55 protein-coding genes and 2 pseudogenes (1 of these 57 cut by a window edge) are annotated in these 55618 nt (G+C 66.2%); 20 read left to right on the forward strand and 37 right to left on the reverse strand.

Features of this window, described 5'->3' with window-relative positions; translation table 11 throughout:
* The 5 genes from ACTJI6_RS14960 to ACTJI6_RS14980 all read right to left on the reverse strand — a co-directional run.
* Nucleotides 1-206 (reverse strand): transposase (locus ACTJI6_RS14960; RefSeq protein ID WP_440801813.1); only part of this gene is annotated, 206 nt, incomplete at its 3' end.
* 36 nt (nucleotides 207-242) lie between these two features.
* Complete coding sequence (locus ACTJI6_RS14965; protein WP_440801815.1) at nucleotides 243-977, reverse strand: ABC transporter permease; 735 nt, start codon at nucleotides 975-977, stop codon at nucleotides 243-245.
* A complete protein-coding gene (locus tag ACTJI6_RS14970) occupies nucleotides 974-1816 on the reverse strand; it encodes an ABC transporter permease (RefSeq protein WP_126155753.1) in 843 nt (280 codons plus the stop codon). Before ACTJI6_RS14970 ends, ACTJI6_RS14965 begins: the two co-directional genes overlap by 4 nt.
* 72 nt (nucleotides 1817-1888) lie before the next feature.
* Entirely contained in the window at nucleotides 1889-3013 is a 1125-nt protein-coding gene (locus ACTJI6_RS14975; protein WP_126155752.1) for a polyamine ABC transporter substrate-binding protein, read from the reverse strand.
* A gap of 107 nt (nucleotides 3014-3120) precedes the next feature.
* Entirely contained in the window at nucleotides 3121-4014 is an 894-nt protein-coding gene (locus ACTJI6_RS14980; protein ID WP_440801818.1) for a LysR family transcriptional regulator, read from the reverse strand.
* A gap of 99 nt (nucleotides 4015-4113) precedes the next feature.
* Between ACTJI6_RS14980 and ACTJI6_RS14985 the strand changes: the two genes are divergently transcribed.
* Complete coding sequence (locus tag ACTJI6_RS14985; protein ID WP_126155750.1) at nucleotides 4114-4887, forward strand: creatininase; 774 nt, start codon at nucleotides 4114-4116, stop codon at nucleotides 4885-4887.
* Between the two features lie 45 nt (nucleotides 4888-4932).
* On the opposite strand, the gene ACTJI6_RS14990 is transcribed toward ACTJI6_RS14985, so the two are convergent.
* The gene (locus tag ACTJI6_RS14990) at nucleotides 4933-6147 is read right to left on the reverse strand and encodes a M24 family metallopeptidase (RefSeq protein ID WP_126155749.1); all 1215 of its coding nucleotides are present in this window, start codon (nucleotides 6145-6147) and stop codon (nucleotides 4933-4935) included.
* Between the two features lie 450 nt (nucleotides 6148-6597).
* The gene (locus ACTJI6_RS14995; RefSeq protein WP_241232862.1) at nucleotides 6598-7452 is read right to left on the reverse strand and encodes a MurR/RpiR family transcriptional regulator; all 855 of its coding nucleotides are present in this window, start codon (nucleotides 7450-7452) and stop codon (nucleotides 6598-6600) included.
* Nucleotides 7453-7630: 178 nt separating this feature from the next.
* On the opposite strand from ACTJI6_RS14995, the gene ACTJI6_RS15000 reads away from it, so the two are divergent.
* From ACTJI6_RS15000 to ACTJI6_RS15030, 7 genes are all read left to right on the forward strand, one after another.
* Nucleotides 7631-8152: a TRAP transporter small permease subunit gene (locus ACTJI6_RS15000; RefSeq protein WP_126155748.1), complete on the forward strand. Its 522-nt coding sequence runs from the start codon at nucleotides 7631-7633 to the stop codon at nucleotides 8150-8152.
* A complete protein-coding gene (locus tag ACTJI6_RS15005) occupies nucleotides 8152-9480 on the forward strand; it encodes a TRAP transporter large permease (protein WP_126155747.1) in 1329 nt (442 codons plus the stop codon). Before ACTJI6_RS15000 ends, ACTJI6_RS15005 begins: the two co-directional genes overlap by 1 nt.
* Nucleotides 9481-9530: 50 nt before the next feature.
* On the forward strand, nucleotides 9531-10571 hold the full coding sequence (locus ACTJI6_RS15010; RefSeq protein WP_126155746.1) for a TRAP transporter substrate-binding protein: 1041 nt from the start codon (nucleotides 9531-9533) through the stop codon (nucleotides 10569-10571).
* Between the two features lie 56 nt (nucleotides 10572-10627).
* A complete protein-coding gene (locus tag ACTJI6_RS15015) occupies nucleotides 10628-11989 on the forward strand; it encodes a glutamine synthetase family protein (RefSeq protein WP_126155745.1) in 1362 nt (453 codons plus the stop codon).
* A gap of 11 nt (nucleotides 11990-12000) precedes the next feature.
* Nucleotides 12001-13383, forward strand: a complete 1383-nt coding sequence (locus ACTJI6_RS15020) for an aldehyde dehydrogenase family protein (RefSeq protein WP_126155744.1) — start codon at nucleotides 12001-12003, stop codon at nucleotides 13381-13383.
* A gap of 1 nt (nucleotide 13384) precedes the next feature.
* Nucleotides 13385-14545 (forward strand): iron-containing alcohol dehydrogenase, encoded by a 1161-nt coding sequence (locus ACTJI6_RS15025; protein WP_126155743.1) that lies wholly within the window; start codon nucleotides 13385-13387, stop codon nucleotides 14543-14545.
* Between the two features lie 379 nt (nucleotides 14546-14924).
* Nucleotides 14925-16589 (forward strand): AAA family ATPase, encoded by a 1665-nt coding sequence (locus tag ACTJI6_RS15030; protein WP_440801821.1) that lies wholly within the window; start codon nucleotides 14925-14927, stop codon nucleotides 16587-16589.
* On the opposite strand, the gene ACTJI6_RS15035 is transcribed toward ACTJI6_RS15030, so the two are convergent.
* The 3 genes and pseudogenes from ACTJI6_RS15035 to ACTJI6_RS15045 all read right to left on the reverse strand — a co-directional run.
* Nucleotides 16590-17636, reverse strand: coding sequence for a TAXI family TRAP transporter solute-binding subunit (locus ACTJI6_RS15035; RefSeq protein WP_126156351.1), 1047 nt, complete (start codon nucleotides 17634-17636; stop codon nucleotides 16590-16592). It abuts the gene before it with no gap.
* Between the two features lie 25 nt (nucleotides 17637-17661).
* A complete protein-coding gene (locus ACTJI6_RS15040) occupies nucleotides 17662-18495 on the reverse strand; it encodes a hypothetical protein (RefSeq protein ID WP_440801822.1) in 834 nt (277 codons plus the stop codon).
* A gap of 206 nt (nucleotides 18496-18701) precedes the next feature.
* Nucleotides 18702-19487, reverse strand: a pseudogene (locus ACTJI6_RS15045) (aminotransferase class III-fold pyridoxal phosphate-dependent enzyme); the annotation flags it as partial.
* Between the two features lie 128 nt (nucleotides 19488-19615).
* On the opposite strand from ACTJI6_RS15045, the gene ACTJI6_RS15050 reads away from it, so the two are divergent.
* Together ACTJI6_RS15050 and radC are read left to right on the forward strand one after the other, a co-directional pair.
* Nucleotides 19616-20929, forward strand: a complete 1314-nt coding sequence (locus ACTJI6_RS15050; RefSeq protein ID WP_440801823.1) for an ABC1 kinase family protein — start codon at nucleotides 19616-19618, stop codon at nucleotides 20927-20929.
* Nucleotides 20930-21055: 126 nt separating this feature from the next.
* On the forward strand, nucleotides 21056-21994 hold the full coding sequence (radC, locus tag ACTJI6_RS15055) for a RadC family protein (RefSeq protein WP_440801824.1): 939 nt from the start codon (nucleotides 21056-21058) through the stop codon (nucleotides 21992-21994).
* An 80-nt stretch (nucleotides 21995-22074) separates the two neighbouring features.
* On the opposite strand, the gene ACTJI6_RS15060 is transcribed toward radC, so the two are convergent.
* The 5 genes from ACTJI6_RS15060 to ACTJI6_RS15080 are packed head-to-tail and all read right to left on the reverse strand — an operon-like array spanning nucleotide 22075 to nucleotide 26997.
* Nucleotides 22075-23001: an electron transfer flavoprotein subunit alpha/FixB family protein gene (locus ACTJI6_RS15060; RefSeq protein ID WP_126155212.1), complete on the reverse strand. Its 927-nt coding sequence runs from the start codon at nucleotides 22999-23001 to the stop codon at nucleotides 22075-22077.
* Nucleotides 23001-23759, reverse strand: coding sequence for an electron transfer flavoprotein subunit beta/FixA family protein (locus ACTJI6_RS15065; protein ID WP_126155211.1), 759 nt, complete (start codon nucleotides 23757-23759; stop codon nucleotides 23001-23003). Before ACTJI6_RS15065 ends, ACTJI6_RS15060 begins: the two co-directional genes overlap by 1 nt.
* A 16-nt stretch (nucleotides 23760-23775) precedes the next feature.
* A complete protein-coding gene (locus ACTJI6_RS15070; RefSeq protein ID WP_126155210.1) occupies nucleotides 23776-24651 on the reverse strand; it encodes a 3-hydroxybutyryl-CoA dehydrogenase in 876 nt (291 codons plus the stop codon).
* Nucleotides 24648-25805, reverse strand: a complete 1158-nt coding sequence (locus ACTJI6_RS15075) for a CaiB/BaiF CoA transferase family protein (RefSeq protein ID WP_440801826.1) — start codon at nucleotides 25803-25805, stop codon at nucleotides 24648-24650. The genes ACTJI6_RS15070 and ACTJI6_RS15075 overlap by 4 nt, the downstream gene beginning before the upstream one ends.
* A complete protein-coding gene (locus ACTJI6_RS15080) occupies nucleotides 25798-26997 on the reverse strand; it encodes an acyl-CoA dehydrogenase (RefSeq protein WP_126155208.1) in 1200 nt (399 codons plus the stop codon). The genes ACTJI6_RS15075 and ACTJI6_RS15080 overlap by 8 nt, the downstream gene beginning before the upstream one ends.
* Before the next feature lie 85 nt (nucleotides 26998-27082).
* Here ACTJI6_RS15080 and ACTJI6_RS15085 point away from each other — a divergent pair, with 85 nt between their 5' ends.
* Nucleotides 27083-27994, forward strand: a complete 912-nt coding sequence (locus ACTJI6_RS15085; protein ID WP_420899409.1) for a LysR family transcriptional regulator — start codon at nucleotides 27083-27085, stop codon at nucleotides 27992-27994.
* Between the two features lie 108 nt (nucleotides 27995-28102).
* Here ACTJI6_RS15085 and ACTJI6_RS15090 read toward each other — a convergent pair whose 3' ends face one another.
* From ACTJI6_RS15090 to ACTJI6_RS15170, 17 genes are all read right to left on the reverse strand, one after another.
* Nucleotides 28103-28744 carry an NrsF family protein gene (locus ACTJI6_RS15090; RefSeq protein ID WP_126155206.1) on the reverse strand — a complete coding sequence of 214 codons (642 nt, stop codon included), beginning with the start codon at nucleotides 28742-28744 and terminating at the stop codon, nucleotides 28103-28105.
* Nucleotides 28741-29283: a sigma factor gene (locus tag ACTJI6_RS15095; RefSeq protein ID WP_241232818.1), complete on the reverse strand. Its 543-nt coding sequence runs from the start codon at nucleotides 29281-29283 to the stop codon at nucleotides 28741-28743. The genes ACTJI6_RS15090 and ACTJI6_RS15095 overlap by 4 nt, the downstream gene beginning before the upstream one ends.
* Nucleotides 29284-29366: 83 nt before the next feature.
* On the reverse strand, nucleotides 29367-29804 hold the full coding sequence (locus tag ACTJI6_RS15100; RefSeq protein ID WP_126155205.1) for a DoxX family protein: 438 nt from the start codon (nucleotides 29802-29804) through the stop codon (nucleotides 29367-29369).
* Complete coding sequence (locus ACTJI6_RS15105; protein WP_440801828.1) at nucleotides 29801-30535, reverse strand: HvfC/BufC N-terminal domain-containing protein; 735 nt, start codon at nucleotides 30533-30535, stop codon at nucleotides 29801-29803. The genes ACTJI6_RS15100 and ACTJI6_RS15105 overlap by 4 nt, the downstream gene beginning before the upstream one ends.
* Complete coding sequence (gene bufB / locus ACTJI6_RS15110) at nucleotides 30525-31367, reverse strand: MNIO family bufferin maturase (protein WP_126155203.1); 843 nt, start codon at nucleotides 31365-31367, stop codon at nucleotides 30525-30527. The genes ACTJI6_RS15105 and bufB overlap by 11 nt, the downstream gene beginning before the upstream one ends.
* Before the next feature lie 61 nt (nucleotides 31368-31428).
* Nucleotides 31429-31734: a BufA1 family periplasmic bufferin-type metallophore gene (locus ACTJI6_RS15115; protein ID WP_126155202.1), complete on the reverse strand. Its 306-nt coding sequence runs from the start codon at nucleotides 31732-31734 to the stop codon at nucleotides 31429-31431.
* A 581-nt stretch (nucleotides 31735-32315) separates the two neighbouring features.
* Nucleotides 32316-33833, reverse strand: a complete 1518-nt coding sequence (locus ACTJI6_RS15120) for an AMP-binding protein (RefSeq protein WP_440801830.1) — start codon at nucleotides 33831-33833, stop codon at nucleotides 32316-32318.
* The gene (locus ACTJI6_RS15125) at nucleotides 33830-34651 is read right to left on the reverse strand and encodes an oxepin-CoA hydrolase, alternative type (protein WP_126155200.1); all 822 of its coding nucleotides are present in this window, start codon (nucleotides 34649-34651) and stop codon (nucleotides 33830-33832) included. The genes ACTJI6_RS15120 and ACTJI6_RS15125 overlap by 4 nt, the downstream gene beginning before the upstream one ends.
* Nucleotides 34651-35079, reverse strand: a complete 429-nt coding sequence (locus ACTJI6_RS15130) for a PaaI family thioesterase (protein ID WP_126155199.1) — start codon at nucleotides 35077-35079, stop codon at nucleotides 34651-34653. The genes ACTJI6_RS15125 and ACTJI6_RS15130 overlap by 1 nt, the downstream gene beginning before the upstream one ends.
* Nucleotides 35076-36074, reverse strand: a complete 999-nt coding sequence (locus ACTJI6_RS15135; protein WP_126155198.1) for an acyl-CoA dehydrogenase family protein — start codon at nucleotides 36072-36074, stop codon at nucleotides 35076-35078. The genes ACTJI6_RS15130 and ACTJI6_RS15135 overlap by 4 nt, the downstream gene beginning before the upstream one ends.
* Before the next feature lie 14 nt (nucleotides 36075-36088).
* On the reverse strand, nucleotides 36089-37285 hold the full coding sequence (locus ACTJI6_RS15140; RefSeq protein WP_126155197.1) for an acyl-CoA dehydrogenase family protein: 1197 nt from the start codon (nucleotides 37283-37285) through the stop codon (nucleotides 36089-36091).
* Nucleotides 37286-37297: 12 nt separating this feature from the next.
* Nucleotides 37298-38473, reverse strand: coding sequence for an acetyl-CoA C-acyltransferase (locus ACTJI6_RS15145; RefSeq protein WP_126155196.1), 1176 nt, complete (start codon nucleotides 38471-38473; stop codon nucleotides 37298-37300).
* Complete coding sequence (locus ACTJI6_RS15150; protein ID WP_126155195.1) at nucleotides 38470-40584, reverse strand: 3-hydroxyacyl-CoA dehydrogenase NAD-binding domain-containing protein; 2115 nt, start codon at nucleotides 40582-40584, stop codon at nucleotides 38470-38472. Before ACTJI6_RS15150 ends, ACTJI6_RS15145 begins: the two co-directional genes overlap by 4 nt.
* A 2-nt stretch (nucleotides 40585-40586) precedes the next feature.
* Nucleotides 40587-41384, reverse strand: coding sequence for an IclR family transcriptional regulator (locus tag ACTJI6_RS15155; protein WP_126155194.1), 798 nt, complete (start codon nucleotides 41382-41384; stop codon nucleotides 40587-40589).
* Nucleotides 41385-41391: 7 nt separating this feature from the next.
* Nucleotides 41392-42729, reverse strand: a complete 1338-nt coding sequence (locus tag ACTJI6_RS15160) for a TRAP transporter large permease (protein WP_126155193.1) — start codon at nucleotides 42727-42729, stop codon at nucleotides 41392-41394.
* Nucleotide 42730: 1 nt separating this feature from the next.
* Complete coding sequence (locus tag ACTJI6_RS15165) at nucleotides 42731-43222, reverse strand: TRAP transporter small permease (RefSeq protein ID WP_164555257.1); 492 nt, start codon at nucleotides 43220-43222, stop codon at nucleotides 42731-42733.
* 132 nt (nucleotides 43223-43354) lie between these two features.
* Nucleotides 43355-44407 carry a C4-dicarboxylate TRAP transporter substrate-binding protein gene (locus tag ACTJI6_RS15170; RefSeq protein ID WP_126155191.1) on the reverse strand — a complete coding sequence of 351 codons (1053 nt, stop codon included), beginning with the start codon at nucleotides 44405-44407 and terminating at the stop codon, nucleotides 43355-43357.
* Nucleotides 44408-44675: 268 nt separating this feature from the next.
* On the opposite strand from ACTJI6_RS15170, the gene ACTJI6_RS15175 reads away from it, so the two are divergent.
* The 6 genes from ACTJI6_RS15175 to ACTJI6_RS15200 all read left to right on the forward strand — a co-directional run bounded on the left by ACTJI6_RS15175 (nucleotide 44676) and on the right by ACTJI6_RS15200 (nucleotide 50383).
* Nucleotides 44676-46049, forward strand: a complete 1374-nt coding sequence (locus ACTJI6_RS15175) for a hypothetical protein (protein ID WP_126155190.1) — start codon at nucleotides 44676-44678, stop codon at nucleotides 46047-46049.
* Between the two features lie 433 nt (nucleotides 46050-46482).
* Nucleotides 46483-47865 (forward strand): Mu transposase C-terminal domain-containing protein, encoded by a 1383-nt coding sequence (locus tag ACTJI6_RS15180; RefSeq protein WP_440801835.1) that lies wholly within the window; start codon nucleotides 46483-46485, stop codon nucleotides 47863-47865.
* A complete protein-coding gene (locus ACTJI6_RS15185; protein ID WP_241232816.1) occupies nucleotides 47825-48685 on the forward strand; it encodes a TniB family NTP-binding protein in 861 nt (286 codons plus the stop codon). The genes ACTJI6_RS15180 and ACTJI6_RS15185 overlap by 41 nt, the downstream gene beginning before the upstream one ends.
* Complete coding sequence (locus tag ACTJI6_RS15190) at nucleotides 48682-49533, forward strand: TniQ family protein (protein ID WP_241232815.1); 852 nt, start codon at nucleotides 48682-48684, stop codon at nucleotides 49531-49533. Before ACTJI6_RS15185 ends, ACTJI6_RS15190 begins: the two co-directional genes overlap by 4 nt.
* Before the next feature lie 179 nt (nucleotides 49534-49712).
* Nucleotides 49713-49940 carry a type II toxin-antitoxin system VapB family antitoxin gene (locus tag ACTJI6_RS15195; RefSeq protein ID WP_126155188.1) on the forward strand — a complete coding sequence of 76 codons (228 nt, stop codon included), beginning with the start codon at nucleotides 49713-49715 and terminating at the stop codon, nucleotides 49938-49940.
* 56 nt (nucleotides 49941-49996) lie between these two features.
* Nucleotides 49997-50383, forward strand: a complete 387-nt coding sequence (locus ACTJI6_RS15200) for a hypothetical protein (protein WP_440801838.1) — start codon at nucleotides 49997-49999, stop codon at nucleotides 50381-50383.
* A 273-nt stretch (nucleotides 50384-50656) separates the two neighbouring features.
* Here the strand turns inward: ACTJI6_RS15200 and ACTJI6_RS15205 are convergent, their stop codons facing one another.
* The 3 genes from ACTJI6_RS15205 to ACTJI6_RS15215 are packed head-to-tail and all read right to left on the reverse strand — an operon-like array spanning nucleotide 50657 to nucleotide 51887.
* The gene (locus ACTJI6_RS15205; RefSeq protein ID WP_164555256.1) at nucleotides 50657-50824 is read right to left on the reverse strand and encodes a hypothetical protein; all 168 of its coding nucleotides are present in this window, start codon (nucleotides 50822-50824) and stop codon (nucleotides 50657-50659) included.
* On the reverse strand, nucleotides 50821-51000 hold the full coding sequence (locus tag ACTJI6_RS15210) for a hypothetical protein (RefSeq protein ID WP_126155186.1): 180 nt from the start codon (nucleotides 50998-51000) through the stop codon (nucleotides 50821-50823). The genes ACTJI6_RS15205 and ACTJI6_RS15210 overlap by 4 nt, the downstream gene beginning before the upstream one ends.
* Nucleotides 50997-51887 carry an ArdC family protein gene (locus ACTJI6_RS15215; RefSeq protein WP_126155185.1) on the reverse strand — a complete coding sequence of 297 codons (891 nt, stop codon included), beginning with the start codon at nucleotides 51885-51887 and terminating at the stop codon, nucleotides 50997-50999. Before ACTJI6_RS15215 ends, ACTJI6_RS15210 begins: the two co-directional genes overlap by 4 nt.
* A gap of 160 nt (nucleotides 51888-52047) precedes the next feature.
* Between ACTJI6_RS15215 and ACTJI6_RS15220 the strand changes: the two are divergent.
* Nucleotides 52048-52269, forward strand: a pseudogene (locus ACTJI6_RS15220) (IS3 family transposase); the annotation flags it as partial.
* Nucleotides 52270-52271: 2 nt separating this feature from the next.
* Here ACTJI6_RS15220 and ACTJI6_RS15225 read toward each other — a convergent pair.
* Nucleotides 52272-52655 carry a type II toxin-antitoxin system VapC family toxin gene (locus ACTJI6_RS15225; protein ID WP_204245771.1) on the reverse strand — a complete coding sequence of 128 codons (384 nt, stop codon included), beginning with the start codon at nucleotides 52653-52655 and terminating at the stop codon, nucleotides 52272-52274.
* Nucleotides 52656-52665: 10 nt separating this feature from the next.
* Nucleotides 52666-52914, reverse strand: a complete 249-nt coding sequence (locus ACTJI6_RS15230; protein ID WP_045983529.1) for an AbrB/MazE/SpoVT family DNA-binding domain-containing protein — start codon at nucleotides 52912-52914, stop codon at nucleotides 52666-52668.
* 253 nt (nucleotides 52915-53167) lie between these two features.
* On the opposite strand from ACTJI6_RS15230, the gene ACTJI6_RS15235 reads away from it, so the two are divergent.
* Nucleotides 53168-53710 (forward strand): recombinase family protein, encoded by a 543-nt coding sequence (locus tag ACTJI6_RS15235; protein WP_126155184.1) that lies wholly within the window; start codon nucleotides 53168-53170, stop codon nucleotides 53708-53710.
* A gap of 421 nt (nucleotides 53711-54131) precedes the next feature.
* Nucleotides 54132-55618, forward strand: the 5' portion of a protein-coding gene (locus ACTJI6_RS15240) for a BCCT family transporter (RefSeq protein ID WP_440801843.1). It continues 181 nt past the right edge of the window; the window shows 1487 of its 1668 coding nt (coding positions 1-1487); its start codon is at nucleotides 54132-54134; its stop codon lies beyond the right edge, outside the window.

A 55618-nucleotide genomic window follows, 5' to 3' on the forward strand; every position in this document is an offset into this window, starting at 1 on the left:
GTCGACGAGCCGTTGCGCCGGTTCGCCTGGCCGGGCGGTGCTTCCTTGCCTTCCTCATAGCCCAAATGCGCGGTCAGCTCCGCGCCCAGCATCCGCTCCATGAGCCGGATCTTCAGCTCCTTCATCAGCCCGGCATCGCCGAGCAGATCCTCAGGGCGCTCAATACCCTTCAGCAGTTCATCCAGAAGTTCCTTGGAGATCGTCATGCATGCTTCCTTTCGGTGAAGCATGGACCGGACCACTCATACACAGAAGATCGGACACTCTCTGACCTGGCCTTGCAGAAAGCCCAGCACCTTGACCGGCAGCGTTTCGTTCAGGCCCGACACGAACCAGGCGATGGCGAATTCGTCAAAGGACACGGCCATGGTCACGAACAGCGCCCCCAGGATCGCGGGGCGGCAAAAGGGGATCACGACATGGCGCATCGCCGCCCATTCGGACGCGCCCAGGTTCCAGGCCGCGGGTTCCAGCGACGGGTCCATCTGCGACAGCCGCAGCCGGATCACCGCCATGGCGAAGGGGGCGCAGATCACCACATGGGCGATGATGACCGCCAGCGCGTCGCCCGACAGGTTCACCCGCGACAGGAACGCCAGCATCGCCAGACCCATGATGACCACCGGAATGGTCGGCGGCAGCAGCGCCAGCGCCAGATAGACCTGCTTGCCCATGAAGTGATAGCGATAGTCGGTATAGGCCGCCCCGAACCCCAGCGCGGTCGAGATCACCCCCACCACCACCCCCACCAGCAGCGTGTTGCGCAGGCCTTCCCAGACCAGCGGGTCGGCCGCCACCGCCCGATACCATTCGGTCGAGAAATCGCCCAGCGGGATCGACGGAAAGCGGTCCGAGTTGAAGGAAAACACGAAGCTGGCCAGGATCGGGGCAAAGACGAACAGATAGGCCAGAAGGACATACAGCTTCAGCGCGCCGTTGACGAACGGGTTGCGGTTGGCCTCGTTTTCCTGATTCATTTGCGCCCCCGATAGGCAAAGCGGATCGACAGGAAGGCCACCACCATCAGCGTGACGATCATGGTCAGCGCGATGACGGCGGCGCGCGGCCATTGCTGGCCCGATTTGGTGGTGTCGGTGATCAGGATCGACAGCGTGGTCGGATCGCCGCCACCCAGATAGATCGGGCTGACGAAATCGCCGAAGGACAGGATAAAGGCGAACAGCGCCGCGATCACCAGGCCCACGCGGGCGGACGGGATCACCACGGCGAACACCGTGCGCAACCGGCCGCAGCGCATGTTGTGGGCGGCCTCGATCAGGGTGCGGTCGATGAAGATCAGGCTGAACAGTTGCAGCAGCACCACCAGCGGAAAGGCCAGCGTCACAAAGCCCAGTAGCGTGGCGCCCGGCGTGTTCAGAAGGCCGTAAGGACCAAGGCCGACCCAGCCCAGCATCACGTTGATGAGCCCCGCGTCCGACAGGAACACCTGCCAGGAATAGACCCGCACCAGATAGCTGGTGAAGAACGGGATCACCATCAGCATGATGGCCCAGCGGCGGGCGCGGTCCGACAGCTTGAAGGCGATGGCGTAAGCCACCGGAAAGGCCAGCAGGCTGGTCAGCACCGCCGCCCCGGCAGCCAGCGCCAGCGTGGTGCCATAGGCCTGCCAGAAGATCGCCCGGCCGTACATGGTCGTCCAGTTGACTGTGTCGAAATCCGCCTGCATCCGGAAATTCCGCACCGTCCAGAAGCTGAGGGCGATCAGGAAGACCAGCGGAAAGACGAAGAACAGAAGCTGCCAGATCAGCAGCGGCAGCGAAAAGGTCAGACCATAGAGCGAGACGGGACGGCGCATGGAAACCTCGGGGCTGGGGGGTGCGGCGGGGAACAGGAGGGGCGTCTGCCCCGCCGCGGCAAGGTGCGCCGATCAGGCGCCCTTGTAGTCCGACCAGAAGTCGTTCCAGTCCTCCAGCGACTGCTGGACGGGAAGCTGGCGATACTGAATGCGGCCGGTGCGGATCAGGTCGATGGCGCTGCCGGGGCCTTCGACCATGCCCTGGCGCCTGGCCTCGTCGGGGTTCTGGGCGGCCAGAACCTCCCATCCCTTCTGGCTGGGAACGATGCAGGGATAGGCGGCCATCTGGGCCGATTTCGCCTGCCCCTCGGGCGAGGTGATATACTGGATCCACTTCCTGGCCAGGTCGGCCTTGGCCGATCCCTTGCCGATCGAGAAGCTTTCGGTGAATTGAAGCCCGCCCTGTTCGGGGATCACGCTGCGCACCTTGGCACCGTTTCGTTCCAACGTGCCGGTGATCCAGTCGCCAATGCCCGCAAAGGCCAGCATCTGCCCGTTGTTCAGCGATGCGAAGGTGCCGCCGTAATCGAAGAAGCCGCCCACCTGCGGGCGCAGGGTCAGGGTCTTTTCCTTGACCGCCTCCCATGCCGCCTCGTCGATGTCATAGGGGCTTGGATTGCCGTTCAGCAGGCTGATCTGGCCCAGGTTCGGCAGGTGCCAGTCGAAATGGCCGACCTTGCCCGTCAGGCGCGGATCCCAGAACACGTCATAGGTCGAGGCCTCGGTTTCGGTCAGGGCGTCGGTGTTGTAGGCCACGCCCAGGAACCCGAAGCGGGTGATGACCGAATACAGCGTGTCGCCGTCCCAATGGCCGGGGAACTTGTGGAATTCGGGGAAAAAGTCATCGAATGGGTAGTCCGCCGGATCCAGCGCCTCGATATAGCCCGCCGCGTTCAGCTGCTGGACATATTCGGCGTCCGACAGGATCACGTCAAAGGTGCCGGGCGGGGATTGCGAGATCAGGCCCAGCATGTTGTCGCCGCCGGTATAGTATTTCGGCACGAACTTGACGTTGTTGGCGGCCTCGAACTCGGCCACCATGTCGGGCTCGGCGTGGCCGTACCAGGCCAGCATGGTCAGCTCGGTGGGCGCGGCAAAGGCGCGCCGCGACAGCATAGGCGTGGCCAGCGCCGCCGCCCCCAGCGCCAGTGTCGCGCGCCGCGTCAGGCCGGAACGGGTCTTGTCGGTCCGTGTCATGTCATCACCCCTGTCAGATTGTCTTTTGTTCTGGCGTTCAGGCTAGGAGAGGCAGCCCCCCACACAAAATCGGTTCTTCCAATCCGACCATTTGCGGGCGTTATCGGTCAGGCGGGAACCGCCTGGACGCCCGATCCGACGCGTTCCAGGTCGGCCACCAGATCGCTGACCAGCGACAGCCCCGCCGCCGACAGGCGCGGATGCTTGTAGAACAGGCCCACGCGCAGCGGCTCCAGGGCCGGAAAGCCTTCGGATTCGCGCAACAGCCGCATCCCCGGCAGCAGCGTGGCCCGCGTCAGGGCGGTGACGCACAGCCCGTTGACCACGGCGGTTTGCAGCCCTGCAATGCCCGGCCCGGTATAGACGATGCGCCAACGGCGTTCGATCGTGTCCATCGCCTGGATCATGCGCGCCCGGTAATCGCAGCCCTCGGGATGGGCGCCCAGCAGGGCGGGGGCATGGGCGGGCAGATGGAAATCCTCGGCCGCGACCCAGATCGGCTGCTCGGTCCACATCCGCGACAGATAGGGCATCGTGGCGTCGCTCATCACCGCCACGATGATGTCCAAATCGTCCGACCGCAGGTGCTGGTGCAGTTCGCGCGACAGATCGCAATGCACCTCCAGCTCCACATCGGCGTGGCCGTGGATGTAGCGGGTCAGGGTGCCCTGAAGGAACGCCACCGCGTAATCGGTGGGCAGGCCGATGCGCAGCACGCCCGTCTTGTCGGAACGGTGGAAGTATCGCACCGCCTCGTCGTTGATGCGCACCATCTCTCGGGCATAGCTCAGCAGCGCCTCGCCCGCCGGGGTGGGCAGGATGGCGCGGCCCTCGTGGGCCAGCAGGGGCGCGCGGACCAGTTCCTCCAGCCGGCGGATCTGGAGCGAGATCGCAGGCTGGCTGCGGCCCAGGGCGGCACCGGCGCGGGAATGGCCGCCCAGTTCCACGACGGCGATAAAGGTGCGCAGCAGATCGGTTGGAAGATTGGTCAGTCCGGCCATGGATTTGCCCCGGCAATGCAAGGATTGGGCCTTTATATTTCACTTATGTTCAACGGAAAACTCTAGTCCGGGGGAAAGCCTCAACACACGGGATGCCCCATGCCGCACAAGACCGCATTCGCCTCGGAACTGGCCTGGCCGGACTATCATGCGGCCGTCAGGGACGGCGCCACGCCGATCCTGATCCCGATCGGGTCGATGGAACAGCACGGCCACCACATGCCGCTGCATGTCGATGTGCTGCTGCCCACGGAATTCGCCCGTCGTGCGGCGCTGGTGGTGGGCGGGATGGTGGCGCCGCCCTTCACCTATGGCTACAAGTCGCATCAGAAATCGGGGGGCGGCAACCACCTGCCCGGCACCACCAGCCTCGACGGCGCGACCCTGGTGGCGGCGCTGCGCGACGTGATCCGCGAATTCGCCCGCCACGGCGTGCGCAAGATCTGCCTGGTCAACGGGCATTACGAGAATTCCTGGTTCATCATCGAGGGCATCGACCTGGCCCTGCGGGAATTGCGCTGGGACGGGATCGCCGACATGAAGATCGTGGTGCTGTCCTATTGGGACTTCGTGGGCGACGACGACATCGCCCGGCTGTATCCGAACGGCTTTCCCGGCTGGGCGCTGGAACATGGCGGCGTTCTGGAAACCTCGCTGATGCTGGCGCTGTATCCGCAGTTCGTGGATCTGGCCCGGGCCGTGGACGTGACGCCCGCGACCTTTCCCCCCTATGACGTGTATCCGGTCAAGCCCGAATGGACGCCTGCGGCGGGCACCTTGTCCTCGCCGAAAGAGGCGACGGCGGAAAAGGGCGAGCTGCTGCTGGAGGTCTGCACGCGCGGCATTGTCGAGGCGCTGCTGGCCGAATTCTGACACCCGAAACGGGCCTGCATGGCAGGCCCGTTCGCGGCGCAGGGGTCAGTTCCTGATGATGTTGTGTTCGGGGCCGAAGGGGAAGCCGGTGATGTTCTCGGCCCCGTCCTCGGTCACGATCAGGATGTCGTGTTCGCGGTATCCGCCGGCGCCGGGCGTTCCCTCGGGCAGCATCACCATGGGTTCCATCGACACGACCATGCCGGGCTTGAGTTCCGTTTCGATGTCCTCGCGCAGCTCCACCCCCGCCTCGCGGCCATAATAATGCGACAGCACCCCGAAGCTGTGGCCATAGCCGAAGCTGCGGTATTGCAGCAGATCCCAGCCGCGATACATCTCGTTCAGTTCCAGCGCGATCTCGTTGCATTTCGCGCCGGGCTTGATGAGGTCCAGACCGCGCCGGTGCACGGCCACGTTCTTTTCCCAGATGTCCAGGCTCGCGTCGTCCACGTGGTCGCAGAACAGCGTTCGTTCCAGCGCGGTGTAATAGCCGAAGATCATCGGGAAGGTGTTCAGCGACAGGATCTCGCCCGACTGGATCTTCTTGTTGGTGACCGGGTTGTGGGCGCCGTCGGTGTTGATGCCCGACTGGAACCAGGTCCAGGTGTCCATCAGTTCGACAAAGGGGAACGAATTGGCGATTTCCCGGATCATCGCGTTGGTCCCGGCGATGGCCACCTCGTGTTCCGGCACGCCCGCCTTGACCGCCCCCGCGACCGCCCAGCCGCCCACGTCGCAAACGCGCGCGCCTTCGCGGATCAGCTTGTGTTCCTCGGCCGACTTGATCGACCGCATCCACATCGACGGCTGGGCGATGTCCACGAACTCCACCCCCGGAAGCGCGGCCTCGAGCTGGCGGCGGTAATCCAGGTTGACGTGGTCGAACTCGATCCCCAGCCGCTTGACGCCCGGCGTCAGCTGGCGCACCGCGCGATAGAAGTTGTCGCGCCGCCAGTCGGTATAGGTGACGTTGCCGCCGAAACTGCGCCGCCACGGCTGGCCGCCGTCGATGCCCGCGCTGATCGTGGTCGCGGCGCTGTCGGTGATGACCATGCCGTATTTCCGCCCGAAATAGCAGTAAAGCCAGCCCGAGTAGTAGTTGATGCAGTGATAGGACGTGAACAGCGCCGCATCGACGTTGTTTTCCGCCATCCAGCCGCGCACGTCATTCTGGCGGCGCGTCATCTCGGTATCGGAAAAAGGCGAAAAGTCCTTCTCGCCGTTGTGCCATTCCATGACATGCAGCATGTCGTCAGCCATCGTTCGGATCCTTTCCCATCGGGTTCATGGGAAAGACGCTAGCCAAGCGTCACGCATGACTGAAATTTGTTTTGGCAATCTGCTTATTTGCGCAAGATGCGTCCCGGTCGCAGACCCGGCCGATCGCTTTCGACGACAGCCTGCGCCGAGGGGGCGTTGCTGGATGAGACGGCGCCCCTGCGCCAGAACAGGGCCGGGCATACGGATCGCGTCCGGGTCGAGGGCCGACCGGCAGGCCGACGGCGCCGAGACGAGGCTCGCGGCCCCCGCGCTGACGTTGAATGCAGCCACTCTTTGAGGAAAGATCAGGATCGAAGCGGGTCAACCCGCCTTTCGCACCATAACCCGCTGATCCTTGCGCCGTTGACCCCGGCCAGCGGGTCGGTCAAGCCGTTGCAGTTCCCCCACAGGACGGCTGCGTGGAGGCGGTCCACGACATTCAACGCTGTCTCAGCGTCCCAGCCTTGGCGCCCGGAAAAGGCGCGTCTTGGCAAAGACATCCTCCAGCCGGTTCAGGCGGTCCTGCACCTGGTCGGCGCAATGGCCCTGGACACGTTCCAGAAGCGCCTCGACCAGCATCAGGATCGTGACGGTCGAATCCCAGGCCGCCGGCATGTCGATGCGGCAGGGCAGGGTGTGATGGGCGTGGGCCGCGGCGGGCGACAGCCAGTGGTCGGTGATCAGCACGACCCTTGACCCCTGGCGGGCCGCCAGTTCGGCCATGTGGACGGCATTGGCCTCGTACCGGCGGATGTCGAAGATCACCACCGCGTCGCCTGTCCGCAGATCCAGCAGGGCCTGCTGCCAGTCGGTCAGGTGATCCGAGACATAGGTGACGCCGGGCCGGATCACGCGCAGCAGGGTCGCCATGTAATCGGCATGGGCATGGGTCAGCCGCCCGCCCATCACGGCGACATGGCGGCAGGGATCGGCCAGAAGCGCCGCCGCCGCGTCGAATTCCTGCGTCGTGATCTGGTCCAGCGTGGCCTGGATATTCGTGATCGCCTGCGTCGCGAAGGCCTGCATGGGATGGCGGCGCGGCTCGTGGTCGGGCAGGGCCAGGGGCGCGGCCAGCAGCCGCCCGACCTCGGCCCGCAGGACGGCCTGGTATTCGGCATAGCCCTTGAAGCCCAGCTTCTGCACCAGCCGCACGATCGTCGGCGCCGATACCCCCGCCGCGCTGGCCAGCATCGTGATGGAGCCCAGGGCCGACATCGGGAAATGCGACAGGATATGAGTGGCGGCCTGCCGTTCCGCCCGCGTCAGCGAAGCCAGGCTGGCGCGCATCCGCTGTTCGATGGTCACGACGCCCTCCTGCCTGGTTCTGGAATGATCTTATCAGGAAGCGATCAAATGAAAAGTTCTTGACAGAACGCAAGAACAGAGAGGACGCTGATCGGAAAACAGGGAGAAGAATCGTGGCCTTGCTGCCATTCCGACGCGTTTTCGCGCGCCATGTCCTGTTGCCGTCAGGGGGCGACTGATGCCGGCCCTGGCGCTTGGCTTTGTGCGCGCCGTCGAGACGGTCAACCGCCTGGTCGGGCGCCTGGCGCTGTATCTGCTGTTCGTGCTGGCCGGTGTCCTGGCATGGTCGGTCATTGCCAAGGCCTTTTTCCGCCCTGCCTTGTGGACGCAGGAAATGGCGCAGTTCACGATGATCGCCTATGTCGTGCTGGGCGGCGCCTATTCGCTGATGGGGGGCGCGCATGTGCGGATGGACCTGCTGTATTCCCGCTGGTCGGTCAGGACGCGCGCGGCGGTGGACTGCGTGACGGTTCTGGCGCTGATCGTCTTTCTGGCGGTGATCCTGTGGGGCGGCATCGAAAGCACGATCTATGCGCTGGAGATCGGCGAGCGGTCGCGCACCGTGTGGCGGCCCTACATGGCGCCGATCAAGATCGTGATCTGCACGGGCGTCCTGCTGATGCTGCTGCAATCGCTGGCCTTCCTGATCCGTGACATCGCCACGCTGCGCGGCAATCCGATCCCCGAAGGGCGTCCCTGATGTCCTATGAACTGATCGCCCTGTCGATGTTCCTGGGGATGCTGGCCCTGCTGATGACCGGCCAGAGGGTCTTTGCCGGCATCGGCTTTGTCGCGGTGATCGCGGCCATTGCCCTGTGGGGCGACCGGGGCGGACACGATCTGGCCTTCACCAGCGCCATCAAGCTGATGAACTGGTTTCCGATGCTGACCCTGCCGATGTTCGTCTGGATGGGCTTCGTGATGTCGGAAACCCGCATGGCGGACGATCTCTACCGGATGTTCCATGTCTGGTTCGGCCCGGTGCCGGGCGGCCTGGCGGTGGGGACCATCCTGCTGATGGTGCTGGTGTCGGCCATGAACGGGCTGTCGGTCGCGGGCCTTGCCATCGGCGCCACCATCGCCCTGCCGGAAATGCTGCGGCGCGGATATGACAAGGTGATGGTCACGGGCATCATCCAGGGCGGATCGTCCCTGGGCATCTTGGTGCCGCCGTCCATCGTGCTGGTGCTGTATGCCATGATCGCGCGCCAGCCGGTCGGGCATCTGTGGCTGGCTGGCGTCTTTCCGGGCCTGCTGATGGCGGGGCTGTTCATCGTCTATGTCCTGATCCGCTGCGGGTTGAACCCGGGTCTTGCCCCGCGCCTTTCGGCCCAGGAACTGTCCCGGATCACCTGGGGCGAAAGGCTGCGCCTGCTGCGCGCGGGCATCACCCCCCTTGTGATCTTCGGCGCCATGATGGGGCCGTTCGTGGCGGGTTATGTCAGCCTGGTCGAATCCTCGGTCGTGGGCGCGGTCATCGCCTCGCTGGTGGCGGTGTTCAAGGGCCGCTGGACGCGCGCCATCTGGGAATCCTGCCTGCGCGGGACGCTGAACGTGACCTGCATGTTCATGTGGATCCTGCTGGCGGCACTTGCCTTTGGCGCGGTCTTCGACGGGCTTGGCGCGGTGCGCGCCATCGAGGCCTTTTTCCTCGAGGATCTGGGCCTGACCCGGTGGCAGGTCATCATCCTGATGCAGGTGTCCTTCCTGCTGCTGGGGATGTTTCTGGACGACACGGCCATGCTGGTGATCGTGGCGCCCTTGTATATCCCGCTGGTGCGCGCGCTGGAATTCGACCTGATCTGGTACGGCATCCTTTACACGATCACCTGCCAGATCGCCTATATCACCCCGCCCTTCGGCTATAACCTGTTCCTGATGCGGGCGCTGGCCCCGGACCATGTGACGCTGGGCGACATCTATCGGTCCATCGTGCCCATCGTCGGCATCATGATCCTGACGCTGGCGATCATCATGGCCTTCCCGCAGATCGCGCTGTGGCTGCCGGGTCAGGTTTACGGACAATGAACGACAGGGCGGGCCACACCGCCCCGTTTCCCAACACATCGGAGGTTCAGATGACGACACGACGCAAGTTTCTGATGACCGCCCCCCTGGCCGCGGGGGCCGCCACGCTGGCCGCGCCCGCCGTCCATGCGCAGGGCGCGCCGATCCGCTGGCGGATGCAGACCTATGCGGGCGCCGCCCTGGGCGAACATGTGGTCAAGCCCGCCATCGACCGCTTCAACGCCATCGCTGAGGGCCAGATGCAGATCGAGCTGTTCTATGCCGACCAGCTTGTGCCCACGTCCGAACTGTTCCGCGCCATGCAGAACGGCACCATCGACGCGGTGCAGTCGGACGACGATTCCATGCAGTCCCCGACCGAGGTGACGGTCTTCGGGGGATATTTCCCCTTTGCCAGCCGCTACAGCCTGGATGTGCCGGTGCTGTTCAACCAGTACGGGCTGAAGGAAATCTGGGACCAGGAGTATTCGGCGGTGGGCGTCAAGCACATCTCGGCCGGGGCCTGGGATCCCTGCCATTTCGCCACAAAGGATCCGATCAACAGCCTTGCCGACCTGGACGGCAAGCGCGTCTTCACCTTTCCCACCGCAGGCCGGTTCCTGGCGCAGTTCGGCGTCGTGCCGGTCCAACTGCCATGGGAGGATATCCAGGTGGCCCTGCAGACCGGGGAACTGGACGGCATCGCCTGGTCCGGCATCACCGAGGATTACACCGTCGGCTGGGCGGACGTGACCCAGTATTTCCTGACCAACAACATTTCCGGCGCGTGGATCGGGCATTTCTTCGCCAATGCCGACCGCTGGGCCGAGGTGCCGGACAAGCTGAAGATGCTGATGGAGGTCTGCTTCGAGCAGTCCCATTATTACCGCCAGTGGTGGTATTGGGGCGGCGAGGCGGATCTGCGCGTGAACGGCCCCAAGCTGCAACTGACCTCGATCCCCGACGAGGAATGGGCCACGGTCGAGGAACGTGCCCGCGCCTTCTGGGACGAGATCGCCGCCGAGTCCGAGGTCAAGGCCCGCGTGGTCGAAATCTGCAAGCGATACAACGACGTCATGGCCAAGGCGGGCCGCCCTTATCGGTACAGCTGACGCCGCCTGCCGCCGGGCGCCCATGCCCGGCGGCATGATCCTGGGAATGGACGATCATGCCTGCAAACCTGACACTCGAAACCCTGAAGACGGCCTTCGATGCCGGGGACATCGACACCGTTCTGGTGGTCTTTCCCGACATGCAGGGCCGCCTGATGGGCAAGCGGTTCCACGCCGGGTTCTTCCTGGACGGCGGCCACAAGGAAACCCATTGCTGCAACTATCTGCTGGCCCTGGACATGGAGATGAACACCGTCCCCGGCTATCGCAGCGCAGGCTGGGAACAGGGCTATGGCGATTACGTCATGCGCCCCGACCTGACGACGCTGCGCCGCCTGCCCTGGCTGCCGGGCACCGCCATGGTGATCTGCGACCTGCTGGACCACCACACCCATGAGGAGGTGGCGGTGTCGCCCCGCGCGATCCTGAAGCGCCAGATCGCCCGCGCCCGCGACATGGGCTTTGACGCGATGATGGCCACCGAACTGGAATTCTATCTGTTCGACAACAGCTATGAAAGCCTGCGCGGCGGCATCGCGGGGCTGACGCCGTCCTCGGGCTATAACGAGGATTACCACATCTTCCAGACCACGCGGGAAGAAGACGTGATGCGCGCCGTGCGCAACCACCTGTATGGCGCGGGCATCCCCGTCGAAAGCACCAAGGGCGAGGCCGATGCGGGCCAGGTCGAGGTGAACTATCGCTATTCCGACGCGCTGGACACCGCCGACAACCACACGATCATCAAGCAGGGCGTCAAGGAAATCGCATGGTCGCGGGGCAAGTCCGTGACCTTCATGGCGAAATACGACACCGCCAAGGCCGGATCGGCGGCGCATGTGCACCAGTCGCTGTGGGCCGATGGCAAGCCCGCCTTCCACGACCCCGACGACGCGCATGGCATGTCGGCCACGATGAAGCATTTCCTGGCGGGCCAGTTGGCCGGGGCCGATCAGATGATGGTGTTCCTGGCCCCTTATGTGAACAGCTACAAACGCTTTTGCGCGGGGCTTTTCGCGCCGACCAAGGCTGTCTGGTCCTGCGACAACCGCACGGCGGGCTTTCGCGTCTGCGGCGAAGGGACCAGGGCCGTGCGCGTCGAATGCCGCATCCCCGGCGCCGACGCCAACCCTTATCTGGCCTGCGCCGCGCTGCTGGCGGCGGGTCTGGACGGGATCGACCGCAAGCTGGATCTGGAACCCGAGATGCGGGGCGACCTTTATCAGGCGGGCCACGTGCAAGAGGTTCCCCGGACCCTGCGCGACGCCGCAGACCGCCTGAAGGCTTCGGATCTTTACAGGCGTGCCTTTGGCGACGATGTGGTCGACCATTATCACCACGCCGCCGAATGGGAGATCGCCGAAACCGACCGCGTCGTCACCGACCACGACCTGCGCCGACTGCTGGAACGCGCCTGACAGGACCGACCATGAAAGACATCACCCTGATTTCCCCCATTGACGGATCGGTTCTGATCCGGCGCACACCGCTGGACCGCGAGGCCGCTCAGGCCGCTGTTGCCCGCGCGCGGGCGGCGCAGGCGGATTGGGCCGCCCGCCCGCTGGACGATCGCATTGCCCTGGTCAAGGCGGGCGTTGCCGCGCTGACCGCGATGAAGGACGACATCGCCACCGAACTGGCCCGGCAGATGGGCCGCCCCATCCGCTTCGGCGCGGGTGAAATGGGCGGCGTGAACGCCCGCACCGACTATATGGCCGACATCGCCGCCGAGACGCTGGCGCCCAAGGTGATCGAGGACAGCGCCAGCTTCCGCCGCGTCCTGGCGCGAGAGCCGCTGGGCGTGGTCTTTGTGATCGCGCCCTGGAACTATCCCTATCTGACGGCGATCAACACCATCGTCCCGGCCCTGATCGCGGGCAATGCCGTGGTGCTCAAGCACGCAAGCCAGACCCTGCTGGCGGGCGAACGGCTGGCCCAGGCCTTCCACGCAGGCGGCGTGCCGAAGGACGTGTTCCAGAATGTCGTGCTGGATCACGCGACCACCGAAGGCCTGATCGCGGCGCGGGCCTTCGATTTCGTGAACTTCACCGGATCGGTCGCGGGGGGCCGCGCCATCGAACACGCGGCGGCGGGCACCTTTGTGGCCCTGGGCCTGGAACTGGGCGGCAAGGATCCCGGATATGTCCGCGCCGACGCCGATCTGGACGCGGCGGTCGAGGGCCTGATGGACGGCGCGATGTTCAATTCCGGCCAGTGCTGCTGCGGCATCGAACGCATCTATGTCCATGACAGCCTGCATGACGCATTCGTCGAAAAGGCCGTGGCCTGGGTGAACGCCTTGCACCTGGGCGATCCGATGGACCCCGCCACGACGCTTGGCCCCATGGCCCATGTCCGTTTCGCGCAGACCGTCCGCGACCAGGTGGCCGAGGCCGTGGGGCAGGGCGCGCGGACCCTGATTGATCCGGCCAATTTCCCCCGCGACGACGGCGGCGCCTATCTGGCCCCGCAGGTGCTGGTGGATGTCGATCATTCCATGCGCGTGATGGTCGAGGAAAGCTTCGGCCCGGTCGTGGGCATCATGCGCGTCACCGACGACGAGGAGGCGATCCGCCTGATGAACGACAGCCCCTATGGCCTGACCGCCAGCATCTGGACGCGCGACGACGATGCCGCCGCAGCCATCGGGGCGCGGATCCAGACCGGCACCGTCTTCATGAACCGCGCCGACTATCTGGATCCCGCGCTGTGTTGGACGGGCTGCAAGGACACCGGGCGCGGCGGCAGCCTGTCCTATCTGGGTTACCTTGCCGTGACCCGCCCGAAATCCTTTCACCTGAAAAGGGCGTGACATGAGCTTTGATGTCCCCAACCGCAACTGGTCCTACCCGACCGCCATCAAGTTCGGCGCGGGCCGCATACAGGAACTGGCCGACCATGCCAGGGCGGCGGGCCTGTCGCGCCCGCTGCTGGTCACCGACAAGGCCTTGGCAGCCCTGCCCATCACCGCCACGGCCCTTGACGTTCTGGACCGCGCGGGGCTGGGCCGGGCGGTCTTTTCCGACGTGGACCCCAACCCGACCGAGGCGAACATGCAGGCGGGCATCGCCGCCTATCGGGCAGGCGGGCATGACGGGGTGATCTGCTTTGGTGGCGGATCGGCGCTGGATCTGGGCAAGATGATCGCGCTGATGGCCGGGCAGCGCCCCGGCCTGTCGGTCTGGGATCTGGAGGACGTGGACGACTGGTTCACCCGCGCCGATGCCAAGGCCATCGCCCCCATCGTCGCCGTGCCCACCACGGCCGGAACGGGCAGCGAGGTCGGGCGCGCGGGCGTGCTGACCAATTCCGCCACCCATCGCAAGAAGATCATCTTCCACCCCCGGCTGATGCCCGCTGTCACGATCTGCGATCCCGAGCTGACGGTCGGGATGCCTGCCTTCATCACCGCAGGCACCGGCATGGATGCCTTGGCCCATTGCCTTGAGGCCTATTCCTCGCCCCATTACCATCCGATGAGCCAGGGCATCGCGCTGGAAGGGATGCGCCTGGTGTTCGAAAACCTGCCGGTCGTCTATCGCCAGCCGGACAACCTCTTGGCCCGTGCGCATATGATGAGCGCGGCGATGATGGGCGCGGTGGCCTTTCAGAAGGGGCTTGGCGCGATCCATTCGCTGTCCCATCCGGTCGGCGCCGTCTATGGCACCCATCACGGCACCACCAATGCCGTGGTGATGCCCGCCGTCCTGGACTTCAACCGCCCCGCCATCGAGGACCGGATCGCCGCCGCCGCCGCCTATCTGGGCATCCCGGGCGGCTTCGACGGCTTTCGGGACCGGATCGTGGCGCTGTGTGGGGACCTGGGGATCCCCCGGGGACTGTCCGCCCTGGGCGTCACGGCAGACCGCCTGGACGAACTGACCGTCATGGCGCTGGAAGACCCGTCCTGCGGCGGCAACCCCGTGCCGATGACCGCCCCGAATACCCGCACGCTGTTCGAGGCGGCGATGTGACGGCCTTGAAACCCCGTCCGCATCACCGCGCAGAAGGCCGCAGCGCCCAGTGAACCGGCAGGTTTCGGATGCTTCCCGTGGCACGCCCGCCATGGCTGACATCGGTCATGGCGCAGCGCCATCCTGATACCCAAGGGGCATATTCTTCGAACAACACCATCACACCCGATGCACCGGCATCGGTGACCCGCTGCCCTGCGGGAAAAGCCGCAGGATGACCGCCGGAGTTGCATGGAAATGATCCGCCATCCGGTCTAGGCTTTAACCATTATTGCGGGTTCCTGCCCCAGGATCTTGCCGCCTGATGGAGTGGATCATGGACCGGTCCCCATTGCCATCCTTTTGCCCCAGCTTCCGGTCTTCCCCGGCCCCTGGCCTTTTGTTTCTGTCCGATGCCCATCGGCAGATCCTGGACGGCATGGCGGCCTGCATCGGCGGGCCGCGGTCCGTCCTGGTGCTGACCGGCGACGCGGGCACCGGCAAGACGACGCTGGCCCAGCACCTGGGCATTCTTTGCCCGGACAGGCGGCTGGTGCGGATCGGCGCAAGCCATGCGCATCTGATCGACCTGCACCACCAGCTTCCCAAGGCCATGGGCATTCCCCATTCCCCGGCCTTCGACGACCCCGAAACCGGCCCGCAGGCCCTGGCGCAGGCTTGCCGAGACAGCGGCGAGAGCTACCTGTTGATCGTGGACGAGGCGCAAGCCCTGTCCGACAAGGGACTGGGCTATCTGACCGGGCTGACCGATGCGCCGGGCGCCATCCCCCTTGTGCTGGTGGGGGCGATGGGACTGGACGCGCTTCTGGCGCAGCCCGCCCATGACCGGCTGCGCGCCCGGATCGGGCGGCGGTTCCGCCTGGCCCCGCTGGATCCGGCGGACACCGTCGCCTATGTCGCGCATCGTTTCCGGGTTTCGGGCTGCGCCTGCCATGCGGGGGTCGAGGTGTTTGACGAGGCCGGGATCCTGCATCTGCACGCCTTGTCCAAGGGCATCCCCCGGATCATCAACCACCTGGTGCAAAGCTGCCTGTTCGAGGCCGGGGCAAGCGGCCGGGGGCACATGGACGGGGATTTCGTTCGGGCCTGCCTGTCGTCCCTGATCCAGGAAGGGCGGCTGGCCTATCTGATCGGCCCGGCCGCAAGCCCCCGGCCGGCGCAACCCGCCGCGCCGCCCGCACCCCCGATGCCTGCCCCTCGGGCGGTCGCGCCCCCCGCCCCCGCCCAGGCGGGGGACGGTCCCGCACCCCGCGCCGCCGCTGTCCGCGAACAGCCCTTCAGGGCGCGCAGGGCAGGCGGGCATGGAGTTCGGGCCGCAGTTGCGGCGATGGTGGCGGGGCTTCTGATCCTTGTTCCCGGTCAGGATGCCAGGATGGCGTCGGACGCCGGGGTCGCGGCAGCCCGCCTTGTGCCAGCGGTCCCCCCTTCCGCCGTCCCCCCATCCGCCGTCCCCCCATCCGCCGTCCCACCGCCTGCGCCCCTGTCCAGCCGCGTGGCCGTTGAAGCGCCGCCCCTTCCCGAACGCCTGCTGGCCAGCGGCCTGACCCTGGGCAGCGTCGATCCCGCGCGCGCCGCGGCGCTTTATGCGCGCGCCGGGCTGTGGGGCAGCAGCCGGGCGGCCTATTATCTGGGCCAGCTTTACGAAACAGGGGTGGGCGTGGACCCCGACCCCTATCGTGCCCAGGCCTGGTATGAACTGGCGGGGGATACGGGTGGGGCCGCGTCCCGGCTGGCGGAGCTGGGCGCGTCCCTGCCGCAGTCGGCAGAACCCCTGACGGCGCCCCCCGTCCCGGTCCGTCAGGCGTTGTTCGCGTCGGGTCAGACCGAATTGCACTGGCAAGGCCCTGGCGGCACGGCGATGCCGCGCTTCAGGGTCGAATTCGTCCCGGCAGGCGGCGACGGCCGGACCCTTTACAGGGACACGGCGCTGTCCGCGATGCTGATTGCGCAGCCGGTCGCGCGGTGGCGGGTCATGGCGCTGCGGCAGGACGGGACCACGGGACCGTCCTCGGCCTGGTCCCGCCTGGTTCCCGCCCCGCGCTGATCAGCATCCGATCACCGCGCAGATATTGCGGCGATAGGCCTCGTTCGCCTGGCTGTCGGGCACGGATTGCGCGGGAGCGGGGGCAGTGCAGTTGGCCTGATAGCCGGGATCGATTCCGCGATTGACGCAGGTGCTGACCTCCCAGCCGGGGGGGATGTCGGTCAGGTCGACCGATTGCCATTTCGGATGGCCTTCCGCCCGCAGCGTGTCGATCCGTGTCAGGATCAGAGAAGCCAGATCCGACACCCCCCGGCAACTGGCCCGGTGATAGCTGTTGCGCCCGGGATTGTATTCATAGGTCATCAGCACCGCCTTGACCGCAACCAGATCGATGGGATCGGGCTGAAACGGATAGGTGCCGCCCGCCAGCGTGGCAGGGGAATAGACCGCCTGCAGCGTCGGATCCTGGATCGGCAGCAGGTGGAACCGTTCAGGGTCGATCTCGCCTTCGGCATAAAGCGAGGCGGGCGCCCCCGCGACATAGAAGAAGGCGTCGATCTGACCGGCCTTCAGTTGCGGCAGCGCATCCGCCGGGGCCACCAGCAGGGTTTCGGCAGGCTCGGTTCCGGTCAGGGACAGGATCAGCGACGCGGTCAGAAAGGTGCCGCTGTTCTCGACCCCGATGGCCACGCGCTTGCCGGTCAGGTCGTCCAACCCGGCGATGTCGCGGCGGGCCAGGACGTGGACCTCCTCCTCGTACAGGGGAAAGGCGATGCGGACGCCGGTGATGGCGCGGGCGACGGCCGGATCACCGCCTGCAAAGGTCTGCATGTATTCAAGCACATCGCTTTGCACGATGCCGAACTGGGTGTTCGGGCGCTGCCGGACGGCCAGGAAGTTTTCCAGCGAACCTGCGGATTCCACGACCTCGAGCCCCTGGCCACATCCCTGCATCAGCTTGTCCAGGTCGCGCCCGAACTGGATATAGGTGCCGGTCGATGCGCCGGTCATGATGCTGAGGTGCCCGTCCTGGGCCTGCAAGGGCGTCGGTCCGACACTCATCCACGCCGCAAGGGCCAGAAACAGCAAGGGCCTGAAATGTCGCATCGTCTTGTCCTTCCCATGATGGATGTCAGCATCCCCCCAGCCGGCCGACCAGAACCAGAAGCGTCTGGCGATTGATCGGATCCTGCACCTGGCGCAGGGCGTCCGTGGCGCAATGCCCCTCGATCAGCAGGCCGCGCAGCCGGGCACGCTGCGGGTCGGCGGGCAGGGCCGGGGCCAGGGCCAGGGCGGCATCGACCTGCGCGGGGTCGCGGGGTTGCTGCGGCGGGGCCAAGGCCTGCTGGCCCGCCGGGGCCGCGCTTTCGGCCGCCGGGGGCAGGGGCGGGGCCGGCTCGTCCGGTTCCTGCGCCATGTCGCGCACGCGGGCCAGGGCCGCCAGTTCCGCGGTCAGTTGGCGGACCTCCTCGGCCAGTTCGCCGGAACGCTTTTCCCGCCCGTCGATTTCCGAGGCCAGTTCCGCGGATCGCGCGTCCAGGGCCGCCTGCTGCTGGGCGATCCCGGCCAGTTCGGCACTCGCGTCCTGGACCTGGGCCGTCACGTCAGCCAGTTCGGCACCCGCGGCTTGCAGCGCGTCCTGCTGGCGCTGTTGGTCGGCCTGGCCTTCGGCGATCGCAGCGTGAAGCTTGTCCCGGTCGGCCTGCAAGCTGGACAGGTCGCGGCGGCGGCTTTCCAGCTGCTGCGTCGCCTCGTCGATCTGGCGGGTCAGATCCGCAAGCTGTTCCCTTGCCATGTCCAGGCGGGGCTGCAACTCGGCCACCTCGGATTCCATGGTCGAGATGACCTGGCGCAAGGCATGGGCCTGCCCGGGCAAATCCGCGTCCACCGCCTGGGCGTCAGCGGCGTTGCCCGACAGCCAGACGGACACCGATGCGGCCAGAAAAACACGATACCAGTGGCACACGATGACACACCCTTTGACAGCCGCGATGATGTGCCAAGCCGGTTTTTTGTCAACAATCTTGTGGCAGGCAAGACGGTTCTGGACGATGCTCATCCCCAAAGGTGTGGCATTCCGGACGTGCAGGGGCAAGACATCCTGACTGCCGCCAAGAACCCCGTTGCCGGCAGGCTGCCCTTCCTGGCCGTCTATGTGCCGGTGTCCCGCCCTTATCCAAAAACCTCATGGACGGCCTCGGCGGTGACGCCGACGATGGTGTCGGCCTCGGTGCTTGTCAGGCACAGGGGCGGGGCAAAGCCCAGGATGTCGCCCTGCGGCATGGCCCGCGCGATGACCCCGCGACGCAGCATCGCGGCGACCACCTTGGCGCCCACGCCCTCGGACGCCTCGAAGAAGCCGCGCGCCTCGGGGTCGCGGACCAGTTCGACGGCGCAGAGCATCCCCTCGCCCCTGATCTCTCCGACATGGGGGTGATCGCCAAGCGCGTCCTTCATCCGCGCGTTCAGATAGGCACCCACCTTCCCTGCGTTTTCCACCAGACCCAGCTTGTCGATCAGCTCCAGGTTGGCGATGCCCGCAGCCGCGCCGATGGGATGGGCGGAATAGGTCCAGCCGTGACCCAGCACGCCGTTCTCGTCCGTTCCTTGCGTCAGCACGTCCCAGACCCGCTGGCCGATGATCGACCCAGACAGCGGCGCATAGGCCGATGTCAGCCCCTTGGCGCAGGTGACGATGTCCGGGGTCATGCCGTAATGGTCGCTGCCGAACATCGACCCCAACCGGCCAAAGCCCGTCACCACCTCGTCGGCGATCAGCAGGATGTCGTGGCGCGCCAGCACCTTCTGGATCGCGGCCCTGAACTGCTCCTCGGTCATGCCCGCATCGGGGCGGCGGAAATGATACGGCGCCTCGGTATGGATCACCTGCGCCAGCGGCAGGTCGAATTTCTTGTGAAACAGCTCCAATCCGGTCAGGCTGCCGGTCATTAGGCCCGTGGCTGTCCCCGCGTCAAGGATCCTTGGCGGCTGTTGCGCGAGCCCCTGACAGCGTTGTCGCACCGCTCTGGCGCTTGCCCTGTTGCGACCCCATGTCGGCGGGACGTTTCAAGCGCAGAGGCTTCGCCATGACCGACCGATCCCGCCCGGTGCCCTCGGCCCGGCTTGCCCGCCTTGCGGCCTTTGGCCAGATCGCCGGGGGGGTCGCCGCCGGGGTTCTGGGCGAGGGCGTGCGCCGCCTTGCCCGGGGCGAACGTCCGCACCTGCCCGACCTGCTGCTGACGCCCGGCAATGCGCAAAAGGTGGCCGCGCAACTGTCGCGCCTGCGCGGGGCGGCGATGAAGCTGGGCCAGATGCTGTCGATGGACGCGGGCGATGTGCTGCCGCCTGAACTGACCGCGATCCTGGCGCAGTTGCGCGACCAGGCCCATGTGATGCCGCCCCGGCAACTGGACCGGGTGCTGGCCCAGGCCTGGGGGCCGGATTGGCGCCGCCTTTTCGCCCGGTTCGAGGCCCGGCCCCTGGCCGCGGCCTCGATCGGGCAGGTCCACCGCGCCGTCCTGCCGTCCGGGGAAGAACTGGCCGTCAAGGTGCAGTATCCCGGCATCGCCGCCAGCATCGACGCCGACATCGACAACGTGGCCACGCTTCTGCGCCTGTCCGGGCTGCTGCCGGAAGGGCTTGATGTGGCGCCGCTGCTGGCCGAGGCCAAGCGGCAATTGCGCGAGGAGGCCGATTACCTGCGCGAGGCCGGGCAGATGCGCCGCTATGGCGCGCTGCTGGAAGGCGACGGCCGTTTCGCCGTGCCCCGGCCGGTGGATGCGCTGCTGCGCCCGACCGTCTTGCCGATGACCTTCCAGGCGGGCGTGCCCATCGAAGACCTGGCCTCGGCCCCCGAGGAACGGCGCAACGCCGCCCTTGGGGCGCTTGTCGAACTGGTGCTGCGCGAACTGTTCGACTTCGGCCTGATGCAGACCGATCCGAACTTCGCCAACTACCGCTGGCAGCCTGACAGCGGGCGGATCGTGCTGCTGGACTTTGGCGCGACGCGCGCCATCACGCCCGCGACCGCGGCTTCCTATCGGTCCCTGCGGCAGGCGGGGCTGTCGGGCGACGCGGGCCAGGTCCGCGAAGCGCTTGTCGCAGCGGGCTTTGTCTCGCCCGCCCAGGATCTGCGCCACCGGACGGCGATCGAGGCGATGATCGGCCTGATGCTGGCGCAGCTGCACGCCAGCCGCGACGCCGGGTTCGACTTTGCCGACCGCAGCGTCGTGGCGGCATTGCGCGAACGCGCGGCGCCCCTGTTGGCGGACCGGGCCAGCTGGCACCTGCCCCCGACCGAGACGCTGTTCGTGCAGCGCAAGATCAGCGGGACCGTGCTGCTGTGCGTGCGCCTGGGGGCCAGGCTGCCGATCCTGGACCTGCTGGACCGCGACCGTTGATCGGCGCCCCCGGTCAGGGCGGCGTTAACCGTTCCTTTACCCAGATCGGGCAAGGTTTCGGTTAAACGGGGGGCCACCGCAGGACGCAGGGACCGCCGAGGTCGTGCAGCGGCAGGCAGGGATCGGATGACGGATCGACATCGGGAAAGGCAGGGCAGCGGCGATGATGTCCCGGCACCGCTTGGCGACACACCGCGCCACGAACAGGCGGACGGCAGACCCTTCGGCTTTTCCGAGGCATCGCTGCGCGGCCTGGACGATCTGGACGCGCGGCTGCCCCCGCCCGACGCCCTGACGGAACCCGCCTTTGCGCCGTCCTTCCGCATGACGGACCGGCTGCGGCCGGACGCGGCGGCGGGCGGCGGTCTGGTCAGGGACACCAGCGGCGCCGCGCGTCCGCATTACTGGGGCCACCGGGAACGGCTGCGGACCCGGTTCCTGGACGGCGGGCATGCCCCCATGCCCGAATACGAATTGCTGGAACTGCTGCTGTTCAACGCCATCCCGAAGATCGACGTGAAGCCCCTGGCCAAGCGGTTGCTGGCCGCGTTCGGGGATCTGAACGGCGTGGTCGCCGCATCCGAACACCGCATCCTTCAGGTCGAGGGCGCCGACCGATGGGTGTATCTGCAACTGCGGCTGGTGGACGGCTTTGCCCAAAGGATGGCCCAGGCCAGGGTGCTGCAACGCGAGGTCCTGGCGTCTTGGGACGCGCTGATCGCCTATTGCCGCACGGTCATGGCCCATCGCGAGATCGAGCAGTTCCGCGTGCTGTTTCTGGATCGCAAGAACACCGTGATCGCGGACGAAGCCCTGGGCAGCGGCACGGTGGGCCATGTTCCCGTCTATCCGCGCGAGGTGGCCAAGCGCGCGCTGGAGCTGAACGCCAGCGCGGTGATCCTGGTCCACAACCACCCTTCGGGCGATCCGACCCCCTCGCGAGAGGAGATCACCATGACCGCCCGGGTGATGGCCGCCTGCGAGGCCATCGACGTCACCGTCCACGACCACATCGTCGTGGGCAAGACCTGCGAAGTGTCCTTTCGCGCGACGGGCCTGTTGTAAGGGCTGCCGTGACGGCACGATGACCGTGCCGCCACAGTGGGCAACGCCCGAAGGTTGCAGGTGCGGCGTTCTGAACCCCCCTACACCTTCGCTGTCAGTTCTGGCAGCACCTGGAACAGGTCTCCGACCAGACCGTAGTCTGCGATCTGGAAGATGGGGGCTTCCTCGTCCTTGTTGATGGCGACGATGACCTTGCTGTCCTTCATGCCGGCCAGGTGCTGGATGGCGCCCGAGATGCCCACCGCCACGTAAAGCGCGGGGGCCACCACCTTGCCGGTCTGGCCCACCTGCCAGTCGTTCGGGGCATAGCCGCTGTCCACCGCGGCGCGGGACGCGCCCACCGCCGCGCCCAGCTTGTCGGCCAGCGCCTCGATCAGCGCGAACTGCTCCTTGGAGCCCACGCCGCGCCCGCCAGACACCACCCGGCCCGCCGAGGTGAGTTCCGGACGGTCGGAGGCCGCCACCTCGTCGGACAGCCACGACGACAGGCCCGGATCGGCGGTGAGGTCCGCATCCGCGACAGCGGCGGCCCCGCCCGTGCCCGCCGCCTCGAAGCTGGCGGTGCGGATCGTCATGACCTTCTTGCCGTCACGCGATTTCACCGTCTGGATGGCGTTGCCGGCATAAACCGGACGCTCGAAGGTGTCGGCGTCGATCACCTTCGACACCTCGGGGATCACCATCACGTCCAGAAGCGCCGCCACCCGCGGCATGACGTTCTTGGCGTCGGTGGTGGCGGGGGCTGCGATGTGCTCGTAATCGCCCGCAAGGCTTGCCAGCAGCGCCGCCGTCGGCTCGGCCAGGCGGTGGCCGTAGCGCGCGTCCTCGGCCACCAGCACGCGCGCCACCCCGGCGATGGTCGCGGCCTCGGCTGCGGCGTCCCTGGCATGGGCGCCCGCGCACAGCACCGTCACCTCGCCCAGCGCGGCCACCGCGCCCACCGCCTTGGCCGTGGCGTCCCGGTTCAGAACGCCGCCCGTCACTTCGCCCAACAGAAGAACCGCCATCAGATCACCCCCGCTTCCTTGAGTTTGCCGACCAGTTCGTCGACCGATCCCACCTTGATGCCCGCCTGCCGGCCTTCCGGCTCGCGGGTGGTCACCACCTCCAGGCGCGGGCTCACGTCGACGCCGTAATCGGCCGCCGTCTTCTCCTCCAGCGGCTTCTTCTTGGCCTTCATGATGTTGGGAAGGCTGGCATAGCGCGGCTCGTTCAGGCGCAAATCCGCCGTCACGATCGCCGGCAGCTTGACCTCAATGGTCTGCAGCCCCCCGTCCACCTCGCGCGTGACGCGGGCCGCATCGCCCTCGATCACCAGCCTGGAGGCAAACGTCGCCTGCCCCCAGCCCAGGAGAGCCGCCAGCATCTGGCCGGTGGCGTTCATGTCGTTGTCGATGGCCTGCTTGCCCGCGATCACCAGGCGCGGCTGTTCCTGATCGACCACCGCCTTGAGGATCTTGGCCACCGCCAGGGGCTCGATGTCCTGGTGCACGTCCTCCGCCGCAACCACCAGGATCGCCCGGTCCGCGCCCATCGCCAAGGCCGTGCGCAGCGTCTCGGCCGCCTGCTTCACGCCGACGCTGACCACCACCACCTCCTCGGCCTGGCCCTTCTCCTTCAACCGGATCGCCTCCTCCACCGCGATCTCGTCAAACGGGTTCATCGACATCTTCACATTCGACAGATCAACCCCAGACCCGTCCGCACGAACACGAGCCTTCACGTTGTAGTCAATAACCCGCTTGATCGGGATCAGAATTCTCATGGATGTGGTCCTTTCTTTACCGTGTCGGGACGGGCGTTTCGCCTCGATAGTCGTAGAAGCCGCGTCCGGTCTTGCGGCCCAGCCAGCCGGCCTCGACATATTTGGTCAGCAGCGGGCAGGGGCGGTATTTTGTGTCGGCCAGCCCGTCATGCAGCACGTTCATGATCGCCAGGCAGGTGTCCAGGCCGATGAAGTCGGCCAGTTCCAGCGGACCCATCGGATGATTGGCGCCCAGCTTCATGGATTCGTCGATGGAGCGCACGTTGCCCACCCCCTCGTACAGCGTATACACCGCCTCGTTGATCATCGGCATCAGGATGCGGTTGACGATGAAGGCCGGGAAATCCTCGGCGCTGGCGGCGGTCTTGCCCAGCTTCTCCACCACCGCGTGCAGGGTCTTGTAGGTCGGCTCGTCGGTGGCGATGCCGCGGATCAGTTCGACCAGCTGCATCACCGGGACCGGGTTCATCAAGTGGAAGCCCATGAACTTTTCCGGCCGGTCGGTACGCGAGGCCAGCCGCGTGATCGAGATCGACGAGGTGTTCGAGGTCAGGATCGTGTGGGGCTTCAGGTGCGGGACCAGATCCTCGAAGATCGCCTGCTTGACGGTTTCGCGCTCGGTCGCGGCCTCGATCACCAGGTCGGTCTGGCCCAGGTCGGCCAGCCGCAGCGTGGTGCGGATGCGGGCCATGGCGGCCTTCTTGGCGTCCGGGTCAACCTTGCCCCGGCCGACCTGGCGTTCCAGGTTGCGGTCGATCAGCGCCAGCGCCTTGTCCATGGCCTCCTGGCTGATGTCGGTCATCAGCACGTCGTATCCAGCCAAGGCAAAGACATGCGCGATCCCGTTGCCCATCTGGCCCGCACCAATGATCCCAACCGTCTGAACCGTCATGGCCCCGCATCCTCGCCGAAAGTCCACTTTCCGTCCCCCAGGGCCGGCGCGGCGCGGTCGCGGGTCAGGGGGCTGCGACCCATGCGGATGGGGGTGCGCAGGCCCGGGATGCCTTCGGGGGCGATGCGCAGGCCGCGCGCCGCGATCTGGGGGTCGGACAGCGCCTCGGCCACGTCGTTGACGGGACCGGCGGGGACGCCCGCGGCCTCCAGGCCGGCGATCAGATCGGCGCGGGTGCGCCGCGCGGTGGCGGCGGCCAGCATCGGCACCAGCCGGTCGCGATGCGCGACGCGAGCGGGGTTGGTGGCGTAATCGGGGTGGCTCGGCAGATCGGCCAGATCCAGCACCCGGCACAGCGCGGCGAACTGCCGGTCATTGCCGCAGGCCACGATCAGGTGGCCGTCGGAGGCCGGAAACAGCTGATAGGGCACGATGTTGGGATGGGCGTTGCCCAGCCGGTGCGGCACCGTGCCGCCCAGCAGGAAGTTGGTGGCCTGGTTGGCCAGCACCGCCACCCCGCAATCCATCAGCGACAGGTCCAGATGCTGGCCTTGCCCCGACCGCGTCCGTTCCGCCAGCGCCGCCTGCACCGCGATCACCCCGTAAAGCCCGGTGAAGATGTCGATCCAGGCCACGCCGACCTTTTGCGGTTCGCCCGTCGGGGCGCCGGTCAGGTCCATGATGCCGGACAGGCCCTGGATCAGGAAGTCGTAGCCCGGCTGGGACGCGCGCGGCCCGTCCTGGCCAAAGCCGGTGATCGAGGCATAGACCAGCCGGGGATTGCGCACCGAGAGCGTGGCGTAATCCAGCCCGAAGCGACGCAGCCCGCCGGCCTTGAAGTTCTCGACCACCACGTCGGCCCCGTCGATCAGCCCGCGCAGCCGGTCCAGGTCGGCCGGGTCGTTGAAGTCGCACACCACTGAGGTCTTGCCGCGGTTGGCCGCGTGGAAATAGGCCGCGACCCGTTCGGTGGTGCCGTCCGCGCGGGGCCGGTCGATGAAGGGCGGGCCCCAGCGGCGGGTGTCGTCGCCCTCGGGCGATTCGACCTTGATGACCTCGGCCCCCAGGTCGGCCAGTGTCTGGCCGACCCACGGCCCGGCCAGGATGCGCGCCAGTTCGACGACGCGCAGCCCCTTCAGCGGCGGTTCAGCCAAAGGCCTGGATCCCGGTCTGCGCACGGCCCAGGATCAGCGCGTGGACATCGTGCGTGCCTTCATAGGTGTTCACGGTTTCCAGGTTCTGGGCGTGGCGGATCACGTGGTATTCGCTGGAGATGCCGTTGCCGCCGTGCATGTCGCGGGCCATCCGCGCGATGTCGAGCGCCTTGCCGCAGTTGTTGCGCTTGACGATCGAGATCATTTCGGGCGCAAAGCGGCCTTCGTCGAACAGCCGGCCCACGCGCAAGGACGCCTGCAGCCCCAGCGCGATCTCGGTCTGCATGTCGGCCAGCTTCTTCTGGAACAGCTGCGTCGCGGCCAGGGGGCGGTTGAACTGATGGCGGTCAAGCCCGTACCGGCGGGCGCGGAACCAGCAATCCTCGGCCGCGCCCATCGCGCCCCAGGAAATGCCGTAGCGCGCGCGGTTGAGACAGCCGAACGGCCCGCCCATGCCCTCGATGCCCGGCAGCAGCGCGTCCTCGGACACCTCCACGTCCTCCATCACGATCTCGCCGGTGATCGAGGCCCGCAGGGACAGCTTGCCCTCGATCTTGGGCGCCGACAGGCCCTTGGTGCCTTTCTCCAGAACGAAGCCGCGCACCTTGCCGCCATGGGCGTCCGATTTGGCCCAGACCACGAACACGTCCGCGATCGGGCTGTTCGAGATCCAGGTCTTGGCGCCGTTCAGCACATAGCCGCCGTCGGTTTTCTTCGCGCGGGTCTTCATCCCCGCCGGGTCGGACCCCGCATCCGGTTCGGTCAGCCCGAAGCAGCCGATCCATTCGCCCGTGGCCAGCTTCGGCAGATAGCGCCGCTTCTGGTCCTCGCTGCCATAGGCCTCGATGGGAAACATCACCAGCGAGGACTGGACCGAGGCCATCGAGCGATAGCCGGAATCAACCCGCTCGATTTCCCGCGCCACCAGGCCGTAGGCCACATAGGACGCGCCTACCCCGCCATAGGCGTCATCCACCGTCACCCCCAGCAGGCCCGCAGCCCCCATCTCGCGAAAGATCTCGGGGTCGGTCGTCTCGTTCAGGTAGGCGTCGGTGACGCGCGGCGCCAGCCGGTCGGCCGCAAACGCCGCAGCAGCGTCGCGGATCATCCGCTCCTCCTCGCTCAACTGGTCGTCCAGAAGAAACGGGTCAGACCAGTCGAACGCAGCGCCCTTGGGGGATGTGGTGGACATGAAGGAACTCCTGATTTGTTGCCAGAAGGATATCCATTTGTGCGCAACATCAAAAATGATAAATTTCCATGAGTTCATGCATGGGATGAATGTCTTGCGGATCAGACGATACTTGCCGAACCTCAGCCTGCTTCTGGCGTTCGACGGGGTGATGCGGCATGGATCGGTGACGGCGGCCGCGCAGGAACTGGGCCTGACGCAAAGCACCGTCAGCCGCCTGATCCAGACGCTGGAAGAACAGATGGGCCAGAAGCTTTTCGTGCGTCATCGCCGCCGCCTGGTCCCCACCGACGGGGCCGCGCGCTATCACCAGGACATTTCCGCCGCGCTTGACCTGATCCAGCGGGGCGGGATGTCGCTGATCGCCAATCCCGAAGGCGGCAGCCTGGACCTGGCGGTGCTGCCGACCTTCGGCACCCGCTGGCTGGCCCCGCGCCTGCCCGGATTCATGGCCCGGCATCCGGGGATCCTGGTCAACCTGACGACCCGCTTTCAGCCCGTCGCCTTTAACAGCGAGCCCTTTGATGCGGCGATCATCTTTCGCCATGACGCCGCCCCGGATGCCCACAGCCTGAAGCTGTTCGATGAAAGCCTGACCGCCTGCGCCAGCCCGGCCTTTCTGGCCACCCATCCGATCCGCGATCCGGGCGACCTTGCGGGTCTGGTCCTGCTGCATCTTCAGACCCGCCCGGATGCCTGGGCCGACTGGTTCCGGGGCCAGGGCACGGGGACCGCGCCGTCGGGGGGCATGGTGATGGACCAGTTTTCCATGATGATCCAGGCAGCGATTTCCGGGGTGGGGCTGGCGCTCTTGCCGGACTACCTCGCGCGCCAGGAAATTGCCGAACGGCACCTGCTGCCCGTTCTTGAAACGGCCGTTCCAGGCCAAGGCGGATACCACCTGGTCTGGCCGGGGACGCGCGCCGAATCGCGTCCGTTGATCCATTTCCGCGACTGGCTGGCCCAGGAGGTCACGACAATTGAAGACCCGCGATAACCGTTTCAAAGATCGTGTCTGCCGCGATGTCGCAGGCTTGAATGATGAAGGCCAAGCCCAAGCGTCCTGCCGTCTTTCAAGACATCGGCGATGCCCCTTTCCCTGTCCTTACCACTGCAGCAGTTTTCTTCCGGCGACGGCACCTGCGGTTGTGCCTGCCAGGATCGCCAGGCCGTACCAGAGGGTGAAGAACAGCGGCGAATCCTCGGTGCAATGGAGCGCATAGCCTGCCGCCGCGCCGCCCGAGGCCGCAAGCCCGATCAGCGCGCCCGTCAGCGCCGGACGAAGGGCAGCGCCACGCCGGAACAGCGCCAGGCCCAGGATGATGGCCGGCGCCGACAGCGCGGTGATGGATGCCAGGCAAGCGACGGCGCTGCTACCCAGGGCGGTTGGCAGGATCTGGGCCGGGGGGGTCTGGACCAGCCGCACCGCAAACAACGCCAGGGCCGCCGCCACGGGAACCGCCAGCACCCATGGCCGGACAGCGGCGCCCGGCCGGGCCGAACGCAGGGCCAGCACCAGGGCAGCGACCGCCAGAACCAGGGGCAAAACGACCTTGGCCAGGACCGCAGGATTGTCCAGGGCGGACAGCAGGCCGGCGCGCGGCCCGGCCAGCAGCAGGAACAACCCGGCCGACAGGGCCGCCGCGCCCAGGATCGCCCCGGCCGCCAAGGGGGCCGACAAGGGCGCCGGAGGGGAGCTGGCGGCCAGGCGGCGGATTAGGTCGTCGGTGGATCGGGGGTCGGTCATCGCATCCTCTCGGCCAGATGGGCCAGGCGCCGCATCGCCCGGTGCAGCGCCACGCGGGCGGCGCCTGCGGTCAGGCCCAGTCCGGCGCCCGCGTCTTCGGGACTTCGTCCCTCCAGCCGGACGGCGCGCACCAGGGCGGCGGACCGGGCGTCGATCAGTCCCAGCATCCGGTCGGCGTCGCGCGCGGCCAGGGGCGCGGGTTCGGGTTCGGCGGCCAGAATCTGGGCCACCTCGTCGATCGGCAGATGCAGGCGATGGCCGCGCTTGCGGAAGGCGTCGACCACCTTGTGCCGGGCCACGGCGTAAAGCCAGGCCCGGACAGGCACCGTTGCATCCCAACTGCCGCGTTTCAGGTGGATGGCCAGCAGAACCTCTTGCAGGATGTCCTCGTGCAGGTCGGGGGGCAGGCTGCGGCCCCGCGTGCGGATCAGCCCGCGCAGGGGCGGCGTCACCTCGGTCAGAAAGCGCAGAAAGGCCGCGCCGTCGCCCCCGTTGGCCCGGCGCATCAGATCGTCCCAGACGCGGTCCTTTTCCAGCACGGCCTCCGTCCGTCGATGCCCCAGTCTAGCCCCGGTCCGCGAGGCGGGGCAATGCCCGCCCTGGGCAGGATCCCCGGCCAGCATCATCGGCGTCCGCCCCTGGCGCGATCCAGTCCCAGCAGGTGATCCAGCGACAGCCGCCCCGGACCGTGGGCCGCCAGGGCCAGCAGGGCCGCCGCCCACAGGCCATGGGTCAGCCAGGCGCCAGGATAGACAAAGACCTGGATCACCGCCGTCATCGCCAGCAAACCCAGGGCCGACAGCCGCGTCATCAACCCCAGGATCATCAGCACCGGCAGCGCGTGTTCCGCCAGCGTGGCCAGCACGGCCGCCCAGGCGGACGGAATCAGCGGCAAGGCGTATTCGTGTTCGAACAGGAACCAGGTGGAATCCGTGATCGACAGCCCCTCGACCTTGGTGCGGCCCGATTGCCAGAAGACAAGGGCGGGAAAGACCCGCAGCGACAGGGCCACCAGATCGGCGGGGATGCGGGCAGGCAGGGCGTTCAGCCGGGCGATCATCGGGTGCGCGCCTTGATGAAGGCGCCCTGTCGCATCAGCGCGATCAGGCGGGGGGCGGGATCGTGATCGGGATCAAGGGCGGCGGCGCCGGCCAGGGTCGCGCCGGATTGCAGCGCCTCGATCAGCACGGCATCGGCGGGCGTGATCGCCTCGACCGGGATGGCGAAGGACGGATCACGCAGGATCAGCGCGATCTGGGGGCCGGACGGCAGCGGTCCGGGGGCGGCGCCCGGCTGGTTCTGCGCCCAGATCGTCACCGCCGGATGGTCCAGCCGCAGCACCGTGACTGAAGGGTGCAGGGCCAGCCGCAGGGTTTCAGGATCGGCTGCGGCCAGGATGGCAGGGTCCAGGGGGGCGGCGTCGGCGGCATGAAAGGCCAGTCCCCGCGCCCATTCGATCCGCGCCACATCGGCCATGAACGGCCATCCCGCCAGCGGCCGAAAGCCCGCCAGAAAGCCCGCGAACCCCGCGCCCCATTCCATCAGGACCGGGCTGCGCGGCGGATCGGCCGCCAGATAGGCGCGAGCCAGGGCGGCAAAGAATTCGTCCCCCACCAGCCGCTGGATCACCGGAAAGCGCCGCCCAAGCGCCTGGCCCAGGCTGACGGCCACGTTGTTGCGATAAACGGCAAAGCGGCGCGCGGTCTCGGCCGGGTGGACGGCGGTGACGCCGGGCGGCAGGGTGCCGTCGCGCAGGGCGCTGCGGAACGCGGACTGGCCATCAGGCGGCATGACGGGCCACCCGTGTCAGGAGGGCATCGGCGCGCGCGGCCTCGGCGGCCAGGACCGGCCAGGGAGGCAGGTCGTTGTCCCATTCGACCAGCGTGGGGACAGGGCCGATGCGGTCGATCACCTGCCCGTAAAGCGTCCAGACCGGATCGGCCACCACCGCCCCATGGCTGTCGATCAGCAACGGTCCCGAAGGCAGATCCTCGGCCGCGTGCCCGCCCAGGTGGATCTCTCCCACGCCGTCCATCGGGAAATCGGCCAGATAGGCGCGCGGATCACGGCGGTGGTTGGTGCAGGACACGAAGACGTTGTTGATGTCCAGCAAAAGCCCGCAGCCGGTGCGGGCGGCGATCTGCGCCAGGAATTCGGTTTCGGGGATGTCGGACTGCGCGAACAGCACATAGGTCGCGGGGTTTTCCAGCAGCATCCGGCGGCCCAGCACCTGCTGGACCTGATCCACATGATCGCAGACGGCGGCCAGCGTGCCGGACGTATAGGGCAAGGGCAGCAGGTCGTTCAGGTATTCCGCGCCGTGGCTGGACCAGGCCAGATGTTCGGAAAAACTTTCAGGCTCATAGCGGTCGCACAGGGCCCGCAGCCGCGCCAGGTGGCCGGCGTCCAGCCTGCCTGCACCGCCGATCGACAGCCCGACCCCATGGACGGACAGGGCGTGATCGGCCCGCAGCGCCGCCAGTTGCGCATGGGGCAGCCCGCCCGCGCCCATGTAGTTTTCGGCATGGACCTCGAAAAAGGCGGGCGGGTGCGGATCGCGGCGGATATCGGCAAGGTGCTGGGGCTTGAAGCCGACACCGGCGCGGGGGGGCAGTCGGGTCATGGCATCCTCCTGGTGCCGGGCGCAATGGAAGGGCGCGGTCGCGGGACCGCGCCCTGTCGGATCATGCGGGAACGTCGCGGGTCAGCGGCTCCAGCGAGGCTTTGCGCGCGGTGCCGTCGCTGGCGGGGGGCAGTTCCATCGACAGACAGGTGCCCGCCGGGACCAGCTTCCAGGCATTGCCCTGGTAATCGGTGGTCGAAGTGCCAGCGCAGGTCGTGCCCGGCCCCGCCGCGCAATCGTTTTGCCCGGCTTGGGCCACGCCATAGCATTTTTCCATTTCCTGCGCCTGAATGGGCGTTGCGGCCATCGCGCCAAGCGCGCAGGCCAGCGATGCGCCAAGGGCCAGGCGGGACATCGTTGCGGTCATCAGTGTTTCTCCCTGTCTGAGAAGGCTTGCACGCCTTCCAGAAGACAGATCGGCAGAAGGGGCCAGGATGTTACAACGCGCCCAGAACTTCTTTCGCGCCATGCCTGTCCGGCGGTGCGACCACAGGCCTTGACAGGCCTGGAACAGCGGCTGTTGGCGCAAAAGCCATGACTGGAACGATCAAAAGCTTCGTGGCTGTCTGTTGAACGCTGCCCTTCCGCCCTTCCGGCATCTCTGCACAGGTCCATTGCGTGCTGCCATGGCGCAGGACACCGGAATTGACCGACAGCCTGAAACCACCGATCGGGTCGCGGCAGTTCTTTCCGGTCAGCAGGTGATACGCGCCGTGATGCCGGGTCCATGTCACGCCGCCAGGGGGATCGACCCTTCTCGACATTGTCTTCGCGCGCCCTTTGGTTTCTGACAGGGCGTTTGTCGTTTTCAGGGATCCCGCCTTGTCACGGACAGCCGCTTTTACGGGCGGATATTCCTGATCCTTGTCGCGAACCTTGCCTTCGGCGGATGGCCGAAGGTCTTCAGCGACGCACCGACAGCCGACACAACACGCAGTGCGGTGCCGGTCATCCCTGGTCCTCTTTCCGTTCCAGGGCGTGCCGGAACGTCTCGATCAACTGCTGCTTGAGGATCTTGCCATTGGGGGAGGTCGGCAGCGCGGTGGTGACGATGATGCGCGCCGGACGCTTGTAGGCCGAAAGCCGTTCGGCCACATGCAGGCGCAGATCGGCTTCGGTCAGGCTGGCCGGGTCGTCGGTCTGGCAAAAGGCCAGAACCTCCTCGTTGCCGCCCTCGATCCTGCGCCCGATCACGGCGGTCTGGATCACGCGGGGGTGGTCGTTCAGGGCAGCTTCCACCTCGGGCGGATAGACGTTGAAGCCGCCGCGGATGATCAATTCGCGCACGCGTCCGGCGACGTGCAGGTTTCCGGCCTCGTCCAGCCGGCCCAGATCACCGGTACACAGAAACCCGTCGGCATCGAAGGCCGCCGCAGTGGCCTCGGGGTTGCGGAAATATCCGGGCATCACATGGGGTCCGCGGGTCAGGATCTCGCCCACGCCGTCGGGGCCGACATTGCGCAGGCGCAATTCCACCCCCGGCAGGGCGGGGCCGACGCTGACATCCGGCACGCCCGGCGGGTTGGTGGTCAGCGTGACGCCGGCCGTGGTTTCCGTCAGGCCATAGCCGTTCTGCAGCGCGACGCCGTAGAAGGCCTCGGCCCGCCGCTTCCAGTCCGGATCCAGCGGCGCCGCCCCCGAGGAGACATAGCGCAGCCGTCCCGGCGGCAGGCGGTCGATGCCGCGGGCTGCGGCTTCCTCCATGATCAGGGCGTGCATCTGGGGCACGGCGGGCAGGACGCTGGCCCCGGCCTGCAACCCGTCCAGAACCACCGCGGCTGAAAAGCGCGAAAAAAGCCGCAGCCCTGCGCCCGCGACAAGCGCCGCGATGGTCATCGAGGTCAGGCCGAAGACATGGGTGATCGGCAGCACGCCCAGGATCAGGTCGTCCCGGGTCATGCCGCGCATCCGCGCCGACGTGCCGCCCCCGAAAATCAGGTTGCCGTGGCTGAGCATCACGCCCTTGGGCGTGCCGGTCGAACCCGTCGTATACAGGATCACCGCCACCTGATCGGCCCCCGGTATCACCGGCTCGGGGGTGGCGTCGGGATCCGGAACAGCGATCTGGACGGTGCCCAGCGGGGTCGCCCAGGGCGTGGCCCCCGCCGCCGCTGCGTGGCCACCCGCCTGGGGCGAGGCGCCGGACAGAAAGACCGTCAGCCGGGCCTGGGTATGGGCGGCGATGCGGCGCAGTTCGTGTTCGGTCATGCGGGCATTGACCGGAACCGCGATCGCATCCAGGCGGGACGCTGCAATGATCAGCGCGGGCAGGGCCGCGCAGTTCTCGGCCACGATCAGGAGACGGTCGCCCGGCCCCAGGCCCCGCGCGGCCAGATCGTCGGCCATGCGTTCCACCGCGTCGCAGAATTGCCCATAGTCATGACGAGTGCCGTCTTGATCGATCAGCGCCAGGTCCCTGGGGGACGCCCGGCGCGCGTCCAGAAGATGATGGATTCGCGTCGTCATCGGTCGGTTTCCTTTTTCCTGGGCAGGCCCCGTCCGAAATCGGGACCCCTGCGGTCCAGACGGGCCCGCAGGCCTGCGGCAGCCTCGGGCGAGGCCAGGGCGTCGGCCATCGCATCGCGTTCGCGGTCAAGCTGGTCGTCAAAGCCGGTCTGGCCGGCGTCGGCCAGCAGGCGCTTGATGGCGGCCTGCGCCCCCGCCGGTCCCTGGGCCAGCCGTGCGGCCAGATCCGCGGCGCGGGCGACGGCCTGGCGCGGGGGGCACAGATCCGTCACCACCCCCATGACGGCCAGGGCCGGCGCGGTGACCGGGTCGCCTGTCAGGCACATCCGGGCCGCCAGGGACGCCGGAACGCGCCGCGCCAGCGATGCCGTCAGCCCCCCGTCCGGCACCAGGCCGACGCGGACATAGGCGGCGGCAAAACTCGCGTCCTCGGCCGCGACCAGCAGGTCGCAGGCCAGCGCGATGGACAGGCCCGCACCCGCCGCGCCGCCTTCGACAGCAGCGATCACCGGGCGGGGGCAGGCGCGGATCGCCCGAATGGTCGTGTGCAGGTCGTCGATCCGCGCGCGGCGTTCATCGCGTGTCAGGGCGGCCCGCTGCGCCAGGGCGTTCAGATCGCCCCCCGCGCAGAAATAGCCGCCCGCCCCGGTGAGCACCACCGCGCCCAGCCGATCCTCGGCCGCAGCCTGATCCAGAGCATTGCGCAGAATGGAGTGCATCGCCGGGTCCAGGGCGTTGCGACGGGCGGGATTGTTCAACGTCACCAGCAGGTGATCGCCGCGATCCTCGACAAGAATCCGGGCGGTGGTTTCGGTCATCAGCCGTTCTCCGCCCCGGTGCCGCCGGGAACCCGCTTGAACACGCCGCTGGCCGTGGCGATCAGGGTGCCGTCGTCGTGGACCAAGTCACCGGCCACGAACAGCAGGCTGCGTCCTCCGCCAACCACGCGGCCGGTTGCCGTAACGCCGCCCGGGCGGCCCGCGCCCACGAAATCCACGGTGAGCGAGATGGTCAGGAACGGCCGCCGACCGCTGTCGTCCACCGTCAGGCTGGCCGTGGCCCCGCAGGCGCTGTCCAGAAGCATCGCGGCGATCCCGCCATGCAGCACGCCGTGGCGGTTGGTGTGCCGGTCGTCCACCAGCAGGCGGCAGCGGGCCTGCCGGTCCGGCTGGCCCACGTCCAGCGTATAGCCGACCAGCCGCTGCGTGCCGGTTTCATCCACGATCAGGGCGGGCGAGTCCGTCATGCCGCGCTGGCCGCGATGAAGCGTTCCAGATGGTGATCGCTGTCGCCAAACCGCGCATCGGCGGCCAGCAGGCGGCGGGCCATGGGGGCCAGTTCGTATTCCTCGGTCATGCCGATACCGCCGTGCAGCTGGATGGTTTCCTCGGCCACCAGGCGCGCGATGCGGCCCACCAGCGACTTGGTCGCGGCGACGTGACGGTCACGGTCGGCGCTGTCCAGATGGCCCGCCAGGTTCCAGACGGCGGACCGGGCCTGCTCGACTTCGGTCAGCAGGTCCGCCATGCGGTGCTGGATGGCTTGGAACGATCCGATGGGACGCCCGAACTGCTTGCGGGTCTTGAGATAGTCGGTCGTCAGATCGACCGCCTTTTCCATCACCCCCAGGGCATCGGCGCACAGCGCCAGGATCGCGGCGGCCAGCGGGCGGTCCAGCAGGTCCGCATCGCCCAGGCGGCGGGCGGGCACGTCCTTCAGCGTCACCTCGGCCGCGCGGCCGCCGTCCATCAGGGCATAGCCGCGCAGGCTCAGCCCCTCGGCCCCGGCCTCGACCAGATAAAGGCCGTCCGTCGCCCGCACGATCAGATGCGTCGCGTCCTCGGCGCCATGGATCACCGATTTCTCGCCGGTCAGCTTGCCGGCGGCGGCGGTCGTGGCGACCGTGCCCTCGTACCGCTGGCCGGGTTCGTCCAGCGCGACCGCGACACGGGCCTCGCCGCTGGCGGCGGCCTCGGCCAGATCACTTTCGCCCGCAGCCGACAGGATGCCCGCGCCCAGCACCACACTGTCCAGCAGCGGCGTGACCGCGCCAGCGCGTCCCAGGGTGCGGAACACCATCAGGATGTCCGCCCCGGTGCCGCCGAAGCCGCCGGCCTCCTCGGTCATCAGCGCGGCGCCTGCGCCCAGCTCGAACAAGGCGCTGGCGTCCGTCCCGCGCTCCAGCGTCCGGGCCAGGCTGTCGCCCAGCATGGTCTGTTCTTCGGTGAAACCAAAGTTCATCAGGCGGTCCCCCTTCAGAGGCCCAGCAGGGATTTCGCGATGATCCCCCGCTGGATTTCGTTCGAGCCGCCATAAATCGACAGCTTGCGGTTGTTCAGATAGGCGCGCGTGGCGCCCGCAGCCTCGGGCGGGCCGGGCGGCAGGTCGTCGTTCGCACCCTCCAGCGCCTCGGACGGAAAGGCCAGCGCCCAGGGACCGACGGCACGGCGCGTCAGATCGTTGATGGCCTGCCGGATCTGCGTGCCCTTCAGCTTCAGCATCGAGCTTTCGGCCCCCGGTGCCTGCCCCGCCGCCGCCTGGGCCAGCAGCCGCAGGTTGGTCGTGGCCATCGCCATCAGGTCGATTTCCACCCGCGCGACCTGGGCCGCGAACAGCGGGTTCTGCGACAGCGGCTTGCCGCCCGACATCTGGCCGCGCGCGATGCGCTTCAGCGCGGCAAGCCCCGCCGTGGCAAAGCCCACGCCCGCGATGTTGGTGCGCTCATGCGTCAGCAGATACTTGGCATAGGTCCAGCCCTTGTTCTCCTCGCCCACCAGGTTTTCGGCCGGGACGCGCACGTCGTCGAAAAAGACCTCGTTCACCTCGGGGTTGCCGTCCAGAAGAACGATGGGCCGCACGGTGATGCCCGGCGCGGTCAGATCGACCAGCAGGAAGCTGATGCCCTCCTGCGCCTTGGCGGTGGGATCGGTCCGCACCAGGCAGAAGATCCAGTTGGCGTGCTGGCCCAGCGTGGTCCAGGTCTTTTGGCCGTTGACCACGTAATGATCTCCGTCGCGCACCGCCGTGGTCTTGACCGAGGCCAGGTCGGACCCCGAACCCGGTTCGGAATAGCCCTGGCACCACCAGTCCTGGCCGTCCAGGATGCGCGGCAGGAACCGGTCCTGCTGCTCCTTGCTGCCGAACTTCTGCAACACCGGCCCCAGCATCGCGATGCCGAAGGGCAGGATGCGCGGCGCATGGGCCAGGGCGCTTTCCTCCTCGAAGATGTGGCGCTGGATCGCGGTCCAGCCCGCGCCGCCGAAGTCACGCGGCCAGTTGCCGGCCAGCCAGCCCTTTTCGTTCAGGACGGCGTGCCATTCCTCGATCTCGGCCTTGGTCAGTTCCTGGAACAGGCGGACCTTTTCGGACAGCCGCTGGGGCAGGCGGTCCTTCAGGAACTGGCGGACCTCGGCGCGGAAGGCCTGGTCTTCAGGTGAAAAGCTCATGTCCATGTCGCGTCTCCCTCAGAAAATCTCGATCAGGCCGGCGGCGCCCTGGCCACCGCCGATGCACATGGTGACCACGCCCCATTTCGCGCCGCGCCTGCGCCCTTCCAGCAGCAGATGCCCCGCCGTCCGCGCCCCGGTCATGCCGAAGGGGTGGCCGATCGCAATGGAGCCGCCGTTGACGTTGTATCTTTCGGGGTCGATGCCCAGCCGGTCGCGGCAATACAGCGCCTGGCTGGCGAAGGCCTCGTTCAACTCCCACAGGTCGATATCGCCGACCGTCAGGCCCGCGCGCTCCAGCAGGCGCGGCACGGCAAAGACCGGGCCGATGCCCATTTCATCGGGCTCGCAGCCGGCGACGGCAAAGCCGCGAAAGGCCCCCAGCGGGGTCAGGCCTTCCTGCGCGGCCAGATCGCCATCCATCACGACCAGCGCGGCCGCACCATCCGACAGTTGCGAGGCGTTTCCGGCGGTGACGAACTTGTCCTCTCCCTTCACCGGCTTCAGCGAGGCCAGCCCGTCCAGCGTGGTCGAGGGACGGTTGCATTCGTCCGCGTCCAGCGTGACATCCTCGTGCCGGGTTTCGCCGCTGGCCTTGTCGATCACCGCACGCGTGACCTGCATCGGCACGATCTCGTCGGCGAACAGCCCGGCCTGCTGCGCGGCGGCGATGCGCTGCTGGGACCGCAGAGCGTATTCGTCCTGCGCCGCGCGGCTAACGCCATAGCGGGCAGCGACGTTGTCGGCGGTGTCGATCATCGGAAGATACAGGTCGGGCTTGTGCGCCTCGATCCAGGCCTCGCGCGCAGGGCGGGGCGGCGGCTGGACAAGGCTGATCGATTCGACGCCGCCGGCCAGCACGGCGCGGGCGCCTTCCAGCCGGACCATGTGCGCAGCCATCGCCAGGGCTTGCAGCCCGGATGCGCAGAACCGGTTGACGGTGGTGCCCGCCACGCTGACGGGCAGGCCCGCGCGAATGACGATCTGCCGGGCGATGTTGCCGCCGGTAACGTATTCGGGATAGCCGCAGCCCCAGATGCTGTCCTCGATCAGCGCCGGGTCGATGCCCGCGCGTTTTACGGCGGCGGCGGCGACATGGCCGCCCATGGTGGCGCCGTGGGTCAGGTTCAGGCTGCCGCGCGCAGCCTTGCCGATGCCCGTGCGGGCGGTTGCGACGATGACGGCGTCCTTCATGATGCGTCCTTTCCGGTGTTCACGTCGGCAAGTGTCCCGCCCTCGGCCGCAAGACGCGCCAGAAGCGGCGAGATCTGCCAGAAATAGGGATCATCTTCGGCATAACGGGCGATGTCGGCGGCGATCCGGTCCAGCCCCTGCGCGTCGGCCCAGTGCATCGGCCCGCCCTTCCAGCGCGGAAAACCGTAGCCGTGCAACAGCACCACGTCGATGTCGGACGCCCGCGCGGCGATGCCTTCGTCGAGGATCTTCGCGCCCTCGTTGACCATGGCGGCCATGTAGCGGGACTGGATTTCCTCAGCCTCGAACGGGCGCGGGGTGATGCCCAGGTCGGACCGGATGCCTGACAGCATGTCGTCCATGTCGGGGTCGGGGCGGCCCTGGGGGCTGCCTTCGTCATAGATGTAATAGCCGCGCCCGGTCTTGCGCCCCAGCCGCCCGGATTCGACCAGCCGGTCGGCAAAGACGGGAACGCGTTCGCGCGGATCGCGCGTGGGCGCCTTGCGCTGGCGGGTGGCATGGCCGATGTCGAGACCGGCCAGATCGCCCACCTGATACGGGCCCATGGGAAAGCCCAGGTCCACGACAGCCCGGTCAACCTGATAAGGCGAGGCGCCGTCCAGCACCACGTGGTCGGCCGCCGTGCGATAGGCCAGCAGCATCCGGTTGCCGATGAAGCCGTCGCAGACGCCGGACCGCACGCCGATCTTGCCCATCTTCTTGGCCAGGGCAAAGGCCGTCGCCGTGACATCGGGGGCGGTCTTGTCCGCCACCACGATTTCCAAAAGGCGCATGACGTTGGCGGGCGAGAAGAAATGCAGCCCGATCACGTCCTGCGGCCGGGCGGTCGCCCCGGCGATCAGGTTCACGTCCAGATAGGACGTGTTGGTCGCCAGCACCGCGCCGGGGCGGCAGACGCGGTCAAGCGTGCGAAACACCTCTTGCTTGACGTCCAGATTCTCGAACACCGCCTCGATCACCAGATCGACGTTGGCCAGCGCGTCATAGCCTGCGACCGCGCGCAAGGCCTGGTCCAGCATCCGGTCGGCCGCCGTGCGGTCCAGCTTGCCGCGCTTGACGGCGCCGTCCAGCATGGCGCGGATGCCACCTGTGGCCTTGGCCGCTGCGGCCTCGTCGCGTTCCACCAGGGTCACGTCCAGCCCGGCTGTCAGGGCGGATGCGGCGATCCCCTGACCCATGGTGCCGCCGCCGATGATGCCGATGCGCGCAACCGGCCGGGCCTTGACACCGGCCGGATCATCCTGCTGCGCCGCCCGACGTTCGGCGAAAAAGGCGTGGATCAGGGCAGCGCGTTCAGGGGTCTGCATCAGGTCCATGAAGGCCTGGCGTTCCTGTGCCATGCCCTTTGCAAAAGACAGGTCCAACCCGGCCACTATCGTGTCCAGCGCGCGCAGGGGCGCCACCTGACCGCGCGCGGATTTCGCGACCTTTGCGCGCCATGCCTGAACCATGTCGGGATCGACGGCGGGGGCGGGCGTTTCGGACAGCCGCCGGGGACCGGACCCCTCGGCCAGAAGGCGACGCGCCTCGGCCTCGCCCGCCGCGCGGGGATCGGTGCCTTGGGCCAGCGCGTCGATCAGCCCCAGGTCAAGCGCCTGCTGGGCACCGATCTGGCGGCCCGACGTGATCAGGTCGATGGCGTCCGTTACCCCCACGGCGCGCGGCAGGCGCTGCGTTCCCCCCGCCCCGGGCAAAAGGCCCAGGGTCACTTCGGGCAGGCCCATCCGGGTGCCGGGAACCGCGACGCGGTGATGGGCGCCCAGGGCAACCTCCAGGCCGCCACCCAGAACCGTGCCGTGCAGGGCCGCCACGACCGGCTTGCCGGACGCCTCGATTGCGGCGATCACCTCGGGCAGGAACGGGGCCACGGGCGGCTTGCCGAATTCGGAAATGTCGGCGCCGGCGATAAAGGTGCGGCCCGCGCAGAACAGAACGGCTGCCTGCGCGTCGGCGTCATTGGCCAGCCGGTCCATGGCCTCCGCCAATCCCCGGCGAACCGCCGCCGACAGGGCGTTGACGGGCGGATTGTCGATTTCGATGAAGGCGATCCCGCCTTCGCAGCGATAGGTGACGGGGGAATGTTCGGTCATGGTCATGCCTCGGTGCGGATCAGGCCGGGGGCCTGTCCGGTCAGTCGTTCCAGGGTGCGGACCGCCGCGGCCAGTCTGGGCCCGACGTCGGATTGCATGCGTTCGACCGACGCCTCGGACGGCAGGGCGCCGCAGGTGAAGATCACGGGTTCAGCCAGATTGCCGCTGCGGAACGGAACCGAGACCGCGTTGTAGGCGGCAGGCCCGCTGCCCGCCGGGGTGGACACAAAGCCTTGGCGCATCATTTCGGTCCGCACCAGCGGGCGTGTGGTCAGCAGGTCGGCCATGGCGTCGCGGTCCGCGATGGATTCGGACACGATCCGGTCGATCTCCTCGGGCGTGGCGGCGGCGACAAAGGCGCGCGGCGACGAAAACGGTTGAAACGGGATCCGCTGCCCGACCTCGAGCCAGATCGAGGCGACGTGCATGGGCCGCCAGGTCCGGATCAGGACCATCTTGTCGCCGTCGCGCACCGCCAGGACCACCAGCGTCCCTGTCTCCTCGGCCAGCCGCTGCATCAGGTCATGCGCGGGCACCAGGAAAGACAGCGAAGCCGCGGCCACATGGCCGACCGCGACCAGCGTCGGTCCCGGCCGGAAGCGGTCGTCGCGGGGGGACTGGACCAGATAGCCCAGTTGCCCCAGCGTGAAGGTCAGCCGCGACACGGTCGATTTGGGCAGGCCCGTCCGCTGGGCGATTTCCGCGTTGCTCAGACCATCGTCGGTCACGCGAAACGCGCGCAGGACCGACAGCCCCCGTGCCAGGGTGGTCGCAAAGCGGGGATCGTGCAGGTCGGTCATCGGCGCCTCACAGCCCGTTGGGAATGACAAGCGATATTGCAGGCACCAGGACCAGGATTGCCAGCACCACGATGTCCATCGCCAGGAACCGCGTCACACCTGCGAAGATGGTGTCCACCTTGATGCTGCGGTCGGTCACGTTGCCGATCACGAAGACGTTCAGCCCGACGGGCGGGGTGATCAACCCGATCTCCAGCAGCTTGACCACGATGACCCCGAACCAGATCAGGTCCATCCCCAGGTTGTCCACCATCGGGATCACGAACGGCAGCGTCAGGACGATGATGCCGACCGGATCCAGGAACATCCCCAGGAACAGGTACAGCACGCAGATCGCAAACATCAGGACCAGCGGCGACAGGCCTGCATCGGCCACCCATTGCGACACCATTCCGGCGGCCCCGGTCAGCGCGACAAAGGACACGAAGATCTTGGCGCAGGCCGCGATCAGGAAGATGGCCGAGGTCTGGACCAGGCTTTCGCGGATGGCCGTCCACATGGACCGCAGCGTCAGCGAGCGTTCGAAAAAGCCGATCAGGATGGTCAGGACGACGCTGATGGCCGCAGCCTCGGTCGCGGTGAAGATGCCGCCATAGATGCCGCCGATGATGACCACGAACAGCATCATCGCGGGCCAGGCCGAAATCGCGGCCTTCAGGCGCGCGCCCTTGGGCAGGGGCGTCGGATCGACCGGCGCGGCGCTGGGATCGCGCGAGGTCCACCAGATCACCACGATGATATAGCCCGCAAGCGTCAGCAGACCCGGCAGGATGCCGGCCAGAAACAGCTTGCTGATCGAGGTTTCGGTGAAGATGCCATACAGGATGAACAGCACCGACGGCGGGATCAGCGACCCCAGCGTGCCGCCCGCCGCGACCGAGGCCGTGGCCAGCTTGGGGTCATAGCCCAGGCGCAGCATCTCGGGGACGCAGATGCGGCCCATGGTCGAGGCGCAGGCGATGGACGACCCGGAAATGGCCGAAAATCCGGCGCAGCCCATCAGCGACGCGACGCTGACGCCGCCCGGCACGCTGCGCAGCCAGACATTGGCCGCGTCATAAATGCGGGTGGTGATGCCGGTGTGATAGGCGATGTTGCCCAGCGCCACGAACAGCGGGATCATCGACAGGTCATAGGAATGGATCAGTTCGAAGAAGCTGTTCACCACCATCGACGAGGTCGGGTTGAGCGCGCGTTCCGGCATGAAGCTGCCGCTGCGAAAGGCATAGATCAGGAAGGTGCCGACCGTCGCCACGCCCGCCAGCACAAAGGCGATGGGCACGCGCAGCGCCAGAAGGACGATGACCAGGCCGAAGGCCACAAGCCCGATGGTGGAAGCATCCATGTCAGACAGACTCCTCGGTGCTGTGGCCGCCATCGGCGACGGTTCCGGTCCGGCGCAGTTCGGCGATGTCGTGCAGCGCGACCAGCACAAGGCGGATCACCATGACGATCAGGCCCAGCAGGAAGACCAGCTTCATGGGCCAGCGGGGAATGCCCAGCAGCCCGTCATAGAATTCGCCCGACGCCCACGACCCCGACAGGTTGCGCCAGCTGGCATAGAACAGCGGCAGCATCGCCAGCAGCGCCACGAACCAGCCCATGATGATCAAGGCCCCCCGCGCGCCGGGTGACATGCGATCGGTCACGAAGGTCACGGCGATATGGGCGCGGCTGGCCGTCGCGGCGGCAAGCGGAAAGACGATGGTGGGGATCATCAGCTCGCGCACGATGATCACGATGTCCGGCACACCCCAGCCAAACAGCTGGCGTCCAAGCACGTTGGCGGTGATCACCAGCGCCAGCGCCAAGGCCGAAACGACGGCAAATTCAAGCATGATGCGTTCAATGGCCTTCATGGCCGCACCTCCCGGGTTGGGGCACATCGTGTCCAGACTTGGGGAAAGTTCAGATCAGGCAGGAGATTGGGGACGCGGACGCCAAGCGTGCCGCATCCCCGCATCGGTCGGTCAGTTTGCCTCGGCTGCCCAGGGATAGCCCTGTTCGTCGCGCTGCGTGGTGAATTCCGCGACCAGTGCGGTATAGTCATCGACCAGGGCCCGGCCGTCCAGGCCTGCGGCATCGGCGCGCGCGACCCATTCGTCAACGTATTTCGTGCCCATTTCGCCAAGACGCGCGCGATCCTCGTCCGAGATCTTCAGGACCGGGATCTGCTTGTCCTTCAGGATCTGGATCGACCGCTGGTTGGCGTCGGTCAGGATGCGCCCGAATTCGTCCGCCAGGCCTTCGCCTGCGGTCAGCAGGGCCTGCTGGTGTTCGGGCGGCAGCATGTCGAAGCTGTCCTTGTTCATCATGATGCCCAGGGCGCCGATCTGGCCGAAGTCGATCTCGGTATAGCTGTCGAAGACCTCGTCGAACTTCAGCGCCTCGACCAGATAGGGATAGGTCTGGGTGCAGTCGATCAGCCCGGTTTCCAAGCCCTGATAGGCCTCGTAGACGGACATGTCGACGGGCGTGGCGCCCAGGTCGTGGAACACCTTGCCATAGGCGCCGACGCCGCGGATCTTCAGGCCCTTGACGTCGTCAAGCGTCTCGATGGTCTTGCCCTTGCAGCCCACCTGAACGGCCGACGTCGTGTAGGTGCCAATATAGACCAGGTTCTGGGCGGCCAGGTTTTCCCGGATCTGTTCGTTTTCCCGCATCAGCTTGTCGGTTGCCTTCATGCCCACCCAAGGATCGGGGTTCGGGATCGGCAGGTCGGCCAGGCCATAGGCGATCATGTCCTGGGGAAAATACACGCCGATGACCGAACCCATGTCGGCCACCCCGTCGCGGATCGACTGGACCGCGACCTTTTCCGAAAACAGGGCGCCGCCCCAGTTCACGTCGATGGTCAGTTCACCATTGGACTGTTCGGAAACCTGGTCCACGAACCACTGGGTCGCCTCGGCGCGGACGCCCCGGTTCGGACCAGCTTCGCCATAGATCAGGGTCATAGCAGTGGCGGGCACCGTGGCCGCGAACGCAAGGCCGACCGTCAAACCTGCTGTCAGAAAACGCATAATGATTCTCCTCTCCTGTTTCACATGATGGCATATTGTTCCGAAGAATGGAACACTCTTGTGTTTTTGAGCAAGCTAAGTGATGAAAGGCGACCGGTTCTGGCGCGGGAAACGATGCAATGATGGCACTTTCTGATGAGCTTGGCACTTTTGGAAGCGCCTTTTCCTGCACGAATCCGGGCATGTCCGGTTTGCCGGGATTGCGTGACCGGTGATGCCGGATCTTGCAAAGGCGGATCGCTGCCGGCGTCTTGTCGCGCAGGCCTGCATGATCATCGTTGTCTTGATATCGCTGGCGGGCATCGTCATCACCTCGCCTGCCCTGGGGATCGCCGCGGGCATCGCCCTTGCCCTGTATCTGGCCCTGTCATGGCGGCAGTTCACTGTCGCCACCTGGATCACCGTCGGCCTTTGCGTGATCCTGCTGGTTCTTGCCCTGCTGCGCGGCATCGATCTGGAAACGCTGTCCCGGGGACTGGAACGGATGGCCTATCTGGCCGCGCTGCTGGCCCTGCTGGGGTCGCTTCGCGTGGTCGCCGCCGCCGCGCCCGAGGTTTTGCGCGCCGGCCGGTATCTGACCACGCGGCCGCCGGGACGGCGCTATCTGGCGATGAATTTCGGCGGCCATGTGTTTGGCGTCCTGATCAACCTGGGCGGCATCGCGATCCTGCTGGAAATGACCCGCCGGTCGCTGGACGAAACAAGCGCCCATCTGCCCGCCGGGCTGCGCGAATGGCGGCTGCGCCGCATGACCACGGCGGTGCTGCGGGGCTTTTCCCTTGCGCCGCTGTGGTCGCCCATCGGCCTTGGAATGAACGGGCTGCTCCTAGCGATGCCGGATCTGCGTTATGGCGACGTGGCCCCTGCGGGACTGGCGGCGGCGGTGCTGTTTCTTGGCTGGGGCTGGTTTCTGGACTGGGCATGGGCGCCGCCGGTTCCCGCGGGTCTGCGGCCAGGCCCAGGGACAGGAACGGGCGACTGGGGCGGCGTCGGCCTGCTGACGCTGCATGTGGGTCTGGTGGCGGGACTGGTGTTCGGGCTGCATGCCGCCACAGGCTTGCCGTTCCAGCAGGCGCTTCTGATCGCGGTCCCTGCCTACAGCGTGATCTGGGCATCCTGGCTGGGACATCGCGGCGATGCGGGTGCCATGGCCATGGCACGGCGCACCATCGCCGGAACGGTCGGGCGCTTTCCCCTGGCCGCGGCCGAGATCGGCGTTTTCGCCTCGGCCGGGCTGCTGTCCGTCCTGGTGCTGGAACTGGTGCCGCTTCCCCAGGTCCAGGCGGCGGTGGCCGCCCTGATCGATGCGCCCTGGCAGATGATCGCGCTGCTCAACCTGTCGATGTTCCTGCTGGCAGCCGTGGGGATCAATCCCATCATCACCGCGTCGGTCATGGGCAGTCTGGTCACGCAGCTTGACGTGCCAGGGCTCAGCGACGCCGCGGCCGCGCTCAGCCTGGCAGGCACCTGGGGCTGCGTCATGGGCTTTACCCCGCTGATCACGACGGTCGTTTACGCCGGTGCCTTGGTGGGTCGCCCCCCGTGGGTCGTCGGCATCCGGTGGAACGGGCTTTATTGCCTGTCGTCGCTGGCACTCTGGACCATCGGAATGGGAATCGTCGTGGAACTGGGGGCCATGTAGCGGACGGCGCAGACTGGCCGAGCGCGCCGAAGATGCGGTGTCGCGTGGCCCTTAATTCTGAGATGACGAATTCAACAAAAACAATGGCACACCGTTGCCCTTAAATGCGAGATGTTGCATTTTATTCTGAGATTCTTGCCGTTAATGGTGAGACAGGGTTCACGGGACTGGTCTATTAGTGGGGTTGCAAGCTGATCGCGAAGAAATCGGGGGGCTCGGCGCAGAGGAACAGCGCCGGGCGTCGGTCTTGCGGCCCTTAGTGCAGGTCTATCTTTCCGGGTCCGGCAGCTTGGAGAGCGGGGTCCGTGACGCTGTCTGGGAGCTGGGGGTAAGCCGAGCGACGGTCTGGCGGTGGATCCGGAGGCTTGCCGAAGGCGGCGGCCGAACCAGTGCGATTGTTCCGCGAAAACGTGGTCGTCCAACGGGAACCGCCATGGTGCCCCACGAAGTCGAAGCCATCATCGAAGATCACCTTATGCGATACTACTTGCGCCGGGAGCGTCCCAGCTTGGCGAGGGTGGTCGCCGAAATCCGCAGTGCTTGCGGTGAGCAGGGGTTTCAACAGCCGACGCGCCGGACAGTTCAGCGCCGCCTCGATGCGATGGATGCGCGCGAAGTCATGAAAGCGCGCGAGGGGGCGCAGGCGGCACGGCAGCGTTTCGCGCCGGTGACAGGGCAAAACGCGGCGAAATGGCCGCTGGACGTTGTTCAGATTGATCACACACCGGCGGACATCATCCTTGTCGACAGTTTCGAGCGCAAACCCATCGGCCGGCCTTGGGTGACCCTCGCGATCGACATCACCTCACGCATGGTGACGGGATACCACGTCAGCTTTGAAGCGCCATCTCGCCTTTCGGTGGCCTTATGTCTTACGCATGCTGTGGCCCCCAAAGCAGAACTGCTGGCTGACCTTGAGTGCGCCGTGCCGTGGCCTGCCCAGGGCAAACCGCGCAGCATCCATGTCGACAATGGCCGCGATTTTCGGTCCCAGGCTTTTCAGTCAGCTTGTGCGGAATGGGGGATCAACCTGGTCTACCGACCTCCGGGAAGCCCTCATTTTGGTGGGCATATCGAACGGCTGATCGGCACGATGATGGGCGCAGTGCATCTTCTGCCGGGGACCACCCAGTCGTCAGTTGCGGCCAAGGGCGGCTACGATGCCGAAGCCAATGCGGCGATGACCCTTCGAGAGTTCGATTTGTGGTTCGCCCTCGAGATCTGCCGTTACAACAACAGCGTTCACTCAAGCCTCAACTGCACGCCCGTTGCCAAGTGGGACGCGCTCGCAGGGGAAATGTCCGGCGACATCCCCTTCGATATGGAGGCCTTTCGGGTGAGTTTCCTGCCAAGTGAGCAGCGACAAGTTCGGCGCGACGGCATCCATCTGTTCGACCTGCGTTACTGGTCCGACGCCCTCGCGGGTTATGTTGGTCGCCGGGACGGAAAGGTGGTTGTCCGCTACGATCCCCGCGATCTCTCGGCCGTCTGGGTCGAACTGGATGGCGGCAGATGTGTCGAGGCCCGGTACCGCAACCTGGAAATCCCGCCGGTGTCGCTCTGGGAATACCGCGAGGCCATGCAAAAGGCACGGGCCATGGGGAAAGTGGGCACGAATGAATTGGTCCTCGCCGAATTGATCCGGCAGCAACGCCAAATTGAGGGTGAAAGCCGCGCGCTGACCAAGGCAGAACGCCGATCCCGCGAAAGGACTGTAATGAAGGGTCTGGCCGCCGATGATCGGGGATCCGAGGGGCTGCGACCGGTCGACACCGGTGATACATCGCGCCCGATGTTTAAGGTGGAGCGCTGGTGAATTGAGGGCAGAAACTGAAGATGACGGCCGTATCGCTCTCATTCAGTCGGACATCTGGATAGGCTTTCCCCGGGCAGAGCAAGTGCTGGACCGGTTACAGGGACTGATTGAGATGCCGCGGCAGACCCGCATGCCTGGCCTTCTGGTGCATGGAACGTCCGGCATCGGCAAGACAATGATCGCCCGCAACCTGTCGCGACGCTATGCGCCGGAGTATGATCCGGAGTCTGGCGTCACTCACACCCCGTTACTTCTGTTGCAGGCGCCACCCGCACCCGATGAGCGGCGGTTCTATATGCACATCCTCGCAGCCGTCGGAGCCCCGTCGTCGACGTTGAGTCTGAAGGCGCAGAGTGTTGCCTCGCTGGAAGTTCGTGTCGTGGGTCTTTTGCGCGACCTCGGGCTGCGGATGATCATGATCGACGAAGTTCACAACCTTCTGGCAGGCACGCACCGAGAACAGCGCCGGTTTCTCAATGTCCTGAGGTATCTGAGCAACGAGCTGGAAGCATCTTTGGTCTGCTACGGTGTAAGCGAAGCCGTCGATGCCATTCGCGGCGATGTCCAACTGGCCCGTCGGCTTGATGAACACCACCTGCCGAATTGGCGCGATGATGCTGAGTTCTCGGACATGATTCAGACCTTGATTGCGGCCATGCCGCTGGAGAGAAAATCCAATCTGAAAGTGCGGTCGCTCAAGCAGATCCTTGCATTGACTGGCGGGGTGACGTCCCGCATCTTCGCGTTGGTCAAGGAACTGTCCATCGACGCGATCATCAGCGGTGACGAGTGCGTCACGGATGATGCCATCACAAAATGAGCACCGGTCTGGTCGCGCCATGCAAACGCTCAGCGACGGCTCGAGAAATCGGGGGCGTGAAGTGTCGCCCTCTACCGATATCGGTGACGCCAGTGCCGGACGAGTTGCTTTCTGGTTGGTTATCGCGACTGGCCGCTTCCAATCATTGCGAGGTAGCAGACCTTCTCAACCATATCGGGATCGGCGGAAAACATGCTGCAGCACTCGACCATGATATCAACATGCTGGCTGCGGACAGGATTTCCGTTGCGGCACGCATCGACCCCGCATTCGTGCTGTCAATGACTTTCGCGGCGATGCAGGAAGCAGAGATGCGGTTGACCGCACAGGTGCCGTTTCAAACTTGCCCAAACTGCGCCGATGGCGGACTTGAGCTCAGGCACTGGCGTAGGGCCTGGGCGTTCGACTGCCAGATGTGTGGTGACCGGCTTCTTCCAAAGGCAGACAAGCAGAAGGGCGCAGTGGTCTCCGAAAAGCTGGTTAATCGTGCCCGGAACGGGGCACGGGTGCTGGAGCGCGTCGCTATGTCCGGCAGCGCGCGTGAACTACGCCGAGCAATGCGGGCGGTCACCTTCGCGATGGGACTGAATGCTTTACGTGGAGATCCGTTCTTCGCGCTTCAAAGTCCCCGGTCAAACATAAGGCTCTTCTGCCTTGCCGCTGTTGTCTCCGCCCAATCACGTCCACTGGTAAAGGCTGCGTTGTGCAGCATGGACATCGACGTCTATTCACGAGTTGCCCTGCTTCGCGCCTACGATAAGGAGCCCCGGCTGCTTGCAACGGTCGACCAGATTGCTCAGCGGATGCGACTACGCGTCGGTGGTTCAGCCACCTCATCTCATATTTAAGAGCAAGAAAGGCCGGAAAACGCGCCGTGTCTCGGATTTAGGGGCAACGCGACACCAGGAAGCTGATGCGGCCTGTCAGGGTGTCGGGTGGCATGGCCGGAACCTCGCTCGGACTTGCTGACAATTATGCCAGTGTATAGACTATTTCGCAATTACTGTGCATACGGATTGGAACGCACATGGGTAAGTTATCCATCCGCGATGAAGGTGTGAACGATCTGGCGGAAACGCTGGCGGAGATGCTGGGCGTCACCAAGACAGAAGCGGTGCGGCAGGCAATCCAGAACGAGATTGAGCGCATCCGGTCCATGCCGACCATCGAGGACCAGATTGCCGCCTTGCAGGAGCGGGTGAAGAACTACGGCTTCAGGTCCACGCACATCGTTCCGCCGAAGGGCAAACGCTGATGTTCGTTGATAGCTCTGCTTTCCTTGCCATCCTGGGCAACAGGTCTGACGCGGCCTTGCTGGTGGAGAAGATCAAGGGCAGCCGCAGGCAATGCAAGACCTCAGCCAGCGTGCACCTCGATGTGGTCATGGCCCTGACTGAGAGCCGCGCGGACACACGCAGCGTCTCGGCCGATGCGGTTGAACAGGCCACGGAGATTTTCGACAGCCTGCTTCAGATCCTGAAGGTCTATGAAATTGCGGTCAGCCCGCGCATTGCAGCTGACGGGTGCAGGCTTGCAGCCCGGTTCGGCCAGGGAGCGGATCATCCGGCGAAACTGACGGTGCAGACCTGCCTGGCGCTTGCGGCCGCGGAGTCGCTGCGCCTGCCGGTCCTGCACAGCAACCCGGCCATCGACAGGATCACGGAACAGGATTGGGAGGCATGGCGGACCGGGGAATGAAGAACAGGCTGATAATCTCGTCGCGGTTTCCGGGAACTCTCTTGGGAACCTTACGTTGACCGGGACTCCCTCCCTGTTGGAGATACCTGCCCCGTCCTTTTGGGCGGGGCTTCTTTATGGGGTGACGGCGCGGCCGTCTCCGCTTTGCCGCGTTCGCGGCTCCCGCGCGGATAGCGCGAGGCCAGGCGGCGCGGGGCCGGCTCGACGGCTCCGCCCCGCCTGGTCAACCAGATCGACACGGAAAAGCCCCCGCTGCTGCTGCGGAGGCCGGGGTCAGATCGCACCGATAAATCGCTCTCCGCGCGTGGGGTGCATTTCGTAAATCAGAACCTCGATGCCGAGGCGGGCGGCGCGGCGACTGCCGCGCCTCTCCGCTTCTGCCAAGGGGGCGCAGATGATGGGCAGGTCGTCGGGGTCGTCCCGGATCTCGTAGGTGGTCAAAGTGAGACTCCCGGCTTGAGATTTCCGGCCGCGTCCAGCCAGCCGCGCGCCTTCGCGCAATCCATGCAGATGCAGGTGCCAGATCCCTCGACCACAACAGGGGCGACATAGACCCATGGGTTGTTCCTGCCGCATTTGCGGCAGGACAGGGCGGGCAAGGGGTGGGGGCCGCTCATGCGGCCGCCCCTTCTTCCTTCTCGGCGGGCTTGCCTTTCACCAGCCATTCGGCGGCCTTCTGCGCCTCACTGGCGGCTTTGAAGATCAGCCGCGTGTCGTCTTTCAAGGCGCGCAGCCAGCTTTGGACGTATGCGCCGGACTGGTCAAAATCCGGGGTCAGGCCAAGCCGGGCGCAGGTCATGCAGTTGCCAATCTCCGCAATCAATTCCTCGAACGCGTAAGCTTTGCGGTCGGTGAAGCGGGAAAAGCGGTCAAGGCGGCTCTTGTGGCCGGTCCAATGGGTCGCCTCGTGGGCAAGCGTGGCATAGTAGCCTGCGGCGCTGTGGAACGTCGCAATCGGCGGCATGTGGATGTAATCCTCGGCAGGGTTGTAGTAAGCTTGCGGCTCGTCGCTGGTGCGAATGTCCGCGCCGGTGGCTGCGAAAAAAGCGTCAAGGGCGGGGTCGGCCTCGGTGCCAAGGTCGCGGGCAGGCTCGGCGGGGGTGCCATAGTATTCGGCGGGCAGGCCGTCGATCTGCTCGGCGTTAAACACGCGGTAGGCTTTCAGGTAGGGCAGGCGCCGTTCCTCGCCCGTGTCCGCGTCCTCGCGTTCAAAGGTGCCGTATTTGACAACGGTGGACGATTTCTCGCCCTTGCGGACCTGTCCGCCTGCCTCCTGGGCCTGCTTGTAGGTGAACCAGCGGGCGGCGCGGTAGCCTTTGGCGTCAGCGGCAAGCCACAACATCAGGACGTTGATGCCGGAATAGGGTTCGCCGTTGCTCCGCAGCGGGAAAGGGGCGCCGCCCTTGTCGCCGGTCCACGGCTTGCGCCATGCCGGGGTGCCTGCTTTGAGGCTGGCAATGATGCTGTCGGTGACGTGGGCGTAGAGGTCGAACGTGTCAGCCATTTGTGGCCTCCTTGTGGCGATGCCCTTTGCCGGTCTGGTGCCGGATCATCGGGCGGGGTTTCTGGCGAGGAAGCGCGAAGCGCGCGCCTCTCCTGAAACCCTGCCTCCCGGCGAGGGCAGGAGGGGGACCCAGGCAAGGTTGTCCGTAGGGGCGAAGGGGAACCGCACAATCAAGGAGGCGACCGTCAAGCGCTTCCACTATGACAGCCACGAGCAACTGCGTACGCATCTCGCGGACTTCATGGCAGCCTACAACTTCGCGCGTCGGCTCAAGACCCTCGGTGGTCTCACGCCCTACGAATACATCTGCAAAATCTGGACTTCAGAGCCGGATCGATTCATCCTGGATCCGATCCACCAGATGCCGGGACTGAACACCTAGGATCACACTATGCTTGGATCTCGAACTAGCTCAATCGAAACGCCGATTTTAAGCTCCGCCCAGACTTGATCCGCAGTCAGGGCAGGTATGCCAAGTTCAGCGGCAAGGGCAAGACACGCCCGATCACCAAGCGATAGTCCCAGGGAGCGAGTCGCCGGGCGCAGATGACCGATGGCGTAGGCCTGGGCCGGGGTGAGAGGCCGAATATCGAGACGCAGGCCTCCGAGCACGTCCTCCACCTCGTTGACGCTCAGGCCGCGCTCGCGCAGCTTGGATGCGACCTCGGCGAAATTGGTGGCGCCGATCACTGCCATGGGCAGGGCTTCCAGAACGCGCTCGCTACCCGGCTCGCCATTCAAAAGACAAAGAAGCGCTGAGGCGTCCAAGACTGCGGCCTTACTCACGCTCTGCCTCGCGCCGGCGATCGGCGATCAGCTCGTCTGCAAGCGACACGCCTTCGGGTACATGCCGCCGCATGATGGCCTGGGCGCGGGCAACAGCCTGTGGGAGCGAGCGGACGCGCAACTCGCCGCCATCAATCTCGACAAGCACGGTATCGCCTGTTGCGATCCCCAACTCTCGCCGCATGGTCGCGGGGATGACGAGCTTGCCACCCTCGATGATCCGTACCCGCTGCGTGGTCATGACAGGCATATCCTTTTTGGTCTAACTTTCAACAATGATACCCACCAGTCTATTTAGTATCGATACAACAGGAAAGTCATATCCAATAGGCAAGCAGCTCCGTTTCTAAACTACCAGCTCGCTCTCTGTGTCACATTTAGGCACACTCGCAGGTGACAGCCAGATGTGACGGCCAAGAGTGTCACAAATGGGTGGAAAAGATACCATTGCGACAGTATCAGGAGATTAGCCACCCTAACGTGACAGATTGCCCATGCCTCGGATCGGATACGCCCGCGTCAGCACGTCGAGCCAGGATCTCGACATTCAGAAAGCTAGGCTGAAGGCATCAGGCTGCGAGATCATTCGCGCCGAGACGGGATCCGGAGCATCCCGCGACGGCCGCAGCGAGTTGGCAACGGTTCTGGAGTTTCTTCGCGCGGGCGACGAGCTGGTCGTGCATCGTCTCGACCGCCTTGGCCGGTCCACGCGCGACGTGCTGAACCTGGTGCATGAGCTGGATGCGAAAGGAGCGTCGCTCCGCGTTCTGGAACCCGAAGTCACCACGTCCGGGGACATGGGCCGGATGGTCATCACCGTTCTTGGCATGGTGGCCGACATGGAGCTGAAGTTCATTCGCGATCGTCAGCGGGCCGGCATCGAGGCAGCGAAGGGCAAAGGCATCTACAAAGGGCGTCAGAAGCGGGTGGACGACGCGGAAATCCGCAGGTTGGCAGCGGAAGGCGTGTCCAAGGCCCGGATCGCCCGTGACCTCGGACTATCTCGCATGACCGTTTACCGTGCATTGGCGGCCTGAGATATCAAAGCGGACGTTAAAGCCAAGGGAAGGCGGCGGCTTTTGCAGAATGAAGCTGTCGTTGCCACGCTCCTGAAGAGGTGGGCATAAGCTACGGTGGAAGGTTTTTCATCTGCGAAAACAGCCGCATACATATGAATAATTAGACCAAAGGTTGCCTCTCTGCTCCTTTTGGCTATAATTCCCCCATGCTCGATGACCCCAGCATGGACGATGTTTTCGCATCGTCGCTAACCGCTTGCACCGGATGCTTCCCCATTATCCGCTGTGCATGCCGCGCCGCCAGTCGGCGCTACCCGCCTGTCATCCGCCTTTAGCGGACTTCCATTCCCAGGCCCTCCAGAGAGCATCATCCCCTTGAATTGCCTTCAGGCAAAAGACCTCGCCACCTGATCACGAAAGGTCCACAGCGAAACAGCTTATGAATGACATAAAGCCTCCTTTTACCGACATCGACATCCCTACGGCCGACGCCGGCTTCTACCAAGGACACTCCCTTCCGATCGCTCTTGCCTCCAAGATCACCTTCGCCTTGCTGACCGTCTGGGCCTTGCTCAGACCCGGCAGTGCCGAGGCGATCCTGTCGCTGCTCAACACCGAAGTTCTCGGCGTGTTCAACATGTTCTACATCATTGCTGTGGGACTGTTCGCATGGTTTCTGTTGATCGTGGCCGCTGTGCCCTCTTCCGGGCAGCGCAGGCTGGGGAAAGAGGATGAAAAACCGGAGTTCAGCACCTTTTCCTGGTTCGCCATGATGTTCGGCGCGGGACTGGGCGTGGGCCTGATGGTCTATGCCACGGCCGAGCCGATGGCAAACTGGACCAGCAATCCAGACATCATCACGGGCGGCGTCGCCGCCCACTCCGCCGAGGCGGTGACGTCGGCTTACCGCTACACCTTCATGCATTACGGCATCCACGCTTGGGGTATTTATGTCCTGACCGGCCTGTGCCTTGCTTACTACGCCTATACACGCGACATGCCGCTGACGATCCGCACGGCGCTCACGCCGCTGCTCGGCCGGCACCTGAACGGTCCAATTGGACACGTGGTCGACATCCTCGGCGTCGTCGCCACCATCCTCGGTGTGGCCGTTACCATCGGCTTCGGGATCAGCCAGCTGGTCGAGGGGTTCTACTCCATCACCGGCATGGAGTGGCTCCTGCAGGCAGGCCAGGACGGCGGCCCGCCCGCGCCTTCGAGCGTCGGGCTGATCGCAGCTCTGGTTATCGTGATGGCGCTGTCGACGCTATCTGCGGTGTCCGGCGTCGGACGCGGGGTGAAATACCTGTCGAACCTGAACCTCGTCCTGTCCACCCTGCTGCTCCTGGTGTTCGTGGTCTTCGGCTCGGTCCTGTTCTCGGTGTCGACCTATGGTCGGGCGCTTATGGATTATATCCTGCACTTCCCCGCCTTGTCCTTCGAGGCTTACTCGACCGGCACGCCCCTGGGTGACTGGCAGTCGGGCTCCACGACCTTCTACTGGGCGTGGTGGATTGCGTTCTCCCCCTTTGTGGGCCTCTTCCTCGCCCGTATCTCTCGCGGTCGCACGGTGCGCGAATTTGTGGTCGGGGCTGTTGTCGTGCCATCTCTGGTCTGCTTTGCTTGGATGGCCATCCTTGGCGGCACGGCAATCGATCTGGAGCTGTCGGGCATTGCCCAAGGTGCCATCATCGACGCATCCGCCACCAACATGCTCTTCGCGACACTGCAGTTCATCGTGAGCGAACAGGTTTATGGCATCGTTGCGATCATGTGCGTCGTGCTGATCCTGACTTTCCTCGTCACCTCGGCGGACTCCGGCCTTCTTGTCATCAACACGATCATGGCAGGCGGTGAGGAAGAAACCGACACGCGCCACCGCATCGTCTGGGGCGTGCTGCTGACCCTGGTTATCGCCGCCCTGAT

This window comes from Paracoccus sp. 22332 (assembly GCF_052045125.1).
Classification (GTDB): Bacteria; Pseudomonadota; Alphaproteobacteria; order Rhodobacterales; family Rhodobacteraceae; genus Paracoccus; species Paracoccus haematequi_A.

Coding starts and splice junctions, on each gene's coding strand:
- ACTJI6_RS14965 (WP_440801815.1), bottom strand. CDS start 977: ATGAATCAGGAAAACGAGGCCAACCGCAACCCGTTCGTCAACGGCGCG.
- ACTJI6_RS14970 (WP_126155753.1), bottom strand. CDS start 1,816: ATGCGCCGTCCCGTCTCGCTCTATGGTCTGACCTTTTCGCTGCCGCTG.
- ACTJI6_RS14975 (WP_126155752.1), bottom strand. CDS start 3,013: ATGACACGGACCGACAAGACCCGTTCCGGCCTGACGCGGCGCGCGACA.
- ACTJI6_RS14980 (WP_440801818.1), bottom strand. CDS start 4,014: ATGGCCGGACTGACCAATCTTCCAACCGATCTGCTGCGCACCTTTATC.
- ACTJI6_RS14985 (WP_126155750.1), top strand. CDS start 4,114: ATGCCGCACAAGACCGCATTCGCCTCGGAACTGGCCTGGCCGGACTAT.
- ACTJI6_RS14990 (WP_126155749.1), bottom strand. CDS start 6,147: ATGGCTGACGACATGCTGCATGTCATGGAATGGCACAACGGCGAGAAG.
- ACTJI6_RS15000 (WP_126155748.1), top strand. CDS start 7,631: ATGCCGGCCCTGGCGCTTGGCTTTGTGCGCGCCGTCGAGACGGTCAAC.
- ACTJI6_RS15005 (WP_126155747.1), top strand. CDS start 8,152: ATGTCCTATGAACTGATCGCCCTGTCGATGTTCCTGGGGATGCTGGCC.
- ACTJI6_RS15010 (WP_126155746.1), top strand. CDS start 9,531: ATGACGACACGACGCAAGTTTCTGATGACCGCCCCCCTGGCCGCGGGG.
- ACTJI6_RS15015 (WP_126155745.1), top strand. CDS start 10,628: ATGCCTGCAAACCTGACACTCGAAACCCTGAAGACGGCCTTCGATGCC.
- ACTJI6_RS15020 (WP_126155744.1), top strand. CDS start 12,001: ATGAAAGACATCACCCTGATTTCCCCCATTGACGGATCGGTTCTGATC.
- ACTJI6_RS15025 (WP_126155743.1), top strand. CDS start 13,385: ATGAGCTTTGATGTCCCCAACCGCAACTGGTCCTACCCGACCGCCATC.
- ACTJI6_RS15035 (WP_126156351.1), bottom strand. CDS start 17,636: ATGCGACATTTCAGGCCCTTGCTGTTTCTGGCCCTTGCGGCGTGGATG.
- ACTJI6_RS15050 (WP_440801823.1), top strand. CDS start 19,616: ATGACCGACCGATCCCGCCCGGTGCCCTCGGCCCGGCTTGCCCGCCTT.
- radC (WP_440801824.1), top strand. CDS start 21,056: ATGACGGATCGACATCGGGAAAGGCAGGGCAGCGGCGATGATGTCCCG.
- ACTJI6_RS15060 (WP_126155212.1), bottom strand. CDS start 23,001: ATGGCGGTTCTTCTGTTGGGCGAAGTGACGGGCGGCGTTCTGAACCGG.
- ACTJI6_RS15065 (WP_126155211.1), bottom strand. CDS start 23,759: ATGAGAATTCTGATCCCGATCAAGCGGGTTATTGACTACAACGTGAAG.
- ACTJI6_RS15070 (WP_126155210.1), bottom strand. CDS start 24,651: ATGACGGTTCAGACGGTTGGGATCATTGGTGCGGGCCAGATGGGCAAC.
- ACTJI6_RS15080 (WP_126155208.1), bottom strand. CDS start 26,997: ATGTCCACCACATCCCCCAAGGGCGCTGCGTTCGACTGGTCTGACCCG.
- ACTJI6_RS15085 (WP_420899409.1), top strand. CDS start 27,083: ATGAATGTCTTGCGGATCAGACGATACTTGCCGAACCTCAGCCTGCTT.
- ACTJI6_RS15090 (WP_126155206.1), bottom strand. CDS start 28,744: ATGACCGACCCCCGATCCACCGACGACCTAATCCGCCGCCTGGCCGCC.
- ACTJI6_RS15100 (WP_126155205.1), bottom strand. CDS start 29,804: ATGATCGCCCGGCTGAACGCCCTGCCTGCCCGCATCCCCGCCGATCTG.
- ACTJI6_RS15105 (WP_440801828.1), bottom strand. CDS start 30,535: ATGCCGCCTGATGGCCAGTCCGCGTTCCGCAGCGCCCTGCGCGACGGC.
- bufB (WP_126155203.1), bottom strand. CDS start 31,367: ATGACCCGACTGCCCCCCCGCGCCGGTGTCGGCTTCAAGCCCCAGCAC.
- ACTJI6_RS15115 (WP_126155202.1), bottom strand. CDS start 31,734: ATGACCGCAACGATGTCCCGCCTGGCCCTTGGCGCATCGCTGGCCTGC.
- ACTJI6_RS15120 (WP_440801830.1), bottom strand. CDS start 33,833: ATGACGACGCGAATCCATCATCTTCTGGACGCGCGCCGGGCGTCCCCC.
- ACTJI6_RS15125 (WP_126155200.1), bottom strand. CDS start 34,651: ATGACCGAAACCACCGCCCGGATTCTTGTCGAGGATCGCGGCGATCAC.
- ACTJI6_RS15130 (WP_126155199.1), bottom strand. CDS start 35,079: ATGACGGACTCGCCCGCCCTGATCGTGGATGAAACCGGCACGCAGCGG.
- ACTJI6_RS15135 (WP_126155198.1), bottom strand. CDS start 36,074: ATGAACTTTGGTTTCACCGAAGAACAGACCATGCTGGGCGACAGCCTG.
- ACTJI6_RS15140 (WP_126155197.1), bottom strand. CDS start 37,285: ATGGACATGAGCTTTTCACCTGAAGACCAGGCCTTCCGCGCCGAGGTC.
- ACTJI6_RS15145 (WP_126155196.1), bottom strand. CDS start 38,473: ATGAAGGACGCCGTCATCGTCGCAACCGCCCGCACGGGCATCGGCAAG.
- ACTJI6_RS15150 (WP_126155195.1), bottom strand. CDS start 40,584: ATGACCGAACATTCCCCCGTCACCTATCGCTGCGAAGGCGGGATCGCC.
- ACTJI6_RS15155 (WP_126155194.1), bottom strand. CDS start 41,384: ATGACCGACCTGCACGATCCCCGCTTTGCGACCACCCTGGCACGGGGG.
- ACTJI6_RS15160 (WP_126155193.1), bottom strand. CDS start 42,729: ATGGATGCTTCCACCATCGGGCTTGTGGCCTTCGGCCTGGTCATCGTC.
- ACTJI6_RS15165 (WP_164555257.1), bottom strand. CDS start 43,222: ATGCTTGAATTTGCCGTCGTTTCGGCCTTGGCGCTGGCGCTGGTGATC.
- ACTJI6_RS15170 (WP_126155191.1), bottom strand. CDS start 44,407: ATGCGTTTTCTGACAGCAGGTTTGACGGTCGGCCTTGCGTTCGCGGCC.
- ACTJI6_RS15175 (WP_126155190.1), top strand. CDS start 44,676: ATGATCATCGTTGTCTTGATATCGCTGGCGGGCATCGTCATCACCTCG.
- ACTJI6_RS15180 (WP_440801835.1), top strand. CDS start 46,483: ATGGTGCCCCACGAAGTCGAAGCCATCATCGAAGATCACCTTATGCGA.
- ACTJI6_RS15190 (WP_241232815.1), top strand. CDS start 48,682: ATGAGCACCGGTCTGGTCGCGCCATGCAAACGCTCAGCGACGGCTCGA.
- ACTJI6_RS15195 (WP_126155188.1), top strand. CDS start 49,713: ATGGGTAAGTTATCCATCCGCGATGAAGGTGTGAACGATCTGGCGGAA.
- ACTJI6_RS15210 (WP_126155186.1), bottom strand. CDS start 51,000: ATGAGCGGCCCCCACCCCTTGCCCGCCCTGTCCTGCCGCAAATGCGGC.
- ACTJI6_RS15215 (WP_126155185.1), bottom strand. CDS start 51,887: ATGGCTGACACGTTCGACCTCTACGCCCACGTCACCGACAGCATCATT.
- ACTJI6_RS15230 (WP_045983529.1), bottom strand. CDS start 52,914: ATGACCACGCAGCGGGTACGGATCATCGAGGGTGGCAAGCTCGTCATC.
- ACTJI6_RS15235 (WP_126155184.1), top strand. CDS start 53,168: ATGCCTCGGATCGGATACGCCCGCGTCAGCACGTCGAGCCAGGATCTC.